Consider the following 57,671-nt stretch of genomic DNA (forward strand, 5'->3'; position numbering starts at 1 on the left):
CAACAACCGCGACCTCTTGGAGATCAAGGTCCCTCTGCCTCCTCTGGAGGAGCAGCAGCGCATCGCGACAATTCTGGAAACGGTAGAGGAGGCGATCCGCGCTGAAGAGCAGTCCATTTCAAAGCTAGAAACACTGATCAAAAATCTGGCACCAGAAACGAACCGAACTGTCCCGATTGGAGAATACGTAGAGAGAATTGTCTCCGGGAAAAGCCTCAAAGAGCATTCAACGCCTGGAGGGCCACGTGTCCTCAAAATTAGCTCGACCACTAGCGGGTACTTCAAACCAGAAGAGTCGAAACCCTTGGACCCGAGCTACGAACCCCCTGAGCATCACCGAGTACAAGAAGGGGACCTACTCGTTTCTCGAGCCAACACCACCGAACTGGTGGGGGCGTCTGCAATCGTGGATCAACCCTATGAGAATTTGCTGTTGCCGGATAAGTTGTGGCGTTTGGTCACGAAGGACTCGGTCGACCCTTTCTTCCTATGGGCATGTCTGCAGCACCCACTTACACGGAATGCGATTAGTAAGGCATCTTCCGGTAGCGGCGGAAGCATGAAGAACATTTCGCAAACTAATTTTTTGTCCGTTGAAATTCCAGATGTCGACGCAGCTCTGCAAACAACAGTTGGAAATCAAGTCCGGACGGCTTTTCACCAGCGAGCACTTCGCAGCAGTAAATTGACACTGCTCCGAGAGCTCTACACCTCCCTTTCCTCTCGGGCTTTCTCGAGAGAGCTTTAGAGCTGACAGATAAAAGGACTCGTTAAAGACCACTTGGCAATCTACTCGAAACGGTTTCGAGTAGATTGTTTTGCGCTTTTCACGACTTGAAAGTTCGTTTCGAGTACGTTTCGAGCCATACGCAGAATTACATTTGGACTATCTTCCACCCGGTCGCATCTCGGACAATGTTGTAGGTCTCTTTTACAAACGCCTCGGGTCTATTCCGCAGGCGGACAATCCTCAAGGTTCTGCTGTCCGCGGCATCGGAACAACCAGCGACTTTCCTGGCGTAAACCCGTCGAGGTGTCCGCCGCGCGGACAACCAACTACACCGGCTTTCCGCGGGGCGGACAGCAATTGCTAACGGTGTACGCAACTTCGGGTGTCGCAAAGGTCCGCGGGGCGGACAGTTCACTCGTTTCGAATGTCCGCGGGGCGGACAAGTTATCACTGGATTCCGCCGCGCGGACAGATCTTCATCGCTCACCCGGAAGCCGGGTCATGTTGTTGGTGGTTAGCGTGGTGGGACGGAGAGGGCGTCAATAAGAAAGTATTCGCTGCTTCCACTGTCCGCGGCACCATCGTGACCAGCGAGCTTCTTGACGGCAACCAGTTGAGGTGTCCGCCGCGCGGACAGTCGGCAGCAGTGAACATGATGTGGATGACGGATGAAGGTATCCGTGGTGGGAGGGCCACCTATAAAAAGCTGCGACAGATTCCGCGGGGCGGACTGACATCCACCACTCACCCGGAAACCGAGGCGCGTTGTGAAAGGTAAACGTGATGGGACGGAGCCGGCGTTGATTAGAAAACCCGCCGCTGCTTCCATTGTCCGCGGCACGCCATCTACCAGCAACTTTCCCGGCGTGAAGCCGTCAAGGTGTCCGCCGCGCGGACAGGCAACCACACCGACTTTCCGCGGGGCGGACAGGTTGCCACCGGTGAATGTGGCTTCGGGGTTACGGCAGAGTTCCGCGCCGCGGACACTCTGCAAAACCTCGGCTTCCAAGTCGAACTGTCCGCGGGGCGGACAGTGGGATCGTATTCGGGTGTCCGCGGGGCGGACAGGTAGTCGCTGGATTCCGCGGCGCGGACAAATAATCACAGTTCACCTGGAAACTGGATCATGAGTGTTAAAGGTAAGCGTGGTTGATCGAAGAGGCGTCGATAAGAACCATCGCGCCTCCGCTGTCCGCGGCACCATCGCGACCAGCGAGTTTCGTTGCAGCAACCCGTCAAGGTGTCCGCCGCGCGGACGAAATAGCCGCGAACATCCTGCAGCTCATGGGATGAGGAGGCGGCAACCCGACTGATAGTTTCGCAGGAGTTATGAAATCTCCGTGCTGCAAAACTATCCTATATGGTAATTTTTGAAGTATGGATGCCGCCGAATCGTTGGAGATCATCGGGGAGATCGCTTCCCAACAGTGGGGACTGTGCACGGCAAAACAAGCACGCGCAGAAGGAGTAACGCCCTTGACTCTCTCCCGACTAGAGACAAGGGGTGGACTCATCCGAGTTCGACATGGGGTTTATGCGACCGTCGGCACCATGATGAGTCCAGCGTTAGACGTCAAAGCACAATGGCTTGCACTCCGACCCGAGATGATGGCCGCTGACCGGGTCCACGACCCTACATTGGCGTCCGAATCCGTCATCTCCCACACCACCGCAGCTGAACTCTGGGGCATCGGTGACCTCTGGCCCGATGGAATCCACTTCACCGTCAACCGTCGACGCCAAAGTAGGCAACCAGAAGTCCAGTTTCATCGAAACAAACTCGACGACCACGAATGGACCCTGCACCCCGAACACAACCTCCCCATCACAACTGCAGCTCGCACCATCGTGGACCTCGCACTAGACGGACATGAACCCCAACATCTCCTTGATCTCATCGCAGATGCGAGCGAAAAGCAATTACTGCAAGAACCTGAGCTACTCAGCGCTTTTGCTGGAAACGAAACAGCTTTCGGCCTGCCAAAAGGTGATCAGGAGGGGCTACGTATGCTTTGGAAAGAATGCTTTCCACCTGTTCCCGCGGCAATCATGGAAGAGCAAATCCAAAGAGCTGTCGCCAAGGCGCTCAAGCCATTTGCTGAAGAGTTAAAGGCGCTCGCCGCAAAGATGCCACTTCAAACCGACTTTCACAGCAGCAATGTAGAAGAGGCACTCCAGAACATGCTCGCTGGCAGAGCAGCTACTGCCCATGCGCTCGAAGCAACACATAAACAATTAGCCGAAACGATCGTGCACAGTGAAGGTTTGAAGACCCTCTGGCTGTCCACCCCTCTTCCCCCATCCCACACAGCAAAACCTCAAGGAGAATCCTGTGCCACAACCTCAAAAACAAAGGGAGCGCCACGGTCAGATCGTTTCAGCACTGAAGAAGGAAGCAAGCCACGCCGGAAAGAAGCCAAACGACGTATATAACCAGTTTTTCCGTGAGGTGTTCCTTCATGAACTCATGCGCCTAAACGACGGTTGGGTGCTCAAAGGGGGCACCAACATTTACTGCCGAATACCAGGCACCCGGCAGACAAAAGACCTCGACCTATTTCGGCAATATGCCCCTACCTCAGCCTTAAAAGCCGCTGACAGCCTCATCGCGACAATGAACAAGCACCGAGTAGGCCCTTATACATTTCAAGTGGAAAAGAGCAATGGCAAGGCGGAACGAATCGGCACGATAGACAGCAAACGCCTCAAAGTTACAGTCACTTACGGCTTAGGTAGCAGCAACCGCTTCATTGAGTTTTCCATCGACGTCAGTGGTGACCTTGAGGTCACTAGTGAAGTGGAATCAGTCACCGTAGCTTCAAGTTACGACGTCCAGACACCTTATCTTCCAGAACATTTCCAAGTCACGTCGTACCCCATCGCAAACCAGATCGCAGATAAAGTCTGCGCAATGTATGAGATACACGGCGACACACCTCCGGGCAAAGCGTCGACACGCTATCACGATCTCTACGACATTGCGCTATTAGCTTCAGAGCTTCCGCCAACAACACAGCTCAATGCTGCTGAACTCCGCGACGCTCTCAACTCACAGCAACAAATCCGAGGCGTTACTCTCCCAACAAATCTCAATATCCCTGATGCAACGTGGGCAGATCGGTACCCGAAAGCCGCAAAGAAATTTGGCAACGAAATACGAAAAGAATTCTTGATTCTAGATGAAGCCCTTCGGGTTGCTGCACTCCTCATTGACCCCGTTCTGAACAATGAACTCCATACGTTGACCACAACCTGGAACAGCGCAACACTTTCCTGGACACAATAGCCAGCGCCGGATATCCGCTTGAGGGTGTTCACTCTTCCTCAACCAACTGCACCAAACGCACATTGCCAAAGTGCAAAACCAAAGTGTGAAAGTGCAAAACTTTTTGCCCCCCTGGCTTGAACATATGGCGATGAAAACTAGACTTCAAGTAGTTGAACTTTTGGTATGGAGATGCCTATGCGTAAGACCTTAATCAGCCTCACCGGCCCCGCCTTCGTTGCTGCAGTGGCTTACGTCGACCCCGGCAACGTAGCCGCCAACATCAGCGCCGGCTCCCACTACGGCTACCTCCTGGTGTGGGTACTCGTCGTGGCCAACCTCATGGCCATGTTCATCCAGTACCACTCCGCCAAACTGGGCCTAGTCACCCACCGCTCCCTGCCGGAAATCATGGGCGAGCGTCTCTCCCGCCGCGCGCGCCTAGGCATGTGGGCCCAGGCCGAGCTCATCGCCGCGGCCACCGACCTCGCCGAAGTCATCGGCGGCGCCATTGCCCTGCAACTCCTCTTCAACCTCCCCCTGTTCGCGGGCGCGCTCATCATCGGCACGGTCTCCATCATTCTCCTCATCTTCCAGAAGAAGAACCAGTGGTTCGAGGGGCTTGTCATCGGCCTGCTCCTGGTCATCTGCATCGGCTTCCTTGCCGGCCTCGCCATCGCCCCGCCCGACCCCGCCGACGTGGCCGGCGGCCTCATCCCCCGCCTAGAGGGCAAGGACAGCATCCTGCTGGCCGCCTCCATGTTGGGCGCCACCGTCATGCCGCACGCCATTTACCTACACTCCTCCCTGACCAAGCAGCGCTACCCCGACCTGGAAATCCCCCACGTGCTGGCCGGCACCCGCGCGGACATCGCCGTGGCGCTGTCCATCGCCGGGCTCGTCAACGTGGGCCTGCTGGTCCTGGCGGGCTCGGCCCTCTACGGCGTGGACGGCACAGAGACCATCTCCGGGGCCCACACGGCGATTGCCAGCCACCTCGGCCCGCTGGCCGGCGTTCTCTTCGCCATCGGCCTGCTGGCCAGCGGCCTCGCCTCGACGTCAGTGGGCGCCTACGCCGGCTCCGAAATCATGGACGGCCTGCTTCACATCAAGGTCCCCCTACTAGTCCGCCGCCTGGTCACGCTCATCCCGGCGCTGGTCATCATCGGCTGCGGGGTCGACCCCACTATGGCACTGGTGGTCAGCCAGGCACTTCTTTCCCTGGGCATCCCCTTCGCCATCATCCCGCTTTTCCGCTATGCCGGCTCCCGGGACGTCATGGGTGAGTTCGCCGCGAAACCCTGGTCTATGGCCGTGGGCTGGACGCTTGCCGCGCTGGTCATCGCACTCAATCTCGCCCTCGTGCTCCTGCCGCTGCTCTAGGCCGCCTACAATCAGCAGCCATGATTGAAGTAGCAGCCGTCGTCATCCGCAACCCACAAGGCCACGTGCTTACCGTGCGCAAGAAGTCCTCCACCAAGTACCAACTGCCCGGCGGCAAGCCCGAGGCGGGCGAGGCGCTTGTCGACGCCGCCCTGCGCGAAGTTGCCGAAGAAGTAGGCCTCACCCTCGACGCCGAGAGCCTCAACAAACTCGGCACCTTCGACGCTCCCGCCGCCAACGAACCGGGCGAGGTCGTCGTCGGCACCATCTTCACCTACACCCGCACCGTCACCGCCGACGAACCCCATGCCGCCGCCGAAATCGGCGACACCGCCTGGGTCAACCCAGCAGCCCCCGACCGCGAGCTTGCACACCTGCTGCGCGACCGCGTCTTCCCCACGCTGGCCTAGCGCCAACTGTCAACACTTCGGCGTCATTGACCTCGAAACCATCAAGAGCTACCCTTTTGAACATGTTCACTGAACACGTTCACTCATCGCGCTCGGCCGCCAAAGCTGGCACCGTCAGCAAGGTCCTAGCCACCGCCTACGAACTCTTCCTCACTCAGGGCTACGCCACCACCAGCATCCGGACTATCGCATCCGAAGCTGGCGTTAGCGTGGGAACCGTCATGGGAGTCGGCGACAAACAAACGCTGCTCATCCGCACCATTGGCCAACACATTTCAGAACTCCACGATGACATCCGGGGACAATCCGATAGCCTTCTCGATGTCCTGAGACCTTTCCTCCAGATGTTTACCGGCCACGAAGAGCTCTCCCGCGCCTTTGGCGCAGCACTCATCCAACAAGGCAATCAAGGCGAAGCGCTCACCGCACTCAAAACGCTCCTGACCGATGAAATCACCCTGCGACTCGGCACCAGGCTCAGCAGCGCCGATGCGGCCGAGTACGCCGACCTGCTGTACAACGTCTACCTCGGCTTACTCATCGGCTGGGCCGCCGGAATCTACGACACCGAGCACCTCACATCCCAAGCCGCCTCATCGATCGAACGCCTCAACACCGCATTCGGAGTAACCCAATGATCCTAGAATCTTCCCCAGCCTGGCCCTCCCTTCTACTAGCAGCCATTCTGCTTGGCGACGCCGCCCTCTCCCTCAAACCAGTCCCCTTCATCGAAGCCTGCCTCAGCGGCGTCAAACTCCCCAAGGACTGGTGGTGGGCGCTCATTGTCATCAAGTGCCTCGCCGCCGTAGGACTCATTGCCGGCCTCTGGTTCCCCGGCGTAGGAATCACAGCCATGATTGGAGTCATCGCCTATTTCTGCGCGGCCGCAGCAGCCCATGTCCGCGCCCACTTCCTCGGTAGCGCATTCTGGATCAACTGCTTAGGCATGCTCGCATTCTCCATCGGAGTACTGATCCTGACGCTCGCACTGAATTAAGACACCAGTCAACCTTTCACGGCTTCCTGAAGGCAGATACATCATTGCACCTCTTGAATGATGACTTGATGCTTTCTACCCTAAAGGTATGCGCACGACGATAAACCTCCCGCCGAAACTCCTTGAAGAAACGAAGGTCCAAGCCAAAGCCAACAATGTCACTTTGAGCTCATACGTCGAAGAGGCGGTCCGCGCTGCCCTCAAGAAGGAAGCCCGCATCAGTACCGAAGACACCCCCGTTAACCTGCCCTCCTTCGATTGCGGCGGACCGGCTCTAGTTGATCTCAGCAACAAAGAAGCTGTGTGGGCGGTACTCGATGATCATTCCTGATGTCAACATTCTCGTTTATGCCTTCCACTCCGCTGCACCGCAACATAAACCCGCTCAACAATGGCTAAGTAGTGCTCTAAATCGGCATGAAACAATTGGACTCCTGGATGTTGTGGCAACGGGCTTGCACTGAGGAGGGCTTCCCACTATTCAAACTACTAAACATGCAGGTCATCAAAGTGTGAAACTTCAAAAACCATACTGTTAAAGTGTAAAACTGTTGCTTGCTCCCAGACCAGTTATGTTTCACATGAAACGGAGTGTCGGGTTGTCACAAAGTTCCGCGGACGGCGGGGCGGACACCCCGGGCGGCCTCTGCCTACAGGTCGAACTGTCCGCGGGGCGCACAAGCTGTCGCGGGGTTCCGCCGCGCGGACAACCACGCTGACGAAGGCGGCGGCACCCGCGAAGCGATCACCTCCTGCCGCGAATCACGCGTAGCGACGCCCCGCTTCATCAACACCAGCGTCCAATTCACCGTACTGTTCCCACGAGGCTCCCGCTCCAGCGCAGAACACGATGCCCGGCTGGAAGACATAGGCTCCAATACCCGACTCTCCCCGACCGAGGAAGACCTACTGGTCAACCTCCAAGCCTTGGGCAAGAACGTACCCCGGATCTACCAGGCACTCTCCGCGACAGGTAGCGGTATCACCGTGAACGTACTGGCAGCCAATACCGGACTTTCCACAGGCCAAGTGCGCTACGGACTCGCGCCACTGCTTCGCGAGGGCATCGTCACCATGGAAGGTGGCCAAGGCGACCGAGCAACGGTGTACAGGATTGTGCAATCGGTGAGTTAGTAAAACCGCATCATTTTCTTTATTAAGCCTTTCTGGGGAAATTTTTTCCCGTAATGAGCTTTTCTCACCTAAACTTACTTCCATGAGACTGCTTAGCTTTATTGCGGAGAATCACCGTAGCTTCCGTGATGAGTTTGCGCTGGAAATGACGCGCAGCTCCTGGCGCACCGCAGTTCCTCGTCAAGGTGAGAGTTGGGCCGATGCCGTTCTACCGGTTGCAGCCATCTTTGGACCCAACGCGTCAGGAAAGACGGCGGTACTCGACGCAATGCGCTATGCAATGGAGGCAATCCAATGCTCTGCAAGCAGATGGCTTGAATTTCAGAAAAATCGTCGATCTCCATTCAAGCTAGATGAGGACTCTGTACGTTCCCCCAGCTTCTTTGCACTCGATTTCACGTTAACCGGTGGCATTGGCGGCCCGGAGCTTGCGGCCCGAGAAATTCGATATCACTACGAATTCTCCATTTCCGCGAACCGCATTGAACACGAGCTGCTGCTTGGTTATTTCTCCTCCCGCCCAACACGACTTCTGGAAAGAGACGCCGAACAAGGCATAACCAGCTGGCATAAGTATCTGGGACCACGTATATCTCCAGCCCCGCGAGAACTTGTGCTCTCCCGTGGCTACGTTGCAGGTCACGACAAACTGCAGTCGTTTGTGGGAAGCATTATCGCTGGCGTCGATTTCTACGACATCAGCGACAGTGCCCGGCGGCAACGCCTCGACCGAATTGCGGCGGATATCGCCGATGAACGAATTCCGTTGAACGTACTCACCACACTCGCAGCAGTAGCGGATATCGGAATCACGCGAATTGATGTAGATGAACGAGAGTTACCCCCGGAAATACGCAAGATTCTCGAGCGATCTGCGGCACGGGGCCTGAAGGCGACCGGGAAAGCTCTATCAGGCCAAAGTCTGATCGACCACGACTTCGTAAACAGAACACTGCGGTTTTATCACCATGGCAACGAATCCGCCGACGCCGGCTTTCTCATGCGCGATGAATCATCCGGAACGTTGGCATGGCTCGCCATGGCCGTTCCCATCTTAGAAGCGCTCCGCGACGGCACAATTTTTTGCGTCGACGAGCTGGATACCAGCCTCCACCCCATTCTCGCCGAAGCAATCGTCGCACTGTTCCAAGATCAAGATACAAACCCACACGGGGCCCAACTGATCTTCACGTCACATGACGTAACCCTGCTCCAGCCGCAGTCTTCTGCGAACCTGACGAAAGAGCAAGTCTGGTTCACCGAAAAAGACAGCTCTGGTGCAAGTACGCTCTATAACTTGCAGGACTTCCGCGATTTGAAACCGGCATCAAATCTTGCAAAGCAATACCTGGAAGGCCGATTCGGCGCGCTACCGTATCTATTACCAGGTTTAATGCGAAGTGCTGTTGAAGAACTATCACCTACACGACGGGGGCAAGAAAATGGGGAACGTGGCAGCGCGTAAAGGTACACCCAGAAAGCCCAAGAGCAGGGCAAAGCGGAAGCTGAAAAGTCGGCTTCTGATTGTTGTAGAAGGCGACAAAGGAAAGTCTGAGCAAGTTTACTTCCAAAGGCTCGCACAAATTCTGCGTTCCAACGACGTGGCCACGGACATCAAGGTTGTACCTAGTAAGGGAGAACCCAAGCGAGTTCTTGATACATGCGAGAACCATCTGAAGTCCGACAACTTTGACCGCGCGTTCCTAGTCGTCGATTGTGACCAACACACCACCCTGGGTGATGTTCTTCAGCTCGCACAAAAGAGCAATATCTCAGTCGCAGTAACGAACCCTCAATTTGAGCAGTGGCTGTATTGGCGCCTCTACGACGGCGGGAGCGACGCGAAGAAAATGACCGATGTACTGCAAAAGGAACGCTATCTCACAGGCCGCAATGCGAAAGAACTCGGGGTAACGTTCCCAGTCGAGAGATACCCTGAGGCAACGGCACGCGCAAAACGCCACTGGACCGAAATGCGCCCCAATGCACCAATGCAAAAGGGCCATGCCCGTCATCTTCAATCCCGTACCTTATAGAAGCGATGCAAAAGTAATGACTAACTAGAGGGCCACACAAACCTCCCCACGCACCCGTGGGGAACTTTTGTTCGTTGGTCATGTATCAGTAACGCAGCGGGCTGACCGCTGACCATGTTGCGCGAGGATCCCTCAAACCGCTTCCGTTCCACTGCACGAGTCCAGCGTCCCGGAGTGCTTGCAGAGCACGGCGGACGGGAGGGTTCGAGAGGTGAAGGGCGTTGGCCACTTGGCCCGTCGATAAGGGATGTGGGCTTGCCTGCAAGGCTGCAAGCACCTCTGTTGAGTAGCGCGGCAAGTCCGCACGAAGCGATTCGTCGAGGCGTTGCACTGCCTTCAATGTCAAGACAACACTGCCACTTGTCTGCCGGTACACTGGGTCTGCAAAACCCGCCTTTCGCATACCAGCGATCATTCGTCGAATCCCTTCCCCCAACTCCTGCCCAATCCGCAACTCAGCAGTCCCACGCGCAATCAACGGGTTTCTTGCAAACCGCGCAATTGCTTCGGGTTTCGACGGGTCCACCAAGCCAGGGAACCTGCCAGGGCTAGACACCTCAACCCGATCAGGATAGATCTCGAACCTGACGTGATCCCCAGCCATACTGTAAGACCTGTGGATCACCGCATTCACCAAACCCTCTAGCCACACATCCGGCGGGATCAAATCCTCCTCTTCAAAAAGCCCACTGCCCACAAGACGGCGCACTTTTGGAAGAATCTTGCTAATCGCAGTTCTCGCCTGCTGAATCTGTTCTGGCAGGGTGCCGTCGAAGCGTTCGTCGTAAAGAATTTGCTGACCATGACCCGGCAACCGATCTATGTCATTGAACTGGACCACACGAACATGAGCGTTTGGAAAGAACTCCTGCGGATGTTTTCCGAAAAGCAACAATGCCGCTGTCCGCGGGTTGCCGACCCTATCTACCAAGTTTCGCGCCCTCAACGCATCTTGGGCCGAGGCAGAACCAATCGCCTCCGCATACCGCTCGACCTGCGCAATATCGAGGTCTCCAGGCTCAGCACGTGGTGGAACAATTGCATCAAACTGCTGCTCCCCCTTCGAATACCGCAACTCTAAAATGCCGTCGGGGCCCAGCTGCTTCGTTTCATCCCCGATGCGTAGGAAGCACTCCCCCGAATTGGAATAATGTACACGCTCACTAGGCAAGATATGGAATAGGTATACAGAAGTGGCGTCATCAATGCGAAGGCTCTCGATCTCGACTCGAACCGTTGGATCGGTGTGATCAAACGCCGATTGTCGTAAGTCGTTGTCCTGCCGTGCGCTAGGCAACCCGTCGAATTGTCGATCAGTGATACCGACAGCGATGACCCCGCCCTCGGCGTTGGCAAACGCGATAATCGCCTTTGCAAGATCCTTCGGTTTAATACGAAACGATTTCCGCTCAAACCACTGATCTTCGGGACGCGTAAGCAACTCATCAACCTTTACCGCAGTATTCATGTGGATCACTCTACTCGAAACGATTTCGAGTAGAGTGATATACCCAGGTCAAAACATGTGAATCCGTTTCGAGCATGTTTCGAGTAGGTTTCGAGCCACAACCCAACGGTATAGAATAACGCGCAGGCGAACGAGCGCACCGGGAAGAAAGGCGATCAGGTGAGCATCACTCCACGTCCGTCCAACTTTGGCTTCGTTGGGCAAGCATGGCCCCAGCTCATTATTGAGTGTCGCAATGCGGAGGATGCCGCGCTGACCAACCCGCGCGCGTCGATGTTCCAATCACGGTTCGTGTTGGAGCAGGTCATTGGGCATATCGCGGCGTTGAATGGGCTGGAGAAGCAGTCCAACATCTTCGATACGCTGACCAACCCGGACTTCTCACGCCTGCTGCCGGAGACGATCCGTTCCAAGATGCACATCCTGCGCAAGGCCGGCAACACCGCGGTGCATAGTGAAGCGCACATCACCAGCGATGAGGCGCTGCAGGCGCTGAAGCACCTGTATGACGTGATGGTGTTCGCAACTACGCACTTCTCGGGGAAGACGATTCGAGGGATTGCGCCGTTTGACGTCGAGATCTTGAAGCAGGCGCCGCGGCAGGCGGCGTTGAACCAGCGGCAGATGATGGCGCTGGCGGCGAAGGAGAAGTCCGCGCGGGAGCAGGCTGACCTGTACAAACTGCAGCTGGATGAGGCGCAGCAGCGGGAGCTGGAGCAGGCTGCGGGGTATGAGGAGGAGATCGCGAAGCTGCGGGAGCAGATTCGCAAGCAGCAGGAGAAGCTGACGCCACCGGCGCCGCAGTTGGCGGTGGACGAGGCGCAGACGCGCCGTGACATCATCACGCCGATGCTGGAGGAGGCCGGGTTTGTGCGCGGCCGCACGCTCATCGAGGAATACCCGGTGGCGGGCATGAAGGTGGACTATGTGCTGCTGGATACACAGGGTGTGCCGATCGCCGTCGTGGAGGCGAAGAAGGCCAGCCGCAGCATTAACGACGGCCGCCAGCAGGCCGCGATCTACGCCGACGCCATCGGCAACGCGACGGGCCGTGTGCCGCTCATCTTCTACACCACCGGGTACGAGGTGCGCTTTTGGGACAGGGACGCCGACCTGCCGGGCGGTGTCGGCTACGAAACCCGCACTATTGAGTCCTACCCAACAGTGCGTGCGATGGAGGCGCTCATCGCCCGGCGCGACAAGCGCCAACCGCTCAGCGCGCACAGCGCCACCATCACCGAAATCGCCGGCAGGCCCTACCAGCTGGAGATGATCCAGTCCGTGGCGGAGGCGTTCGGCAAGGGCAAGCGCCGCGCGCTGTTGGTCATGGCGACGGGGACGGGCAAGACGCGTGTCTCCATCGCCACCGTGTCCATGCTGTTGGAGGCCGGCTGGATCCGCAACGTGCTCTTCCTCGCCGACCGCAAAGCGCTGGTCACGCAGGCGCACGCGGCGTTCAACGAGCACCTCGCAGAGGCCGTACCCGTCAACCTGACCACCAACCCCGCCGGCGAGGGCCAGGTGTACGTGAACACGTACCAGACCATGATCGGCATGATCGGCGAAGGCCAACGCTTCAACTCCTTCGACTTCGACCTCATCATCGTCGACGAGGCCCACCGATCCATCTACCAGCGTTATCGACGCATCTTCGACTACCTGGATGCCCTCGTCGTCGGGCTGACCGCCACCCCGCGCAGCAACCTCTCCCACGACACCTACACCTTCTTTGGCTGCGAGCCCGACACCCCGACCGGCTACTACAGCCTGAGCCGCGCCATCGAGGAGGGCAACCTGGTGCCCTACGAGGTGTTCTCCGGCAGCACCGCCTTCATGCGCCGCGGCATCTCCTACGGCGAGCTCACCCCCGAGCAGCAGCTGGAGTGGGAGAACGCCGAATGGGGTGTCGACGAGCACGGCGACCCACTTTCCGCACCCCAGGAAGTCAACGCCGCCGAGATCAACGCGAAGCTGCTCAACCGGGACACGATCCGGAAGGTGTTGCGCCAAGTCATCGGCAAGGGGTTGAAGGTCGACGGAGCGGACCGGCTGGGCAAGACCATCATCTTCGCCCGCAACCAGGCCCACGCCGACCTCATCGCCGACGAATACCGGGCCATCTTCCCCACCACCGCCACCCGCGCCGAGGTGATCACCCACGGCGTGTACAACGCGGAAGCACTCATCGCCGAGTTCAAGCAGCCCGACTCCGGCCTGGACATCGCCATCAGCGTGGACATGCTCGACACAGGTATCGACGTCCCCGAGGTGGTCAACTTGGTGTTCTTCAAGCCCGTCTACTCCCCCACCAAGTTCTGGCAGATGGTCGGCCGCGGGACCCGCCTGCGCCCCAACCTGTTCGGCCCCGGCGTCGACAAGACCTGCTTCTACATCTTCGATTACTGCGACAACGTGCGCCAATTCAGCGGCACCACCAACACCACGGAAGGCTCGCACCAAGTCTCGCTTTCGCAGCGCAGCTTCACCACCCGCGCCCGCCTACTGCTGACGGCCACGGATGAGGTGCGAGGGGACGTCGCAAAGCATCTTTCGGACGCCGTGCGCAGCGTGCCCCACCGCAGCATCCTCGTGCCCACCGAAGCACGCGCCTACCTCGAACGATTTAGCGACGCCACCCCCTGGCTCACCGCCGACGCCGACACCCACCAACAAGCCGTGAGCGCACTCGCGCCACTACCCTTCGCCGCAACCGGCGACAAAGAACAAGCCCGGCGCTTCGACTACCTCATCTACCAGCTCGAACTCGGACTGTTCGAAGAGCGCGGCGACTGGGACGTGCTCGCAGAGAAAGTCGTCGGCATCGCCGAGGCGCTGCTGCAGAAAACCAACATCCCCACCGTTGCCAACAACGCGGCGCTCCTCGAAGCGCTCGCCGGCCCGCAATGGTGGGACGGCGTGACCTACAGCGACCTCGAACTGGTCCGCAAAACCGTGCGCGGGCTCACTGTCTTCCTCGACAAAGCGCAGCGCGTCGTAGTGATCACCGACTTCGAAGACGAACTCGGCGAACTCGAACACAGCACGCTCCAGGCTACCGGCGGCACCCAACGCGAAAGCTCCGTCGTCGAAGAAGAACTCCGCCGCGCACTCGAAGGCAACACCACCAGCCTGGCGCTGCGCAAACTCCGCAACGCGCAACAACTCAGCACGCACGACCTCGACGAACTACGCCAGCTGCTGCTCAACGCCCACGTCGACGGCGCCGCCGAACTCGCCGACACCCACCAGGCCAAACTCGGCCTCTTCCTGCGCGAAGTCGTCGGGATGGACGCCGCCGCCGTCGAAGCGCACTTCGAGGAACTGCTGCACTCCACTGACCTCAACTCCGTGCAGCGCACGTTCCTCAACACCGTCGTCAGCGAGGTGATCCGCAACGGCGTCGTCGAAGCCCACGAGCTCACCCAACCGCCTTTCGACGAAAACGGCTCCATCATGGACATCTTCCATGAAAACGTCGGCGTGGTCCTGCAACTTCGCGACAGCCTCGAGCAGCTCAACAACACCGCCATGCCGACCGCGGGGTAGCTTCGATAAAATCAGGCGCATGAGCAAATGGGCACAAATCCTTGGCATTGGAGCGACGGCACTGCTGATCGGCGGAGGCGTCGGCGCGGGCACCTACGCAGCCATCGACGAGCCCGACCCGGCGCACTACGCCATCGCCACCACCGCCGAGGCGCCACGCCTGCAACTGACCAACCCCGACGGCCTGCTCACCCCAGCTGACCAGGCGCAACTCGAGCAGAACCTCCAGCGCATCGACCACCCAGAAGTCGTGCGCACCATCCACATCCTCGCGTTCAACAACGCCGAAAACACGCGCGACAACATCAACGACACCATCGAGGAATACTTCCGCGCCCACTACCCCGACGAAATCCTGGACAAACACGGCTTCCGCGACGGCACCCTCATCCTCGCCGTCGACATGGCGCACCGCCACCACGCAATCTACGCCGCCGACGACGTCGCCGACGTCCTCGACCTCCACAGCGAATCGCAGCGCGTCTCCTCAGTTATCGACGCCATGGTTCCCGGCCTACAAAGCAACAACGTCCCCGCCGCCCTGTTCGCCGGCGCGAGCCTGGCCATGGACACCGACGGCCTGCAGCAGGAGCGTTACGAGTCCGCAGTCGACGACCGGATTGGGGGCGGCATCGGCGCCGGTGTGGGATCCGGCGTGTTGGCAGGCGTTGTTGGAGGCACAGGCGTCGCGCTGCGCAACCGGCGCCGCCGATTGGTTAAGCAGGCGCGGGCGGACTACTCCCTCGTGACCAAGGAATACGCCGACCTCGCCGGGCGCCTCGACGGCATCGATGTCCGCGCCAACTCCCTCACCAGCGCATTTGCCGATGCGGAGCTGCGTCGTCAATGGGGCGACGTCCGCGACCGCTTCCTCCGACTCCACGACACCGTCTCCGGCGCCGGCGGCATCAGCAGCATCCCCATCTCCGACGACGCCGCTGCCTACCGCGCCCGCAAACAACTCGCCGACGCCGCCGAAACCCTCACCCACACCAGCCACGCCGAAGACAACATCAACCGCCTCTTCAACATCGAACAAGGGGACACCACCACCCGCCGCACCGACCTCGCCCGCCTCAGCAGGGACATCACCAAAGCACGCACCTCAATTAACGACGCCACCCTCCGCCAAGAACTCGTCTCCTTGGAGGAGCGCGTCCGGCAGCTAGATGCGGACCCCGCCAGCCCCACCTTCCTCGACAACTACCTCCACCTCCTCTCCGACTACCGCATCATCCTCGACGCCGTCAAAGACAAAGAGTTCAGCGACGTCAAAGACCGCCACAAACTCACCACCCCAGCCATCTACGACAAGGACTACTGGTACCCCACCTACATCCCATTCGTTGCGATGCAGTCCTGGCACAACACCAACGTCGCCGCCGCGAACTCGGCTGCTTCTTCCTCTTCGGGTGTGAACACGACGTTCAGCTCCGGGTTCACGGCTGCCGGCGGGTCGGGGAGTTTCTAGGGGTTGGTCCTGCACCAGATTCCCTAATACGCGCTCGCCGACCTGGTCTTTTGCAGATTGGGCTGCTGAAAAGCTGGAATGTGGTGCAGGCCCCGGCCATAAAAACATCAGAACGCAGATTGATGCTACATTGACGTTGCAGACCTCCACCGTACATGCGGAATTTGGGGGTCTAGCTGTTTTTAACGGCTATTGGCCGTATTTTCGGGGAGTTCCACCCCAGTCTCACCTCTAAACCGGTCCGGGACAGATCTTGAAATCTTGCAAATGTGAGGCCTGTGGAATCCATCTGAGCAGGAGGAATCTGAGTGATAGCCTTGTTCTCGTGCGAAAAATGAACATTAATTTCAGGGCCGAATGGAATAACGCGCAAGTCATTGCCGCTCTGCTCGTTGCTTTCGTGTTATTCCTTGCCATGGTGCACTGGGGGTTGGTGCTCTTCTGGGAAAAGCCCTGGCAGGAATCGCTTGCGACGATATTTTCATATCGAGGAGCGATACCTGCTGCCGCAGCTGCCGTACTTACGCTAGGTATCGCCACCACGTCACTGTCGCAGAAATCAAATGCTGATGACCGCTCTGCGTACTACGAACGTGTTCAGTGGGCAATCGATATGACACTTGCAGAAAATCCCGCTCAGCAAAATGCAGGTTGGCATTTTTTGACCCCAATGCTGGAGTCAGGGTTGAAGTCTTCAGAAGATATCGGGTTTACTCGGGCAATTCTTGAATACGACAATAAATTTAACCCGAAGAATTCAACCTTTTCGCCGGGTACTACTTCGAAGAACTGGGTTTCAGACCTAGAGATTTTGTTACTATTATCCGTACTAGGTCATAACAGGGATAGGAAGGAGTCTGCTGATGACTAATCAGGCAATGGCAGAGCGGAAGTATCCACTGACCGAGTCCCATAAACGAATGATCGAGCAGTTGCCAATGACACAGGCGAAAGCTAGCCGTGATTTGCAAGAGTATGCCAAGAAACTCGAAGCACGTCAGAACCGGCCCTTATGGCAGCGGATTCTAGGCATTTATCCGATATAGATGGTGTTGCCCGGAGGGCTCCAGCATAGGTTAAAAGGCCGAGTGTGATCCATGCGATCATCAAACGCAACCACAAGCAGCGGTACTAAAACGTTTCACGGGCTTCTCCTAGTATGAGTAGTGTTTCCTTGCAGGATAAATGCAAATATTTTTGCATCACAATTGTTTGCTCTGCCCGAACACATTCACTCCAGCTGACTGACTAGCCGTCACCGATCTAGGCTTTTACAACTTGGCCAACTCAAAACGAGGGAATGTGGTGCAGGCACCTCTTCCCTGCGCACCAAATTCCTGGTTTTTCACGGGGCGCTCGGCGTTTTCCCAGGTCGCGATTCGGCAAGATGGGAATGTGGTGCGCGTCCCGGGCACTTGAGTGCCAAAGGACGCAATTCCGAAAAGTAGCACCGACATAGTGCCTGGTCATCAATGGGCTAGCCTTTAGGGGGTGCGTCCTTTGGCACTCACGGCACTCGAGACCTAAGAACGCCAAAGGCCCCACCAAAAAGGCGGGGCCTTAAGCCAAAAACTAAAGCTACTCCACGGTGACGGAGTTGATCACGACGTCCTCGACGGGGCGGTCCATGCGGCCGGTCGGGACGTTGGCAAGCTCGTCGACGACCTTGCGGGAAGCCTCATCGGTGACCTCGCCGAAGATGGTGTGGCGGTTGTTCAGCCACGGGGTTTCGGCGACGGTGATGAAGAACTGGGAACCGTTGGTGCCTGGGCCGGCGTTTGCCATGGCCAGCAGGTATGGGCGGTCAAACTGGAGTTCTGGGTGGAACTCGTCGGCGAACTGGAAGCCTGGGCCGCCGGTGCCGGTGCCGGTTGGGTCGCCGCCCTGGATCATGAAGTCGGGGATGATGCGGTGGAAGATGGCGCCGTCGTAGAAGGGGCCTTCGGTGGTGCCCTTCGCGTTCTTGGTGGAGTAGTCGAGGGTGCCCTTCGCCAGGCCGGTGATGGTGTCAACGGTGTGTGGGGCGTGGTTGCCAAACAGGTCGACTTTGATGTCGCCGTGGTTGGTATGGAACGTCATTGTCTGCGTCTTTTGAGTCATGGTGTACAGCGTACACGACCCTCCACGCCCCTCGTCCGGTGTTAGCGCTGGGCGAGCACCGCGTCGCGTGCGGCTACCAGGTTGCGTAGCGAGGGCTCCACTTCCTCATACTTGCGCGTCTTCAGGCCGCAGTCGGGGTTGACCCAGAGGTGTTCGGCTGGGACGTGGCGCAGTGCTGCTTGGAGCAGTTCGACGATTTCCTCGACGGAAGGGACGCGTGGTGAGTGGATGTCCCAGACGCCGGGGCCGATTTCGGAGTGGAAGGAGTCGTCGATGTCGGCAAGCAGTTCCATGCGAGAGCGGGCGGCTTCGATGGAGGTGACGTCGGCGTCGAGGCCGGCGACGGCTTCGATGATCTGGCCGAACTCTGAGTAGCAGAGGTGGGTGTGGATCTGGGTGGTCGGTGTGGCGTCGACGGAGACGAGTCGGAAAGAGCGGACGGCCCAGTCGAGGTAGGACGGGCGGTCCTTGGCGCGCAGTGGGAGGAGTTCGCGCAGGGCTGGCTCGTCGATTTGGATGATGCCGATGCCGGCTTCCTCGAGGTCGCGGACTTCGTCGGCGAGGGCGGCGCCGATTTGGTCGGCGGAGATGGACAGGGGGACGTCGTCGCGTTTGAAGGACCAGGCCAGGATGGTGACTGGGCCGGTGAGCATGCCCTTGACTGGCTTGTTGGAGAGGGATTGGGCGTAGGTGGCCCATTCGACGGTCATTGGGGCTGGTCGGGAGACGTCGCCGTAGACGATTGGTGGGCGGGTGCAGCGGGAGCCGTAGGACTGGACCCAGCCGTTTTCGGTGACGACGAAGCCGTCGAGGAGTTCGGCGAAGTACTGGACCATGTCGTTGCGTTCGGCTTCGCCGTGGACGAGGACGTCGATGCCGATTTCTTCTTGCAGTTCGATGACCTGCTTGATTTCTTGCTGCAACGCTTCCTTGTATTGAGCGTCGCTGAGTGTGCCGTTGCGGTGTGCGGCGCGGGCTTGGCGGATCTCGGGGGTTTGTGGGAAGGAGCCGATGGTGGTCGTCGGCAAGCTGGGGAGGTTCAGCGCCTCGCGCTGGGCCTGCTGGCGCTCGGCGAACAGCGGCTGGCGCTGCACCTGACCTGCGGGAAGCGTGCCAAGGCGCTTCGCGACGGCCTCGTCGTGGCGCAGCGGGGACTCCGCGCGGGTGCGCGCGACGCGGGCGGACGCGGCGAACGCAACCTCGGCGGCCTGCGGACCGGCACTCAGGGCGAGGGCTTCGGCGATCTTCTCGTCGGCGAAGGCGAGCCAGGTGGCGACGTCCACGGGCAGGTTGCGCTCGGCCTTGAGGGTGTGCGGCACGTGCTGCAGCGAGGTGGACGTGGTCACCGATGTGGCGCCGAGGGTGGTGAGGATTTCGGTGCGTTCGGCGAGGTCGGCGGCCCAGACGTTGCGGCCGTCGATAAGTCCGGCGACGAGGTGCGTCTCGGGCGCGACGTGGGCGCGGACCTGCTCGACGTAGTCCGGGGTGGCCTGCAGGGTCCATGGGGACAGGTCGACGTGGAGGGCTTCGGGCTTGAGTTCGCCGAGGACGGGCAGGGCGGCGTCGGCGGCGCCGTATGGGGTGGTCAGGTAGACGTTCGGGCGAGCGTCGGCGCCGAGGAGTGTCGACCATGCCTCACCCAGGTAGCGCGCGATATCGGTGTCCGGGGTGTCAACGTCAGCGACGACGATCGGCTCGGCGACCTGGACCCACTCCACACCGGCCTGGTGCAGCGCCGCGAAGACCTGGGCGTATGCCTCGACGAGGGCCGGGAGCAGGGACCACTCCACCGGCTTCGACAGCGCGAGGAGCGTGACCGGGCCGACGAGGTACGGGCGAACCTGGTGGCCGGCCTCGCGGGCCTCCTCCACGATGCGCACGATGCGGTCCGGCACCGGCGTGATCTCTTGGCCGGCGGCGACCTCGGGCACGAGGTAGTGGTAGTTGGTGTCGAACCACTTGGTCATCTCCAGCGGCACGCGGGTGGCGGTGCCGCGGGCGAGCGCGAACTCCTCGTCCAGGTCGGTGCCGCCGGCGACCAGGCCGACGGTCAGCGCGGTCTCCAGGACGTGGTCGTAGAGGGCGACGTCCGCCGGGATGGCGTAGGGCTCGGAAAGGCCGAGGTCACGCAGGTGGTTGTACGTATCGATGCGCAGGGCGCGCGTCGTGGAACGGAACGTGTCCGCGTCGATCTGCCCGGACCAGTAGGACTCCAGGGCGCGCTTCAGTTCGCGTTGCGCGCCGATCCTCGGGTAGCCCTCGATGGTCGTGGTGGGGAATGCTACGGTGCTCACAGGTTGAGTCCTTTCAATAGTTCACGTGTTACTGCTAAGTCGTTATGTGTGTAAACATGCAGGCCACCGGCGCCAGCCTGCAGAATCGTGCGCGCTAACTCAACGGTGAGTCGCATGCCAATCTGGTGCTCTTCCTCCGGTGTCCGCGCGGCTTCAAGCTGCTTGATGACGTCCACCGGGGGTGCCACACCGGACAACTCACCCATCCTGCGCACCCGGTTCACGCTGGTCATCGGCATGATGCCGGGGATCAGCGGGATGCGCACCCCGGCGAGCCGGGCACGTTCCGCGAAGCTGAGGTAGTCCTGCGCGTCAAAGAACAGCTGCGTGATGGCGAAGTCGGCACCGAGGCGCTGCTTCGCCAGCAACACGTCCAGGTCCTGGTCGTCGCTGGTGCTCTCCGCGTGTCCCCGCGGGTAGCAGGCCACCGACAGCGCCAGCTTGCCGGCGGCGAGGCGGTAGGCCTGGGCGTCGGCGACGTCCTGGATCAGGTTGAGCAGGTCCGTCGCGTGCTGCAGGTGTGTGTCGGGCAGACGGTCGAGTCCGGATGGGATGTCGCCGCGAAGGGCGAGGAATCCGCGGACGCCGGCGTCGATAAGCTGGGTGATCCACTGCCGCAGCTCGTCGGGCGTGCCGGCGGTGCAGGCGAGGTGCGCGATAGGGCGCATGCTCGTGGTCTGCGCGATGCGCTCGATGAGGCGGGCGGTGCCTTCCAGCCAGTCGCTGCGGTGCGAGCTGGTGACCGACACGTAGTCGGGTTGGTAGGCGGCGAGCCCTTGGATGAGGGCGTCGAGCTTGGCGGAGTCGGCGCTGTGACGCGGTGGGATCACCTCGAAGCTGAGTGCCGTGCGTGCCCGCTGCGGGCGTGGTGCGAGCTCCTCCTCGATGCCGTCCAACGGTGCCGACGCCGAGATCCGCGTTTCCAACGTTGCCTGCCGCACCTGACTCACCTGCCTTCTGTTGCTTCCTGTTGATGGGGTGCAATGAAATTTAAGACTGGCCGCAAGGGTGCACAACTACTTTTGCGTATCGCGATGCATTGTCACAGGTCAGCGACCTGCGAAATGTGAATAATATTTCCCAAAACTGAACCGCTTGGTCTACTTCGTGCGGACTGTGGGGGCACATGTCGGTGCAGCCCGCTAGGGTGGTTGGGAAAGAACACAACGAAGGAGCACACATGAACCTCACCACTGCACGACTCGCACTGCGCGGCATCAGCGGCGCCTGGAACTACTTCCGCGAACTCAACAGCAAGCAGCAGCGCGACGTCTACGAAGCACTCACCGAAGCCATCAAGGACGACAACATCGACGATCTCCACGACCTCGCCGACGTGCCACAGCTCGAGGGGATCTACGACGCCGCGCGCCAGCAGGCCGGCAAAGTCACCCGCGCCAGCCACGCGCGTATCGACGCCCGCCGCGCCCTCCACGCCGCGACCGCCCCTGACCGCAAGGCCCGCCAGATCGCGCTGAAGAAGGAAGCGCGCAAGCGTGGGGCCGGCTCGAAGGTCCTGCTCGCCTCCCTCGGTGCGGGCGCGCTCGCGGCCGGCGGCTGGGCGCTGTGGGAGTTCTACCTGCGCGAAAAGCTTGAGGAGCGCAACCACGAGCCCAAGCACGCACTGCGGGAAGACGCGACTGAAGGCGGGTCTGAGGGAACGGCGACGCTGGTGTACTCCACCGATTCCGCCGACGACCAGTTCAGCACCCTCGACGCCCTCGACGACGACCAGCGCCGCGCTACGAAGTAGCCGCTAGTTGGCGTCCACCCGCCACGCCAGCAGCAGGTGGTTGACCAGGCGGGTCTTCACGTCTGGGAAGAGGTCGCGCAGGTTCGCGCTCATCGGGCGGGTGACCACGATCAGCTCGGCGGCGATCTCGGAGGGGGTCAGCGCTGGGTCGACGAGGCCGTGGGGGGCGGCGAGGTCCAGCAGCTCTTGGACGTGCGCGAAGAACTCGTCGCGGCGCTGCCGCACCGTGGGCTCCAGGGCGTGCGGCGGCTCGTCCGCCAGGGCCGCCACCAGCATGCCGATACCCGAGTCGGCGCACGCCCAAATGAAGGCGCGCCACTGCTCCTCCGGGGCGCTGTCAAATTTGGCCAGCGTGTCCCCCAGCTTCGCGTCAAGCACGTCGATGAACTCGAGGGCGCACGCCTGGCGCAGGTCGGCGCGCGTCGGAAAGTGCCTGTACAGCGTGGCGATGCCCACCCCAGCGTGCTCCGCGATCTCACCAAGCGTGACCTCCGAGTTCGGGCGGGTGCGGAAGTTCTCCACCGCTGCCCGGATCAGCTGTTCGCGCTTCTGTCTCGCATCGGCCCGCATGGTGCTTCCTTTCCGCTTGACATTAACTGATAGTCAATCCTACGCTTAGCACCATTCTGCAACGAAAATCAACCAAAGTAGGTGTTCAATGGACTGCATCCTACGAGCCGTCGACGTCGTCGTGCGCCCAGGGAACAACCCGGTCAACCTCGAGGTTGGCGAAGGGTTCACGCTGGTCACATCGCCGCGCGAGTCCGGCGCGTCCACACTGAGTATGGCGCTCGCCGGCCGCTACGAACCGCACAGCGGCACCATCGAGCTTTTCGACGAGCCCACCACCGCCCGCCAGCGCTTCCCCGAGATCGCTCTGGCCGGCATCCCGCTCATCGACTCTGTCGAGCGCTCCGTACCCACAAAAGAAATCATCCGGGAGCAGATCTCCTGGGAGCTGCCGTTCTTCCGGCGCATCCCGCGTGACCTGCTCGGCCACGAACTTGTCGAACCCTGGCTGGAACCCCTCCAATTCGACCTGGACGAGGACAAACTCAAGCTCGGCATCGGCGACCTCAGCATCGTCGATCGGATGCGGCTGCGTGTACTGCTCGCGCTCATCGCGCGACCCGACGCGCCGCTGATCATCGTCGACGACCCCGACCAGCTGCGTAACTTTGAGCTGCGCAAAGAATTCATCGACAACCTGCGCGACGTCGCAGAACTCAAACCAGTGCTGGTCAACAGCGTGAACAAGGAGGACCTATGATCGCAGGGCTGCACATCGGCAGCAACTTCCGAAAGTTCGGTCACGGCAAACTGCCGCCGCTCGCCATCATCGCCATCACGCTCATCCCGCTGCTCTTCGGCGGGTTGTTCGTCTGGTCCTACTACGACCCGCTGGGCAACCTGCACAAGATGCCCGTCGCCCTGGTCAACTCGGACGAGGGTGAGCACGGCCTTACCGTGGTCGAAGAGCTCATGGACGAGCAACCCATGGACTTCCGCCTCGTCAGCGCGGAGGAAGCCCAAAAGGGCGTTGCCGACGGCACCTACTACCTCGGCGTGGAGATCCCAAGCGACTTCTCCGAGGCCGCCGAATCCGTCAAGTCCGACAACCCCCACCAGGCGAAACTCAACATCTCCCTCAACGAGACCAACGGGTTTATCCCCACCATGCTGGGCAACCAGGTGACCCTGATCATGAGCTCCGTCATCTCAGAGAGCGTGAGTAAAGAGGTGGTCAACCAGCTCTTCGTCGGCTTCAACACCATCCACGACGGCATGGTGAAAGCCGCCGACGGCGCCGACCAACTCGACGACGGCGCCAACAAAGCCAAAGACGGCAGCGGCAAACTGAAGGACGGCGCCGGCAAGCTCAACGGCGGCGTCGGGGAGCTCGACAACGGCATCAAGAAGCTCGCCGACGGCGCGCAGCAACTCGACTCCGGCATCGGCGAACTCCAACAGGGCGCCAACACCCTCAACGAGAAGCTCGGCGAAGCCTCCCAAGGCGCCAACAAGCTTGCCGATGGCCTCTCCGCCCTCCAAGACGGCACCGCCCAGCTCGGCGCCGGAGCCGCCGCCATCGCCGGCGGTGTAGGCAAGCTGACCTCCATCACGGACCAGCTCAACGTGGCCCAGAACACCTTCAACAGCATCAACGCCACCCTGGACCAGGCCATCCGCCAACTCGACGCCACCCCAGTTCCCGGCGCCTCCGACCTGGCCAACCAGGCGCGCGGCCTGAAAGCTCAGCTCAACGGCGACCAGTTCGTTGCCATGAACCCGCAGATGATCAACGACCTGACCAGGCTGCGCAACGGCGCCCAAGAGCTGTCCACCCAGCTCAACGACCCTACCGCCAAGTACCGCGCCGGTGTCGAGCAAGCCGTCTCCGGCGCGCAAACGCTCGCCCAGGGTCTGCAGATGCTGCACGACGGCTCCGGCACGCTGGTGGTGGGCGTCGGCAAGCTGAAGGACGGCTCCTCCCGCCTCGTCGTGGGAGCCAACTCCGCAGCCGAAGGCACCTCCAAACTCGCGGGCGGCTCCAACCAGCTCGTCGTCGGCCTCAACGACCTGAACGACGGCCTGGTCACCCTCAGCGACGGCACCGGCGAACTCAGCCTCAAACTCAACGAAGGCGCCGACAAAGCCCCAACCTGGGAAGGCGACCGCCTCGAGAAAGCCACCGAGGCCGCCGGTAACCCCGTCGTACACAACAACACCGGCGACGAACTCACCTTCTTCGGCAAGGGCCTCTCCCCCTTCTTCCTGTCCCTCTCCCTGTGGATCGGCGGCCTGGTGCTCTACATGATCCTCGCGCCGTTCTCACGCCGCGTCATCGACTCCGGCACCAACCCCTTCCGCATGGTCGCCCACACCCTGCTGCCGTCCCTGATCGTCGGCTTCGTGCAGGCCGTGCTGCTGTGGCTCGTGCAGGTCGTCGCGATCGGCGTCGAGCCGAAGCACCCACTCGGCCTGTTCGGCGTGCTGTGGTTCGGCTCCTGGGTGTTCATGTCCCTCATCCTGGCCATCAACATGGTCTTCGGCCCCGCCACCGGCAGACTGGTCACCATGGCGCTCATGTCCCTCCAGCTGGTGGCCTCCAACGGCCTCTACCCGCCCGAAGTGCAGCCAGGGTTCATCCAGTGGGTCCACGCCTGGGACCCGATGCGCTTTACCGTGGATATGATCCGCGTCGCCTTCTTCGGCACCCACGCCGAGGACCCGCGCCTGCTGCGCGCCATCGTGGTCCTCACACTGCTCGCCGTGGCCGCGTGGTTGATCAGCGCGTGGGGCATGTGGAAGCGTCGCATCCTCAACGACAAGGACATCCACCCAGAGCTGGCGTTGTAGGGGGTGTGTGGGCGCTGGGGCCTGGTCCCTGGCACCACATTCCTATTTGGGGGTTCGGTGAGCTGGGGAAACGCTGCGGCGCCTTTTCGGGGGAATTCGGGAATTTGGTGTCTGGGCAGGGGATGCCAGTGCCAAAGGACGCAATTCTTGTTGGGGGATGGGATAAAAGCCCAGGTCGTGAAGAGGGAGTTGCGTCCTTTGGCACTGAGGTGAGGGGGAGTGCACCAAATTCCCCCTCGTGGAGTTGACGACCTGGGGAAACGCCGCGGCGCCTTTTCGAGATTCGGGAATGTGGTGTCGTGATGCTTGGCCTGCGCACCAAATTCCCCCTTGCGCGTTTAGCGACCTGGGAAAACGCGTATGCCACCTAGGGGAAAGTCACGAATGTGGTGCGCTCCCCCTTCTGCAGGTGATTTCTTCGGCTGGTAGACTCGCAACATTGTTGATGCGTCAACACACATTGCGATCTACCAATAACGAAGGAGCACACTATGTCTACATCCGCAAAGCTTGCATCCGTTGCCCTGCGCGTCCCGACGGGGCTTTTCATTTTGAACTCTGCCCTGGGCAAGTTCGGCCTCAACCGCGAGGCCGCCGAGGGCCTCCAAGGCATGGCTGCCACGGGCATCCCTGCGCTTGGCAAGTTGGATCCGGAGCAGTTCGGCAAGGGTCTCGCTGTCTCTGAGGCAGCGGTGGCCGGCGCGCTGCTCGCCCCCTTTGTGAGCAACCGTCTCGCCGGTGCGGCCCTTGGCTCGTTTGGCGCTGGCATGTTGACGATGTACTTCAACAACGACGCCATGACCGAGGACGACGGCATCCGTCCTTCCCACGATGGCCTTTCCCTGGCGAAGGATTCGTGGCTGGTTTCGATGGGTGCGGCGCTGATGGCGTTGCCGAAGAAGCGGAAGTAGCCGATTCCCTTTACTGCAAGAGAAAACCCGGCCCGCGCACCGTGTGGTGTGCGGGCCGGGTTTTGTTATGCCCTGACCTCAGCCTGAGACGGAGTCAACGTTAGTTGTTCTCCGCTGGCTTGTCCTCGGCAGGCTTTGCTTCCTCGGTGCCCTGATCGTCCTTCTTGGAGGAACCGTCAATCAGGGTCTGGTTGCCGGTTGCCTTGCCCAGCTGGTAGGAGGACGTTGCTTCGTCCACACCACAGCTACGCAGGACAACGTCCATGATGATCAGGCCGGCGGTGATGGCACCGAGGGCGCCACCTGCGAGGCCGATCATCTGTGGGTTCGCTACCTGGAACGCACCCTGCAGGCCGGCTGCGCGCTCTGCGCGGTCGCGGTCGTAGATACCCAGGCCACGCTGGATGTCATCGTTAGCGCGCTTGATGGCTGCGTTGACCTGTGCGCTCAGGCTCTCGAGGCCCGGAACGCGGACCTGGGAGAGGATGCCCAGCGGGATCAGCAGCAGCAGTGGCGACGCCATGCCGACCAGACCAGCGATGCACTTCGGGTCCTTGAAGTTCGCGTTCGAGGAACCCTTGGTTTCGTTCGTAGCGGTGACATTTACCTCAACATCGACTGGAGCACCCTGAGCAGAGTTCGGGAAGATCGGCACGATGGTGAGATTGCCATTCTTCTCCGGGGTGATAATCCACTTGCCGTCCTTGAACTCCTTCGTCGCCTTACCGCCGACAATGTCGAAGTCAACCTTGCTCAGGTCAAGCTTCACGCCAGAGTCAGGGTTGAGCTCGATGGTGATGACGCCGGTCTTCTCGTTCTTCTTAATGACAAAGAGCTTGTTCGGGTCAGCGATGTTCGCACCCTCGGAAGTGGACCAGCCCTTTGGCAGCACAGAGATGGTGTATCGAGTCACCAAGTCACCGTTGGCGTTGTACTCCTCAACAACCACAGACTGGTTTGCAGCCTCGTTCTTCAAGGTGAACTTGGAGTTATCCTCGCTCACGCCTTCGACAAGGTCGCGACCCTTGACGATGGCCAGGGTGTTGTCCTTGTCCTTCTTCTCGATGGTCAGCGTCTCACCAACAAGAGCGCCCTTCTGAACCTCATCGAACTTACGGACCTTCGGCGCCGTGATGTTCAGCGTGTAACGGTTAACAACGTTGCCCTCTGGGTCGACTTCCTGCACGATGCCGGACTTGCCAGCCGAACCCTTCGCCGGCTTCGCAACCCACTCGCTGATCTTGTTGCTCTTGCCGTCGACGGAACCGCTGTCCTCGACGTTCGTCGTGAAGTTCTCGGAACCACTGACCCACACCATGGTGTTCGGGTTGATCTGCAGCACGCGGAACTCGGACGATTCTGGGATCTCGAAGGTGCGGTTGCTCTTGTTCTCGCCAGCGCCGACGGTGAACTCGTAGTTCGCGTACACGCCACGGTCGTCAGCGACCTGGAAGGTGAAGACCTTGCCGATCGCTGCCTCGAGCGGCACGAGCTGGAACTCGTTCGTCTCCTCGGAGTACTTGAAGTACTTCTTGAACTCGCTGGTGATGTCCTTACCGTCAGCAAGGGTACCCTCGAGGACCTTGAAGACCTTGTCGTTCTCGTAGCGGGCCAGCTTCGCGGTGCTATCCGTCGTGATCACGCGCTTGATGACCTTGTTCAAGTCACGACCAGGCTTGAAGTTGATGGTGTAGCGCTCGAAGACGTAGCCGTCGTTCGTGCGGTTCTCGACAACAACGGTGCCTTCTGCCTCACGGTTCGGCTCCAGCTTCATGATGGAACCTTCTTCAGGCTTCGACTTCAGCAGCTCCTCGCCCTTGATGAGCTTGAGGTCGGTGCCCTGAATCGTCAGGTCGTTGTCAGTGGTGAACTCGTGGTTCAGCTCCTGGACGTGACCCGGCTCGACATCAACAACCCACTCGGTGATGACAAGGTCAACGTACCGCTTGCCGTCCTTGTTCTTCGGAGCCTTATCAACAATGATCTTCGGCTTCTTCGGGTTATCATTGTTCGGGTCGAGCAGGCTCTCGTCAGCGACGGTGGAACCCTCAGGAATATCCTCTACGTCGAGCCAACGCATCGTCTCCTGGATCTTGACCTGGCCCTTCGTGCCCGGCTTGAAGCGGAAGCGCAAATCGGTGGTGTCACCGTTGTCGTTGGTCTTCGTATTCTCCTCATCCTTGACGACCAAGTCCTCACCCTCAGTGATGGTGAGGTTGTTGTTCGTGGCGTTGCCAGCGTTAATCGTCATGTACGAACGATCAACCGTCTCACGCTTCAGCACGCGCTTCTCGAAGGTGTCTTGGTTGAGAGCAGGGTTAATCTGAATGTTCCAGATGTTGCTCAGCTCACCCTTGTCGTCGTTCACCTGAACGACGACAAGGCTGCCCTGAAGGTTATTGGCAGCTGCGTCGGTCGGCTTCACGACCCACTTGCCATTCTCTTCAATGATCTTCGCGTAGTCTTCGCCGCTGACAATCTTGATGGTGTAGTTGTCGCGGCGCTCGATCTCGACCTTGCCATCGGGGTTGATGAGACGGTCACGGATGTCCGGGCCAGCATTCACGTCCTTCTTGACGATGAACGTGAACTCGTAAGTGCGGCCGTCCTTGTCGGTGAAGGTGACGGTTGCTTCGCCTTCAGCGCCTTCGTTCGGAACGATCTTCCAGTTGTCGCCGTCCTCGACGATCTCCTTGATGACCTTGTTCTCGTCGGAGGTGATCTCGAACTTGGTACCACCACGACGCTCAACGAAGCCCACGGAGGTGTTGAGGATCTCGCGGGTCACCTTGTAGGTGGAGTTGATGTTCTCAATGGTGATGATGTTCTGCTTCTCTTCACCGTTCTTCGACGTGATCTTGACGATCACCTCACCGTGAACATCCTTGTCCTTCGGGGTGATGATGAGCTTGCCAGCACCATCGTCCTTCACGGTCGCGATGTCGCCACCCTCGAGGACCTCGACCTTGTCACCCTTGTCCAGCGTGATGATCTTGGTGCGATCAGAGCCACCCTGGTTGATGTTGTAGAAGTAGTTGTTCACGATCTTGTTGAGGTGCTCGACCTCACCAGTGCGATCGTTGATCTGCAGCTCGTAGATGTACTCGTTGCCGTTCTCATCGGTAACGACGATCTCAACAACACCGGATCCCTTGAAGTCATCCTTCGGCTTGATGATCAGGTTGTTGTCCTTATCGCGATCCACGATCACGAGGTCTTCGCCCTTCGTGATGCGCCAGGAGTAGCCCTGCTTCTTCAGATCGCCCATGTCAAGGATCTTCTTCTCGTCCTTGTGACGGATGTCAATCGTGTTGTGGATCTCGTAGACTTCCTTCTCGATCCGGGTGTAGTACTCCTTGATGATCTCCTGAACGTTGACGTTCGTGGAAGTCGTCGTAACGGTGGACTGCTCGGTCTTCGTCTCGGTGACGTCAGACGGGGTGACCTCAACCGTCGTTGGGACGGTCGTGTAGTGGGTCTCCGTCGTCGGGGTGACGTGCTCCTTGACCGTGGTCACGACTGGGCGCTCAGTAACGGTCGTCGTGTTGGTGACCGTCGAGCCTGGAACAACCGTCTCAACAATCGACGGCTCCGGCGTGATGGTCTTCGTGACCGTGACGTCCTTGCCGTTTTCACGCTTGGTCGTCGTTACCGTCGACGGCTCGTGAGTAACCGTGGTGGTCTTCGTCTCCGCCGGCTTCGTTACGGTCGTCACCTTGGTGGTTGGCGGGATTTCCTCCCAGCGGGTTACGGTCGTCTCTGGGACCGTCACGACGGTGGTCACCGTGCTCTTCGGCAGCGTCACTGTCGTGTTCGTGTAGTGAGGCTCCTGCGGCTGTGGCGGCTTCGGCTTCTCCAGACCTGGCTGGTACGGCGTGATCAGACGCTGGGAAGTGTACTCACGCCGCCAGCTGAAGTTCAGGTTGTAGTTGTTCGGCATCAGAACAACGATGTATTCGCTGGCCTTGACGGAGCTACGAATCTTCTGCATCGCCTGCTCGTTGACGACGAGGTAGTAGTTCGGCCCCGGGTTTGCCCGATCAACGCGCTTGTAGCGAATCTCGAAACCAGTCAGCTGGGTGAACATCGCGTCACCCATCAGGTTCGGGCGAACCTCGTTGAGGTATGCAAGGTTGTTGGACACCAACGCCTGCATGTACATCATCTTGCGCTTAACGCCCTCGATGTTGCCCTTCTCCTGGTCCTCGAGAACGGCCTTCATCAAGTTGATGGCACCCTTCTCAACATCCGGGTTGATACGGTTGCCAACACCGTAGCGGCCGGACTGGCCGGTCAGCTTACGGAAGGAGTAACCCTTCGGGTTGTTCCATGGGTTATCGACGCCCCAGTCGATGCACCAGCCCGGGCCGTACTGGGTAGCCAGCAAGCCGAGAGCGTTCTGGCCCTTCGGGATCTTCTCTTTCCAGATTTGCTGGCCTTCAAAGACCTTCTGCAGTTCTTCTTGGGAGAGCTGATCGTACTGGCTTGTAACAGCAATGTCTGCGCTTGCGTTCGGCGCAGCAACGTGCACGGTACTAACGGCCATGACGCCTGTAATCAGGCCGGCCATGATTCGCTTCTTAAGATGTGCGTTTTGCAACGGCTCAATCCTTAAAAATCGTAGGAGATATTCGAAGCAGCCTGAAGACCATCTGAACACGGATCCACAAACTGACAGACATTTATTCAATCACAAAAATCTCGCTGAAAGTAGTCCACTACACCCCCACCACCACAAAAACACCACCACAACCCACAAAACCACACACCACAACCCCCAAAAACCCCCTGACCAGCACCTTCACAAAACCTGTCAAAGTATGCAACAAAAACGTGATCTATCACACTCAAAACACCACTGCCACCAAACAGGGGGGACACATGTCATCGTGCTCACCTCGATGAACACCAAAAAGCCCCTTCCGGACGTGGAAGGGGCCTTCTGCTAGGCGAAATTACTTCTCAGGCTGAGCCTCAGTGGTAGGGACCGGGGTCGCAGTCCTGATTACGTCGTTCTTCTTGGAAGAACCGTAAATGAGGGTGTCGTTACCCGTTGCCTTACCAATCTGGTAGGACGAGGTCTTGTCGCCCTGTCCGCAGGAGCGGAGCACAGCGTCCACGATCAGGAGGCCCGCAGTAATCGTTCCAAGAGCACCGGCTGCGAGGCCGACCATCTCTGGGTTGACTACGTTGAATGCGCCCTGGAGGCCCGCAGCGCGCTCTGCGCGGTCACGGTCGTAGATGCCCAGGCCACGCTGGATGCGGTCGTTTGCCTCGCGGACAGCGGCGTTCAGCTTGCCCTGGACGCCTTCAAGGCCCGGGACGCGAACCTGGGACAGGATACCCAGCGGGATCAGGAGCAGCAGCGGCGAAGCGATGCCCACGAGGGATGCGATGCACTTGCCGTCGGAAGAGGTAGCCACATCCTTACCCGTGAGCTCGACATTGATTCGAACTCGCGTCTGCGGCTGACCGTTCACCTGAGGGATGAACGTGATGTGGGTGGTGTCCTTCTCGATGCCGCCCTTACCAGGCTTGATCGTGATGGACCCGTCCGGGTTCGTGACAATCATGTCCGGGTCGACCGGCTTGCAGTTCGAACCAGAGCAAATCTCAATGTCGGTTGCGCCGCCGCCAGGAACGACAATCTTCCAGGAACCATCTGGGTTCGGGCTGACATCGTGGTTGCCTGGCTTGCCGATGATGTTGCCCTCGGACGTAGCCGGGACGTCGATCTCAATGATGCGAACCGGGTTGCCAGCTTGGTCAACTTCCTCGATGAGGACGCGACCAGACTTCTGTGGCAGAGGCTTCACGTTGAAGCTGCCTGGGTGCGTCGGGATCTCCTCGATGAGGTCCTTACCACGAAGGACACGGAAGGTGTTGCCTTCGCCCGTGGTGATCTTGTCGGTCAGCTTCGGCTGGTAGACACGACGCTCCTCGACGAACTTCAGCACACCACCGCTCTTGGTGATGGTGATGTTGTGCGTCTTCACAACCTTGCCGTTGTTCTTCTCAACGACAACAACCTTCTTGCCCTCGGTGTTCTCGTTGATGCGGAGCTCGAAGCGCTTGTCGGTGTCGTTGACGACGGTGACGTATTCCTTGCCCTCAACAACCTCGTACTTGTTGTTGTTGACAATGGTGACGTCGAAGGTGCCCTGCTCCGTGATCTTGTGCTCAACAACGGAGTTGTTGGAGGAGTCGGAGCCGCTACCGGTTCCCTTGGTGATATCCAAGATGAACTTCTTGTAGACCTTGCCGTCCTTATCGGTGACGTCGAGGACTACCTTGCCCTGAGCGCCGTCCTTCGGCGTGACGGTCCACTCGTCGCCATTCTGCGTCACGTCAACGAGGTCATCGCCTTCGACGACGGTGAGCTTGTCGCCAGGGTTGAGCTCGGTGGTGAACTTGTCATCCGAGGTGATCTTGAACTCGGACTTGTTCGGCTTCGTCAGCTCAACATTGTAGGTGTAGCGGGAAACCGGCAGGCCACGGGAGTTCTGGACCTCGAGGACGATCTTTCCGGAAACGCCTTCCTTGATCTTGATCTTGCCGTCGCCAGCTTCGTTGACGTCGCCGTCGATCAGGTCCTTACCAGACACCACGACGAGCTTCTGCTTGTCAGGCTGGGACAGCACAGGCGCAGGCTGCTCCGAGTTGTCTGGAACCGTGACGGCGTCGAACTCGTGAACCTTAGCAGGCTTGACGTGGATCGTGTACTCGATCAGCGCATGGCCACCCTTGGACTGCTCGACGACCTTGATGTCACCCTCGAAGTCAGGGTTCGGCATCAGGTAGTACTTGTCAGGATTGTCCTGATCCTGAACCCAGCTGAAGTTATCTTCACCCTCTGGGAATACGAAGTCGTTGGAGGTCACACCCTTCGTCAGGACCGCCGTGTTGCGGTTCGAAATCGTGTAGTCGACTGGCTGTGTCGCAGGCTTCGCCTCTTGTGGCGTCACGATGATCGTGTAAACCGCGACCAGGTTGCCCTCGGCATCCTTGACGTGTGCAACGATCAGGCCGTCCTTGCTCGGCTTCAGGGTCCACTCGCCGGTGCCCTCAAGCTGAGCTGGGTCGACGAGATCCTTACCGCGGGCGATCTCGAGCTTGTCGCCTTCCTCACCCGTGATCTTAACCTCGCCGCCAACGGTAATGAGCTCCGTCTCGGAGTCGATCAGGACGTTACGGCCGTCGCGAACCTCGAGGGTGAACGTGAAGGTTTCGCCCTTGTCGTTCTTGGCGCGGACAATCACGGTGCCGGTCTGGCCAGCCTTCGGGGTCAGTACCCAGTGGTCACCCTTCTTCTCCAGGGACTCAACAATGTCCTTGCCCTTGAGAATCTCAGGCTCGCCGACGATGTTGTCTACCTCGATCTTGTACGAGGAGATGTTACCGATCACGCGGGACTGGTTGTACTTGTTCGGCTTGGTATCGATGTTGAACTCGTAGTTCTGCTCGTTACCGGTTGGCTTGCCGTCCTTGTCAACCTCGTAGACCTTGACCTTCACCTTGCCAGTGATCACGCCGGCATTGACGTTCACGTTCAGGGTGTTGCCATCCTGGGTGGTGGTGATCAGGTCCTTGCCCTCGGTGACCTCGTACTTCCAGCCCTCTGGGATCGTGATGGACTGGTCAAGGCCAGTAACCCCGACGTTGAAGAAGTGGTTGTCCACGCGAACAGTCTTCTCGGTGGTCTTCTCGGAATCCTTGTTCACCACGTGGATGCGGTACTCGTGGCGGTTGCCGTTACCATCCTTGATGATGATGCGGACGTCGCCCTCACCCTGCTTCTTCGGGGTGATAACGAGGCGGTTGTTTTCCTTGGTGACCTCGACCAGGCCGTTGGAGTCGTCGACAAACTCGATGGTCCAGTTACCCAGGTTCTTCGGCTCAATAACCTTCGACTCGCTCGTGTTGGAGAAGTCGTAGAAGTAGTTGAACTGGGAATAACGACGCTCGATCGTGGTGGTCTCGTGCTTCTCGGAAACACGGGTGACGGTCGTGTCAACGACCTTCGTCTCGGTCTTCGGCGCAGCGGTGACCGTCTTCGTCTCGGTCTTCGGCGCGACATTCTTCGTCTCGGTGACGTAGACAGGCTCAGTAACCGTGACCTTCGGCTGGACCTTGTCGGTCTCGGTGATCGTCGGCTTCGCCGTTGCAGTTTCGGTGACGGTTACCGGGTCACGCTTCTCCACGACGATGACGCGCGGATCTTCCGTGACGGTCTCAGTGGCGGTGGACGTTGGTCCGCCCTGCTCGAACTCGGTGACGGTAACAGCAGGCTTCACTACCTCATGCGTCACGGTCTCCGTTTCCGGAGCGACCTCAACCGTCTTGTAGTGAACTTCCTGCCGCTCGTTGGTCTTCGTCACCGTCGGACGAACGGTCACCGTCTCCCGCTCGACACCGCCATCCTTGTACACAGTGTGCGTGATGGTCGGGCGGCCGGTCTCGGTCACGGTGGAGGTGACACCAGCTTCACCAGGAACCGTCACGGTGGTGGTCACAGTGCCGCCGCCGTTGCCGCCGCCTGGGCGTGGGTAGAAGCCGTCCAGGCCCGGCTGGGTCGGAGGGATCAGACGCTGGAAGGTTGCCTCGCGGCCATCCTGGTAGATGTTGTAATCCTTCGGCAGCAGGATGGTGACGTACTCGCCAGCACGGACGGTGCTGGAGACGCGGCTGAACGCAGCCTCATCCTTGATCAGTGCGAAGTTCGGCTGGAACTCCTGGGTGCCGCCGAAGACAGCGCTGATGCGGAAACCGGTCCACTGGGTGAACTCCTGGTTGGTGACGCGAACGCCGTTCTGGGTCTGGCCGTTCATGATGTAGGAACGCTGGCCGTCCAGAACGCTCTTGTTGTTCGACAGCAGGGCCTGCAGCGCGACGTTCTTCTTCTTGACGTCCTCAAAGTTGCGCTCGTACCAGGATTTCAGCATCGACTTCGTCAGCGAGATCGCTGCCGTCTCGATGTCTGCGTTAATACCAAGGTCGCCGTTAAAGCCGTTGAAGCCGTACAGGCCGGACATGCCGTCCAGCTTGCGCAGCTCGTAGCCCTGGGTCTGCAGGTTTGGCTGCGGCTTCTCAAGATCAATGCACCAGCCCGGGCCCATCGGGGTGACCTGCATCCAGGTCTTCAGCATGGCCTGGTAATCATTCTGATTCGTGAGCATCTTGATCTGCTCAGTGTTAAAGCGCAGCGCCTCATCGTACTTGTCGCTCGGCAGTGCGGAGTACGTACCCGTAATGCGATCGTCTGCGCTTGCGTCCGGGGCGACGACAACAGCGCCACCTGCAATCATTGCGCCTGAAATCAGGCCGGCCATGATTCGCTTCTTAAGATGTGCGTTTTGCAACGGCTCAATCCTTAAAAATCGTAGGAGATATTCGAAGCAGCCTGAAGACCATCTGAACACGGATCCACAAACTGACAGACATTTATTCAATCACAAAAATCTCCCTGAAAGTAGTCCACTACACCCCCACCACCACAAAACCACCACCACAACCCACAAAACCACACCCCACAACCCCCAAAAACCCCCTGACCAGCACCTTCACAAAACCTGTCAAAGTATGCAACAAAAACGTGATCTATCACACTCAAAACATCACTGCCACCAAACAGGGGGGACACATGTCAACGCATGAAGAACCATACGAAAAAACCCTGGCCTCCGGACCGGAGACCAGGGTGAACCTGTGGAGCATAGGAGAATCGAACTCCTGACATCCTGCTTGCAAAGCAGGTGCTCTACCAACTGAGCTAATGCCCCTTTTGTTCCTGTGGGCCTAGCAAGAATCGAACTTGCGACCTCATCGTTATCAGCGATGCGCTCTAACCGACTGAGCTATAGGCCCTGGGAACGAGAAGTAAGATTACCTACCACTATAACCTTTGACAAATCGCCAGTACAAGCGGTGTTTTTATAGTTGTTATAGCGGTAGGTATCTCACGGCTATCGCGCCCTGTTGGACATCACCAGGGTGACGCCGCCGACCAAGTCCGCGATGGCGTTGTAGAGCAACGCCGTCAGCGGGGCCATCACCGCGATGAACACCACGCCGATGAGCCCGAAGAGGCCGGCTGCGGACATGACCAGGGTGGCGTCGATAACTTGGTCGCCGCCGACGCCACTGACCAGCGAGTTCAAGGAGTCAATGACCCCAGTCTGCGCGAGGCCGTAGTAGACGATGGCCGCGCCCAGCATCCACGCGACGAAGCCGACGAGGGCGAGGATCGTCGCCACCTTAAACACGGAGGCGACACCCACGCGCCGCACCACTATCTTGCGGGCGGCCATGGTTTACTCCCCATCCTTCGGCGAGGCGGAGATGGACGAGGAGGTCTGCTCCTTGGCTTCCTCAATCGTCTTCTCGCCCTTGGCAACCGCGGTTGCCTCCTCTTCGCCCTGCTCCTCGACGTTCTTGTCGATGGCCAGCAGCTCGACGTCATCCGCGAGGTCGACCAAGCGGACGCCCATCGTGGCGCGGGAGGACGGACGGATCTGGTTGACCTCGGTGCGGATTACGCCGCCGGCGGAGGTGATGGCGAAGATCTGGTCTTCCTCATCGACCGCCAGGGCGCCGATCAGCTTGCCGCGCTTCGGGGTGTACTTGAAGGTCATGACGCCCATGCCGCCACGGCCCTGGGTGTTGTACTCCTCGATCGCGGTGCGCTTGCCGTAGCCGCCAGCGGTAGCGACGAGCAGGAACTCGCCGTCCTGGACCACGGTCATCGCGAGCAGCTTGTCGTCGCCGCGGAAGCGCATGCCCTTCACGCCGGCGGTCGCGCGGCCCATTGGGCGCAGCTGGTCGTCGTCGGCGGTGAAGCGGATGGCCTGTCCCTGCTCAGAGACGAGCAGCAGGTCGTCCTCCTCGCCGGCAAGCGCGGCGCCGATCAGGGCGTCGCCCTCGTTGAGGTTGATCGCGATGAGGCCCGCGGAACGCGCCGACTCGTAGTCGGTCAGGCGGGACTTCTTCACGCGGCCGTCGCGGGTAGCCAGGACCAGGTACGGGGCGTCCTCGTAGGACTGGATCTGGATGACCTGAGCGATGCGCTCCTCCGGCTGGAACTCCAGCAGGTTCGCCACATGCTGGCCGCGAGCGGTACGGCCCGCCTCCGGCAGCTCGTAAGCCTTGAGGCGGTACACGCGGCCGAAGTTGGTGAAGAACAGGATCCAGTCGTGGGTGGAGCAGATGAAGAAGTGCTTCACCACGTCGTCCTGCTTCAGTTCCGCCCCGCGGACACCCTTGCCGCCGCGCTTCTGCGACTTGTACGCATCCACCTTCGTGCGCTTCGCGTAGCCGGTGGAGGTGATGGTGACCACGACGTTCTCGCGCGCGATGAGGTCCTCCTCGGTCACATCGCCAGTCGCGGCCACGATCTGGGTGCGGCGCTCGTCGCCATACTTTTCGACGATCTCACGCAACTCGTTGCCAACGATCTCTCGCTGGCGCTCCGGACGGGCCAAGATGTCCTTGTAGTCGGCAATCTTGCGCTCGATCTCGGCCAGGTCGTCGACGATCTTCTGGCGCTCCAGCGCTGCCAGGCGGCGCAGCTGCATTGCCAGGATTTCGTTGGCTTGGATCTCGTCGACGTCGAGAAGCTTGATCAGGCCCTGGCGGGCGTCGTCAACCGTTGGCGAGCGACGGATCAGGGCGATGACCTCGTCCAACGCATCGAGCGCCTTGACCAGGCCGCGCAGGATGTGAGCGCGCTTCTCGGCCTCATCCAGGCGGAACTTGGTGCGGCGAACAATGACGTCGATCTGGTGCTTGACGTAGTAGCGCAGCATCTGGTCGAGGCGCAGCGTGCGTGGCACGCCGTCGACGATGGAGAGCATGTTAGCGGAGAAGTTCGTCTCTAGCTGCGAGTGCTTGTACAGGTTATTGAGCACCACGCGCGGCACGGCGTCGCGCTTGAGCCTGACCACGATGCGCATGCCGATGCGATCCGAGGACTCATCATCAATGTCGGCGATGCCCGCCATCTTGCCCGCGGCGACCTGGTCCGCGATGTTGTGGATGAAGTTATCAGGGTTGACCTGGTACGGCAGCTCCGTAATCGTGATGACCTGGCGGTTGCCGATCTCCTCGATCTCGGTCACACCGCGCATGCGGATGGAACCGCGGCCTGTGGTGTAGGCGTCCTTGATGCCCTGATCGCCGACGATGAGGCCGGCCGTCGGAAAGTCCGGGCCCTTCACTCGCTCCATTACCGCGTCGAGCGCCGCCTGCTCATCCGCGTCATAGTTGTCGAGCATCCAGTAGATGGCCTCCGCCAACTCGTTCAAGTTGTGCGGCGGAATGTTGGTGGCCATACCGACGGCGATACCGTTCGAGCCGTTCATCAGCAGGTTCGGCACACGCGACGGCAGCACGTCCGGCTCGCGGGTCTTGCCGTCGTAGTTCGGGGAGAACTCCACGGCGTCCTCACGGATGTCGCGGACCATCTCCATCGCCAGCGGCGTCATCTTGCACTCGGTGTAACGCATGGCCGCGGGGCCGTCGTTACCCGGGGAACCGAAGTTACCCTGGCCGTCCACCAGCGGGTAACGCATCGCCCAAGGCTGAGCCATGCGCACCAGCGTGTCGTAAATGGCGCTGTCGCCGTGCGGGTGGAAGTTACCCATCGTGTCAGCGACAGGCTTGGCACTCTTCACGTACGAACGCTCGGGGCGGTAGCCGTGGTCGTACATCGCGTAAATGATGCGGCGGTGCACCGGCTTCATGCCATCGCGAACATCCGGGAGCGCACGGCCGACGATCACGCTCATCGCGTAATCGATGTAGCTCGTCTGCATCTCCTCGTTGATGTCAATGGGCTGGATGGCGTCGGAGCCGCCGCCACCTAGAGTGTCATCACTCATTGCTCACCTTTCGTCAAACATTGGTTCCTACCGATTCTAGCGCCTTGTGCACCGAATCACCCCTGCGCCGTGGTATCACTCTGATACCATCACGGCATGGCTATGACGCTACGACTCAGCACAGACGAAGACACAGCACTCATCATGCTCGCCTCCGCATGGGGCTGCTCCAAGCAAGAGGCCGCCCGCCGCGCCATCGTCACCGCCGCCTCCCGCCTTCTTGACGACGCCACCATTACCAACCTCGCCCGCACCACCCTGCAGGAATACGCCCACACCGAACGCCGCATCCGGCAGGCCCGCGATGCGTAGCCTGAGCAGTGAGCAGCTGCTGGCCATCGCCGACGAATGCGCGCATATATATAAGGTGCGAATACGCTCCTTCGGCGCACTCTGCGCCTGCGCCGCCGTCCCCGGCGCCCACTTCCACGGTGTGCCCGTCTACGACACCGCACACGCCGCCGCTCGCGGCCTCGCCGACACGATCCGGGCCCTGCGCCCCCTGACCGGAGCCAACGAGGCCTTCGCTGACGTCGCCGGCACCACCTATTTGCGGTGGGTCGAGGAAGCGTAATTGCGCACTTTCTCCTACACTGGCAACTATTTACACGGACCATTGGAGAACACTAGGTGGAGGAACAATGAACGCTACAAAGTACACCGCAGTACTGGCAACCACCGTGGCACTGATCGGCGCCGGCCTGGCCGCACCTCAGTTGCGCGCGGAAGAGACGACTTCTGAGACGACCGCAGCGTCAGATTCGGCATCTCAGTCACAGGAAGCGCGCGAATGGCGCAACGCTGAAATTACCGCCGGCGGCACCATCACCGTCGAGCCGAGCGTCCCACTCCCAGAGGGCGCCAAGGCAGTCGGCCCGACCAGCATCGACGGCTGGAAGCTGAGCACCGACGAGAAGACCGGCACCGTCACCATCGAGGCTGCACCGAAACTGCGCCCCGGCCAGGGACTGCGCTACCGCGTCTTAGTTCTCTTCGCCGACAAAACCACGGCCACCTACGACGCCGAGGTGACCGTCGTTCCCGGCGGAAACAACAACGCCAACACCTCCACTATCGAGTACAAGGACTCGCTCGTCCAGCCAAAGGAGAGTGTCACCGTTACCCCCACGGGCACGTTCACGCAGGGCACGAAGTTCTACCTCAACAGCGACAAGATTGAGAAGTGGGACGTGAGCGTCGACGAGGCCACCGGCGCCGTCACCGTCAAACCAGGGGACATCGGCTACGGCTCCTGGCTCTCCATCCCAGTTCGCGCAGAGTTCCCCGACGGCTCCTCCGACGTCAAGCACGCCAAAGTCACCGTCGCCGACAAGCACGGCAACACCACCCCGCCATCCGACCGCCTCGCCGCGAAGCACACACCGGAGTACACCACAGCGCAGATCGCGGGTAACGAGACGGCCACCCTCAAGCAGACCGCTGAGCTGCCCGAAGGCACCAACTTTAAGATCATGGGCGAGTCCAAGTTGTGGGACCTGTCTATCGACGCCTCCACCGGCACCATCACCGCAACACCAAAGCAGCCGCTCGCTGCCGGTGCCGTCGCGAATGTGCCCGTCATCGTCACCTACTCCGACGAATCCCAAGACTTCGTACAGGCCAAGGTCGAGGTGACCAAGGACCCCGTGTGGCAGTCCAGCAAGGCTAGCGTCGACTACCCGGTGGAGAAATCCCCAGCCGATGAGACCGCCACCATCACCCCTGCTCTCAAAAATGTGCCGGATGGCACCAAGTTCGCCATGAACGCGACGCCACCAACGGGTTGGGAAATCGGCATCGAGCCTTCGACCGGTGTGGTGACCGTCAACGCCCCAGAGGGCACCCGCGCAGGCACCCAGATCAACGTGCCTGTCCGCGTCGAGTTCCCCGACGGTTCCCGCACCGTCACCAACGCGGTCGTCCTCTTCGAGAAACCAACCAACCCCGAGTCCGACAAGTTCAAGGTCACCTACAAGGACGTGACCGTCAAAGCCGGCGAGAACCGCGTGTTCAAACCAACCGAAGCACTACCTACCGGTGCCACCGTCAACGGCCCGAAGAACCAGAGCGTCAACGGCGTGAAAGTCAATACCGACAAGGACGGCGCTGTCTCCGTTGAAGTACCAAGCCACGCCCGTGACTTCGACTTCACGGTTCCCCTCGAGATCTTCTTCCGCGACGGCTCCAAGCAGGAGACGAAATTCCACGTCACCGTAAAGGCAAAGGAGACGACTACTCCGACGACCTCCACCAAGGAGTCCACGCCGACTTCGGAGGAGTCCGCGCCGCGGACAACCGACCCGACGACTTCGGAAAAAACCACGGAACTGTCCACGCCGCGGACAAGCGAAGAGGCTACGACGACGAAACCGACGACTTCGGACAAGACGACAGAGCCATCCACGTCTGAGGAGTCCACGCCGACTTCGGAGGAGTCCGCGCCGCGGACAACCGACCCGTCAACGACTACGCCGACGACTTCCGACAAGACGACCGAGCCGACCACGTCCGCGCCGCGGACAAGCGAGAAGTCCACCACCCCGGAGACGACCACCCCGGCCACGTCGACTACCAAGGCAACGCCAACAACCAAGGCAACGACGACCACGAAGGAGTCCGCCCCGCGGACAACCGAAGAGGCGTCGACAAGCGAGGCGACTCCGACGACTCCAACGACCTCGACGAAGCCTTCGAGGCCACAGAATGAGACGACCAAGATTGAGTACGCGCGCACGCCAGTGCACGCGGGTAACTCGGTGACGCTGAAGCCGAAGGGCGAATTCCCGGCAGGCACGAAGTTCAACGGGCCGAGCGGGTCACAGCAAGGATGGTCCGCCACCACGAACAGTCAGACTGGTGAGATTCGAATTACTGCACCAGCGGACGCGACGGTTGGTACCACTGTGAGCTTCCCTGTCACCGTGGTCTTCCCAGACAAGTCAAGGCAGATTCACGAAGTCACCGTCTACGTGGAGCGCACCACCACGGCGCCGTCCACCAGCGAGCAGCCGACCAGCGAGCAGCCAACGAACACTACGACGCCAGCAAAGCCGAAGGAGTCCCAGGCGGACAAGACCGACGTCGACTTTGAAAACCAGAAGGTGAACGCTGGCGGCACGATCGTGCAGCGCCCGAGCGGCAACGCTCCTGCAGGCACGAAGTTCACGGGCCCGAACGGTACGTACGACGGCTGGAAGTTCGCCACTGATCCGAACACGGGTGAGGTCACCATCACGCCTCCGGCGGACGCGAAGCCTGGCGCCTCTATCGACTACACCGTCATCGCGACGTTCCCCGACTGGTCGACGAAGGAGTACAAGCTGAAGGCCACGGTTGAGGGCGGAGTGGACGTCGGTAAGGGTGGTGACACCGGGTCGAGCAATGATGGCTCCAGCAGCTCCTCCTCGAAGGAGGAGGGCTCGAGCACGGGTGCGACCATCGGCATCGTGGTTGGCGTGCTCGCGCTGCTCGGTCTGCTGGCCGGCGCGGCGAACTATGTGCTGCAGTACGTCGACGTCGACGCGCTGCTTCGCTAACACCGTTCGCGCGGGGACGATATTCTAAGCACTATGAAGAAAATGAGTGCTCTCGTCCTCGCCGGCGGGGTCGCGGCGTCGCTGCTCGTCGCGCCGCAGGCCACCACCGCCCCATCCGGATCCTCCGGATCCTCCAAACCGACGCCGGTGATCACACCGACCGTCACCCCACCGAAGCAGCCACCGCTCGGCAGCGTGTACACGGGCTCGGCGCCGGTCTCGCTGACCATCGCGGCGCTGCTCACCCTGCTGGTTGGCCAAGTAATTGTCGACGCCGTCCCCCCACTGCGCGCAGCCGTCGACGACCTCGCGCGCCAGGCAGGACTCTCGGGCGTGATGGGATCCTCGCAGGGTAACCGCATTTTCGATTTCTCCAAGATCGACCTCAACGAGCTGCAGAAGATGCTGCCCAAGGTCTAAACCCCACCCCAAATATGTAACCGCTGTGACTCATGATAAGTTTGTTCCTGTTGTGGTTACAGTGTCCTGTGTGACTGCTGTGGCGGAAGAGCCGCAACGCTCAACGTAACAATGCGACCTGCCGGGGGGCAGGTCGCATTTGTCATACAATCAACGGCATGGAAACACCACAAGGACTCAACGCACTGCTGCACAATGGGCGCCGCCCAGGAATCGTCGACGCGCTCGCCGGAGTGGTCGACCAGACCGTCGCAGACCAAAGCGGACTCACCGGCATGGCGCTGCGCTCCGCAATCGCGGGCGTAAAGAAAGTCGACGCCCGCATCCTGCACAAAGGCATCAACACCGTACTCCCCCAACTGCTCGAGCAGCTCAACCCCCGCTGGGAAGACTACAAAAACAGCGACCACGCCGCCTTCGGCGAATACCTCGCACAACACGAAGACGACGTGGTCACAGAACTCGTCTCACTCGGCGACAACCTCCGCGACTCCATGCCAGCCGGCGTACAGAAGATCTACGCCACCTTCCGCAGCAAGGCCGCCAAGATTGTAGGGCCTGCGCTGCCGCGGATCGGAGAGGTCGTCGAAAAGCAGATGGAAGGCTAGACGTCCAGGAAACGGACGTCCTTCGCCTTGCGGGTGATGAAGGAGCGGCGAGCCGCCACATCATCGCCCATCAGGATGCTGAACAGCTCGTCAGCGCGCTGGGCGTCCTCCACATCAACGCGACGCAGAATACGGTGATCCCGGTCAAGCGTGGTCTCCCACAGCTCGCTCGGGTTCATCTCACCCAGACCCTTGTAGCGCTGGATGCCGTCATCCGTGTTGATCTTGCGGCCGGCCTCCAGGCCCTCCGCGAGCAGCTGGTCGCGCTCCGCGTCGGAGAAGGCGTAGCCAGGCTCGCCCTTCGCCCACTTCAACTTGTAGAGCGGCGGGTTCGCCAGGTAGACGTGGCCCTCCTCGATGAGCTCCGGCATGAAGCGGAACAGCAGGGTAAGCAGCAGCGTCGCGATGTGCTGGCCGTCGACGTCAGCATCCGCCATCAGCACAATCTTGTGGTAGCGCAGCTTCGAAATATCGAACTCTTCGTGAATACCAGTACCAAGCGCGGTAATAATCGCCTGGACCTCCGCGTTCTTCAACACGCGATCCATGCGGGCCTTCTCCACGTTCAGGATCTTGCCGCGCAGCGGAAGAATCGCCTGGTACATCGAGTCGCGGCCCTGCTTCGCCGAACCACCTGCTGAGTCACCCTCAACAATGAACAGCTCGGATAGCTTCGGGTCCTTCGAACGGCAATCCGCCAACTTACCCGGCAGGCCACCCAGGTCCGTCGCCGACTTGCGACGCACCAAGTCACGCGCCTTGCGCGCCGCCTGACGCGCCTGCGACGACGACACAGCCTTCGAAATGATGGCCTTCGCCTCCGCCGGGTTGGCATCAAACCAATCCGACAAATTCTCGTTCACGGCGCGCTGCACGAAGCCCTTCACCTCGGTATTGCCGAGCTTCGTCTTCGTCTGGCCCTCAAACTGCGGGTCCGCCACGCGGACAGACACCACAGCTGCGAGGCCCTCACGGCAGTCATCACCAGTGAGGTTCGGCTCCTTGTCCTTCAGCAGCTTATGGTCACGCGCGTAACGGTTCATCAGCGTGGTCAGCGCCGCACGGAAACCCTCCTCGTGCGTACCGCCCTCATGCGTATTAATGGTGTTCGCGAACGTGTGCACAGACTCCTTAAACGAGCTGTTCCACTGCATCGCCACCTCAGCCTCAAGGCCGTCACCCTTCTGGTCAAAGCCCACGATCGTCGGGTGGATCGCCGTCTTCGACTTATTCAGGTAGTTGACGTAATCAATCAGGCCATCCGGGTAGTGGTACGTGACCTTCTTCTCGCGCTTCTTCGGGGCAGCAGATGTGTCACCCTCGGTGGCGTCGTCAAACGAGTCCGAGCCAACCGCAGCGGCCGTCTCACCCTCCTCCGCGATCGCCTCGAGCTCAAGCTCCTCCTCGGAGACGCGCTCATCCTTCAGCGTGATGGTCAGGCCCTTGTTCAGGAACGCCATCTCCTGCAGACGACGCGCGATCGTGTCCCACTTAAACTCCGTGGTCTCAAAAATCTCCGGGTCCGGCCAGAAACGAATCGCCGTACCCGTGCCGCGGGCATTGCCGCCCTCCTCCAGAGGCTCCGGCTGCGCGTCCACAAACCGCTGGTACCAGTGCTTGCCATCGCGCTTAATGTCCGCCTCAACACGCGTGGACAGCGCGTTCACCACGGAAATACCCACACCGTGCAGGCCACCCGACACCGCGTACGACTCCGAGTCGAACTTACCGCCCGCGTGCAGCTGCGTCATCACGACCTGCACCGTCGGCGCACCAGACGGGTGCATCTCCACCGGAATACCACGACCATTATCGACGACCTCTACGCCGCCATCCGCGAGCAGAGTCACATCGACGCGATCGGCATAGCCCGCCATCGCCTCATCGACCGAGTTATCCACGACCTCCCACACCAAGTGGTGTAGGCCACGCTCGCCGGTCGACCCAATGTACATACCTGGGCGCTTCCGGACGGCCTCAAGGCCCTCGAGGATAGTAATCGACGACGCGTCATAATGAGGTTGTTGATCAGCCACTGGAAAAGACGCTCCTCCTGAAAAATGTCATTAACCCGTCCCATCTTACACGTAAAACAGGACACCAAACCCCACGACTACCCGTACGTGTCCCTCGGACCCCGCCCCTTCACGTGCAGCGGACCATAGCGCCAACTCTTCACCCGCGGCCCATAAATATGCAGCTTCCGGATCACATCCGGGCCCACCTTCTCCGCGATCGCGCGTAGCACCGTCGACTGCATGTACTTCAGCTGCGTCGCCCACGCCGTCGTCGTGCAGGTGATGAAGACCTCGCCATCCTTAATCATCTCCACCTTCGTATGCTCCGCGATCGTAGCGCCGACCAGGCCCTCCCAGTTGCCCATCACCCAGCCATACGCCATGTTCTCCGTCCAATCGCGCTTCCGGATCTCCTTGCCCAACAGCGACGAAAACGACTTCACCTTGTAACTCCGCGGCAACGCCCGGCCATCCTTGCCCGTCGGCCGGCCCCGCTCCAGCCACGGCCTGCGCTCCTCCTGCTCAAAGTGCAGCCCCGGCACCGTAATATCCTGCACCGGACGGCCCTTGCCCTGGCTGCGGCGCGGCACCACGCTCACGCCCTGCTTCGACAAATCCGGCAGCCGCCCGCCGCGACGCTTCGCCGTGCGCCGCAGCTGGTCAAAGGTGGTGCCCACCAAGTCACGCTCGCTCAATATGGGACACCCCCTCCTCCATCCGCACGTGATACCGCGCCGTCACCGCGCCATCAAGGTTGCCCGGCAAGTCATCCCCGACCGCCGCCGTAATCAACACCTGCTCCGCCGACTCCGCCACATGCACCAACCGCTCACGGCGCTTCGCGTCCAACTCCGCAAACACATCATCCAAAATCAGCACCGGATCCGTGCCCTCACCAGCCAACAGGCGATACTCCGCCAAGTGCATACTCAGCGCAAACGACCACGTTTCCCCATGCGACGCGTACCCCTTCGCCGGCTGCTGACCCAGCATCAACACCAGGTCATCCCTATGCGGACCAACCAGCGTTGAGCCGCGCTCAATCTCCTCTTTTCGACGCCTCCCCAACTCCGACAACATCGCCGCCTCCAACACCTGCGGATCCCGCGACGCCTCCCCCGTCAACTCCAACACCGCCCGATCCAACGTCGACGTGTACTCCACCGACGCCGCACGCGACTCCGGCGCCACCGACGCATAAGACTCCGTGATGGGGTCGGAGAGGGCGTCGACAAGCAAGAGCCTGCCCGCCAGCACCTGCGCACCATAGCGCGCCAACTGCGCATCCCACGCATCCAACGTACTCAACGCACCCGCGCCCGCCGCATCCCCATAACCGCGGCGCAGCGCCATATTCTGCGAACGCAACAACGCATTACGCTGGCGCAACACCTTGTCATAATCCGCCTTCACCCCACCATGACGCGGCGTACGCACCGCAGCCAACGCATCCAAAAACCGGCGACGGTCCCCCGGCTCCCCATTCACCAAACGCAAATCCTCCGGCGAAAACATCACCGTCCGCAACACACCCAGCAACTCACGCGCCGACTTCAACCGCGTCCTATTAATCTGCGCCTGATTCGCCCCACTCGCCTTAATCAACACATGAGTAGTCAGCGCGCGCCCCTCATTCACCGTCGTCGCCGACACGCGCGCATCACTCGCCCCCGAATGGATCAACGGAGCGTCCGTGGCCACCCGGTGACTCCCGAGCATCGACGTATACCGCACCGCCTCCACAATGTTCGTCTTCCCGTGCCCATTGCGGCCCGAAAACACCGTGACGCCCGGCTCCAAATCCACATGCAACTCCCGCCACGAACGGAAATCACGCAGGTCAAGCTCCGAAACGTACATCGCGGCAAACTAGCCCGGCAGGCGAACCGGCATCAACAAATACGTGAAATTCGTCTCCGGCGTCGGGAACAACCCATCATCGCCCTTCTCCGGCAACGACTCCGGCTCCGGAATCATAATCGCCGGACGCGACGACTCCGTAAACCCAAACACCGCACGATCCGTCCCAATCACCGACAAACCATCACGCAAATAACCAGCATTAAACGCAATCAGCAGCTCATCCTCCCCCACAAACTGCGCAGGAATCGACTCCGACGCCTCACCAGAATCAGCCCCCGACGCAAACAACGTCACCTGACCCTCCGAAAAATGTAACCTCAACTGCGCATTCCGATCCGCCACCAACGACACACGACGAATCGCCTCCAACAACGGAGCCACCTCCACCGACGCCATCGACGTATGCGCCTTCGGCAACAACGGCTGCACATTCGGGAAATCCGCATCCAACATACGCGTCGTCGTCTCACGATTACCCGCATGCAAACCAAACAAACCGTCCGCGCCCACATTATCGACGCCACCAACGGCAATCTGCACCGGCTCCTCCAACTGCGTATCCAACGTCCGAGCGTTATCCAACAACGTCTTCGCCGGCACCAACAGCTTCGCCTGCACTCCCTCACCAGCAGGCGACCACTCCAACGAACGCAACGCCAACCGGAAACGGTCCGTCGCCGTCAAATGCAACGTCGAACCCTCCACCTCAATATGGATACCGGTCAGCATCGGCAACGTGTCATCCTTACCCGCCGCGGCAGCCACCTGCATCACCGCGCCACTCAGATCCTCCGAACCGATCGTGCCCGTCACCTCAGGCAACTGCGGCAACTGCGGATAATCGTCCAACGGCATCAAAGGCAGCTCGAAGTGGGCGGAGCCGCCGTCGAGAAGCAACTTTGTGTCACTCGTAGAAACCTCAACCGGCTGATTCGGCATATTCGCAACAATGTCAGACAACAACTTGCCCGCCACCGCAACGCGACCAGGCGTATCCACCTCAGCCGCAATCCGCACCCGCGACGACACCTCATAATCGAAGCCCGCGAACTCCAAACCCTCATCCGACGCCGTAATCAACACCGCGCGAAGAATCGGCTGCGTGTTCTTCGTAGGCAACATCCGAGCAACCCACGCCACCGCGTCCGACAGGTCCTCCTTGTGCACGCGGAAGGAAACGTTGGAATTCAAGTTGTCTTGGATGTCCGCCATAGTGACACGGGCTCCTTGCAGTACGTAGAGATTCTTGTAATTACGTTCTCACTTTAGGCGGGGACGGGCTTTTTGTCATTCGAGTTTTCACACGCCTGGCTCATGGCTTTTTGGGGCGTTGGTCGTTTGTGCGCCGTTCTGCACAGGTCCCCTTTCTACTCTAGGAATTACAAGTAAAAACCTTGGGAACAACAATAAGTCCTGTGCAATCTGTGGAATTACATGAATTCGCCGTGGTCGGAGCGCGAAAACAGGGTGTGCAATTGCCTGTGGAAGAAATGTGGATAACTCTGAGCGCTTGTGGATAGATTTTCTGTCATTTGACCTGTGCACAACTCAGGAAGGGTTGTCCACTGGGGATTCACACGTTATCCACAAGGCCTGTGGTGTGTGATGTGGGTCTCTTTGTGGTGGGGGTCACTTAGGTGTTTTGCCCCTAAATGTGAATTACAACGGTGTAATTACACAGGTGTGGATAAGCCTGTGGATGGATTTTTAGGGTGCGGGAGGTGGGAGTGCCAAATGTCGCAATCTGATATGGACTAGGTGTTCAAAGTGCCTGGCAGAAAAAGGGCTAGTCAAAAGTGGGTGCGTCTTTTGGCACTGAGAGACCAGGTAGGGGCACCAAATTCCGGGATTTGGGGAGTCGGGCTTGTGTTTCCCCAGGTCGCTGGGGGTGCGTGAGGGAATTTGGTGCGGGCGACGCCGAGGGCGACGAAAGTTAGCGCAGCGTGCGGGCGCGGGCCTTGATGATTTGGGTCAGTTCCTGGATTTCGTCGTAGGTGCCGCGGTTCTCCGTCATCTCCTTGCGGATCTTGCGGTCCGCGTACATCACGGTGGTGTGGTCCTTGCCGCCGAACTCGTCGCCGATCTTGGGGAGGGAGAGTTCGGTCAGTTCGCGGCACAGGTACATCGCGATCTGGCGGGCGTGCGCCACCTGGCGGGTTTTACCTGCGCCGATGAGCTGGTCCATCGTGACGTTGAAGTACTCGGCGGCGTACTCCTTGATGGTGGAGGCGTTGATGTTGATGTCGCCTTCGTCGGGGAGGATGTCGCGAAGTGCGACTTGGGCGACGTCGAGGGTGATGGGCTCGTCGATAAGGGAAGAGTAGGCCGAGACCCTGATGAGGGCGCCTTCGAGCTCGCGGATCGACGACTCGAATTGCGAGGCGATGAGCTCGAGCACCTGGTGGTCGACCTGTGTGCCGTCGGCGGCCGCCTTCTTCATCAAGATGGCGATGCGGGTCTCCAGGTCTGGTGGCTGGACGTCGGTGATGAGGCCGCCTTCGAAGCGGGTGCGGAGGCGGTCCTCGAGGGTGGTGAGCTGCTTCGGTGGGCGGTCAGACGACAGGATGATCTGCTTATTTGCCTGGTGCAGTGCGTTGAAGGTGTGGAAGAACTCCTCCTGGGTACCTTCCTTGCCCTCGAGGAACTGGATGTCGTCGACCATCAGGATGTCAAGGTTGCGGTAGCGGCGCTTGAAGCTTTCTTGGCGGTCGTCGCGCACGGAGTTGATGTAGTCGTTCGTGAACTCCTCGGAGGAGACGTACTTGATGCGGAGGTTCGGCTGCAGGACCTGCGCGTAGTTGCCGGCGGCGTGCAGCAGGTGCGTCTTGCCGAGGCCGGAGCCACCCCAGATGAACAGGGGGTTGTAGGCGCGGGCCGGGTTCTCGGCGACGGCGACGGCGGCGCCGTTGGCGAAGCGGTTCGAGGAGCCGATGACGAAGTTCTCAAAGGTGTACTTCGGGTTCAGGCTGGTCTCGCGCTCGGGGTCGTGGGCAGGCTTTTCGCGGGGGATTCGCTTAGGGACGGTCGGGTGCGCCGGCGCCTGGTGTTGTTGCTGTTGGCGGGCGTGCATCTCGGCGAGTTCGTCGAGGCCCATTGGGATTTGCTCGCCGGGGGTCATGTGGGCCGGGTCGACGGCCTCGGGGGCAGGCGGAGCTGCCGGAGCTGAAGGCGCCTGGATCGAGACGGCGAGCGTGCAGTGTTTGCCCAGGTGGGAAGCCAGTAGCGCCGTGATGTGCGGCGCGAGGGACTGCTCCACGACCGTTTTCGCGGCGGCGTGGGGGGCGGAGAGGATGGCGTAGCCGTCGACAAGCATGACGGGGCGGACGAGCTGGAGGTACGCGCGTTCTTGCGGGGTGAGCGACGGGACCTGCGAGCTGGGCTGCGCGGACAGCGCCAGCAGGTCAGCGACGATGGTGCGCCATAGCGTTTCGATGTCTTGCTCTGCCAACGTCCCGCTCTCCTCCTAATCCGACATGTCATTTAGTGACGTTCGTCACAACTGTGGAATTTCACGTACATTCCACTGCTGTTTCACAGATTTTGTAATTCCAAAACCTGCGTCTCACCAGTATCTTCCACAGACTTGTCCACACCTGTGGATAACTTCGGTGAGCAAGTTGTCCACAGCCTTCCCCCTCCCCTGTGGATAACTTTTCACGGAACTTTTACCGGCTGTGAACTGCTGTAATTACAAATTACGCCGCAAAGTCTCAACCTGTTGTTCACAGTTATCCACAGCGATGTGGAGAAAGAACGTGTGTAATTGTGGTGCTTTATCATTGTTACCCGGTGTGAGCTTGTAATGTCTAACAGCCCGCACGCCACAACCCTGTGGATAACTCGTTTCACGGATGTGATTCACAGGAAATCTCGAACATTGCGTACGCGTGTTGGGAAGTAATCGCGCGTCAGGCCGGTGATAGCGCGGCCCCCGGTGTTCGAAAATATGCAACCACCTGCGCGAAAGTACACCTTTGTAATTACGGGGGTAAACGAATGGACCTGCGCCCCACCCGGCGCAAAAGACAGTGTGTCGATTTGAACAACCAGCGGTTTTTCGCGTAGTCTGGCGTAGTCTGTCACACCACGGGCGCGAAGCAACATGCCCACGGTGTGCTTGAGAGCACCATCTACGCAGTGCACCGGGCCGCCCACCCAGGGCGAGTCAGCGAAGATGATGCATGCAGGTCAACGCGCACAACGCGCCGCGGCCGGGCAATCTCAACCTGAACATTGCAATTCCGGGACGGCTACTACCCCGGGAGGGAATGCGTCGCACACCGCGGCGGGTTCCCGCTGGCCGTCGTGACCTCTTATAAGGAGTCCACCGTGTCCAAGCGGACTTTCCAGCCAAACAACCGCCGTCGTTCACGCAAGCACGGCTTCCGTGCCCGCATGCGCACCCGCGCCGGCCGCGCAATCGTTTCCGCGCGCCGCAAGAAGGGCCGCGCAAGCCTGACGGCATAAACGCCCGAAGCGCAGCGACATCGTGTTACCCCGCCCGCACAAACTCTCCTCCTCTGCCGACTTCCGGCAGACCATGAGGAAAGGAGTGCGCGCGGGGTCTCGCACTTTAATCGTCCACGTCCGCTCCCGGGCCGAGGACACCATCGCGCTGCACGGCGGGCCGCGCTTCGGACTGATCGTGTCCAAGCAGGTCGGCAACGCGGTGACCAGGCACGCGGTGTCTCGGAAACTGCGGCATGTGCTGCGAGGGGGCGTCGATAAGCTGGAGCTACACCACGACGTCGTGGTGAGGGCCCTGCCCGCCTCAGCCACCGCCACGAGCGCGCAACTCGCACACGACTACGACGCCGCGCTGCGCAAAGCCCTGGACAAATGGCGTACTACAACTTCCTAGGCCAACGCATCCCCGCACCACCAACCGCGGCCGCGCGGGCACTCGTGAAGGCCGTACGCTGCTACCAAAAGTACCTCTCACCCCTTAAGATGGGTGCGACGTGTCGTTTCATGCCAGTGTGCAGCGCCTACGCACTCGAAGCGGTCGCGCGACACGGTGCCATCAAAGGCACCCTGCTCAGCGTGGCCCGCATCTGTAAATGTGGGCCCTGGCACCCCGGCGGGTTCGACCCAGTACCCGGCAGCGGTACGGACGCGTCCACAGGAACGACCACCAAGTAACCAACGAGGAGTAACACCCCAAAGTGCTGAATTTCATCTACTGGCCGATTTCTTGGGTGCTGTGGTTCTGGCACAAAGTATTCGGCTTCATCCTCTCGCCAGACTCGGCGTTGTCATGGATCCTGTCCATCGTCTTCCTCACCTTCACCCTGCGAACCCTGCTGGTCAAGCCCATGGTCAACCAAATGCGGTCCATGCGCAAGATGCAGGAAATGCAGCCGAAGATGCAGGAAATCCGCCAAAAGTATAAGAACGACCAGCAGAAAATGGCGGAAGAGACGCAGAAGCTGTACAAGGAGATGGGCACCAACCCGCTCGCCTCGTGCATCGTCCCGCTGGCGCAGATGCCCGTGTTCATCGGCCTGTTCCACGTGCTGCGCTCCTTCAACCGCACCGGCACCGGCCCCAACCAGCTGGGCCTCAGCGTTGAAGAGAACCGCAACCTGGCCAACTACGCGTTCTCCCCAGAAGACGTCCGCTCCTTCCTGGACGCCGACTTCTTCGGCGTGCCGCTCTCCGCGTACATGTCCATGCCAGAAGACGCCTTCGCGGCGTTCACCGGCCTGGACTTCACCCGCGCCAACATCATCATGGTGTGCCTGCCGCTCGTGCTCATCTCAGCGACGTTCACCCACCTCAACGCCCGGATGTCCATGAACCGTCAGGCCGCACGTCGCGCCGCCGGCAAGGTCAACACCCCATCCGGTGACAACGCCGCCATGATGCAACAGCAGATGCAGATGATGAACAAGATGATGCTCTGGGTCTTCCCGGTCATGATCATCGCGTCCGGCTTCCTGTGGCACATCGGCCTGCTGTTCTACATGCTGGCCAACAACGTGTGGACCTTCTTCCAGACCCGCATCGTCTTTGCCAAGATGGACGCCGAGGAAGAGGCCGAGGAGCGCGCCAAGGCGGAAGCCAAGCGCGCCTCCGCTCCCGTTGTCGGTGCCCGCAAGGTGGACAAGCGCAGCAAGAAGCAGCGCAAGCAGCAAGGCAAGTAACCGGTAGCCCCCAGCCCCCAGCAAGTGTTTGCTGGGGGCGTTACTTTTACTAGAGTCGATGCCAGACTAAAAATTCAAAGGAGTACACAGCCGTGTCAGAACAGCCCACAGCAGCCGCCACCATCTTCGGCGACCGCCTGCCGCTCGCCGAGGCCTACCACGAATCGCTCGCCACAACCGCCGCCGAGCGCGGCTTCATCGGCCCCAAAGAAGTCAGCCGCCTGTGGGAACGGCACATCCTCAACTGTGCGGTGGTCTCAGAAGCACTTGACGACGCCACCACCGTCGCCGACATCGGCTCCGGCGCAGGGCTGCCCGGCATCCCACTGGCCATCGCCCGCCCCGACGTCTCCTTTACCCTCATCGAGCCGCTGCTGAAGCGCTCCACGTATCTCGCCGAGGTCAAAAACGAGTTGGGACTGGACAACGTTACCGTCGTCCGCGGCCGCGCCGAGGAACAGCCCGGCGGGCAGTTCGACGTGGTCACCTCTCGCGCCGTCGCACCCCTGGGCAAGCTCGCCGACTGGAGCCTTCCACTGGTACGCCACGGGGGCTCGATGTTGGCGCTGAAAGGCGCTAGTGTTGCAGAAGAACTAGAACGCGACGCGCGGGCGATTGCGAAAGCCGGGGGGATCACGCCGAACATTTTCCAGGTTGGCGCCGACGTCCTCGACCAGCCCACCACCCTCATCCGAATCGTGCGGAAATAGCGGAAAGGAACACCACCAGCATGGACAACGCCACGCTGCAACGCCCCGCGCACACCCGCGTGTTCACCGTTGCGAACCAGAAGGGCGGCGTCGGCAAGACGACGACATCGGTGAACATGGCGTCGGCACTCAGCCGCCAAGGCATGCGCGTCCTCGTCATCGACCTGGACCCGCAGGGCAACGCCTCCACCGCGCTCGGCGCCGAGCACACCTCCGGCACCACCTCCAGCTACGAAGTCCTCATCGGCGAAGCAACGCCCGAGGAAGCACTGCAGGCGCACGCCAACAACGAGAACCTCTACTGCATCCCCGCCACCATCGACCTCGCCGGCGCCGAAATCGAGCTGGTGTCCATGGTGCGCCGCGAATACCGGCTGCACGACGCCATCCGACGCGGCTTCCTCGAAGAGCACAACTTCGACTACGTCTTCATCGACTGCCCACCATCACTCGGGTTGCTCACCATCAACGCCATGACCGCCGTCGACGAAGTCATGATCCCCATCCAGTGCGAGTACTACGCGCTTGAGGGCGTCGGCCAGCTGCTCGGCAACATCAGCATGATCCGCGAGCACCTCAACCACAACCTGCACATCTCCGCGATCGTGCTCACCATGTACGACGCCCGCACGCGCCTCGCTGCGGACGTCGCCGGCGAAGTGCGCAACCAGTTCGGCGAAGTGGTGCTGCGCAACGTCATCCCGCGCTCCGTGAAGGTTTCCGAGGCGCCAGGCTACGGCCAAACCGTCATCGACTACGACCCACTCTCCAGCGGAGCGCTGGCCTACTACGACGCCGCCCGCGAACTGGCAACACGCGGCGACTACCAACCACACGCCACCACGGGGCCCATCGGCGTCAGCCCCCAGGTGGCCCAACAACTAGACGAGGGCGAGGAATAACCATGGCACAAGAGCGTAAAGGCGGCCTCGGCCGCGGACTAGCAGCACTCATCCCGCAGGCACCAGCCGCGACCGACAAAACCGGCAAGACCGGCGGCATCGGCGGCAAAGCCTCCGACGTGATCTTCGGCGCAGCCGGCGCCGCCGGGGCTTCGGGAGCTTCCGGGGCTTCCGGTGGCGGCGACAAGCTTCCGCCCCGCGGAAAGCGCCCCAAGGTCGCGGGCGCGCCCACCGTCGGCGCCACGCCAGAGAACGTTATGCAACCCGTGCCCGTCGGCGCGCGCTACCAGGAAGTCGCGGTCGGGCAGATCATCCCGAACCCGAAGCAGCCACGCCAAGTCTTCGACGAAGACCACCTCAACGAGCTGGTCCACTCCATCCGCGAGTTCGGCCTGCTGCAACCCATCGTCGTCCGCGACACCCCAGAAGGCTTCGAGCTCATCATGGGCGAGCGCCGCTGGCGCGCCGCCTCCAAAGCCGGCCTGAAGCACATCCCAGCCATCGTCCGCGAAACCTCCGACCAGGACATGCTTCGCGACGCCCTCCTGGAAAACATCCACCGCGTCCAACTCAACCCACTCGAAGAAGCCGCCGCCTACCAGCAGCTCCTCGAAGAGTTCGGCGTCACCCAGGAGCAACTCGCCGACAAGCTCGGCCGCTCCCGCCCAGTGATCACCAACGCGATCCGCCTCCTGCGCCTGCCCGTGCCGGTGCAGCGCCGCGTCGCCGCCGGCGTGCTCTCCGCGGGCCACGCCCGCGCACTCCTCGGCCTCAAGCTCGGCAGCGACGCCCTGACCTCCAACGGCCAGACCCTGCTCGCCGAACGCATCGTCTCCGAGGGCTTAAGCGTCCGCGCCACCGAAGAAGCCGTCACGCTCATGAATAACGAAGGCGGCGTCCCACAAAAGAAACGCCGCGAACCCGTCCCCCAGCCCGAATACCTCACCCGGGCCGCCGACCAACTCGCCGACGAATGGGACACCAAAGTCTCCGTCACCATGGGCAAACGAAAAGGCAAAATCGTCGTCGAATTCGGCGACCGTCAGGACTTCGAGCGCATCATGGGCCTCATCCAGGGCACCGATTAACTACAGGTGCTCCTGGCGGAGCAAGTCCTGGAAAGAGTAGGTGCCTGTCGGCTGGTCATCAGAATCCAGCAAGTACAGGCGCTTCACCGCCACCACAATCGCCTCCGCGATCGCGTCACGCTGCTGCGGATCCGTCACCACCTCAACATCGTGCGGATTCGTGACATAGCCAGCCACGATCTCCACCGACGGCATCCGCGTCATCCGCAGCATCTCCCACGTCCGGGCATGATTCCAGCAATTCCGTAGCGACGTCCTCGCCGCAATCTCACGCTGAATATAGCCCGACAGCGTCTCCCCCGTCATCGACGACGTCCCGTTCTCCGAACCGAAGTAGAACGTCGCCACACCATTCGCCTTCTCATTGGCATAACGGTCTAACTGCAGGGAAATCACCAAGTCGGCGTCGAAGCCGTTCGCCAGATCGGCGCGCTCCTTACACGACGGATTATCACCACGCGGACGCGAAATAATCGTCTCCACACCAGCCGCAATCATGCGGCCCTCCACGCGCTGCGCCAAATCCCACAGGATCTCCTCCTCCGTGATCTGGCCAAAGGGGCCGTCGACAAGCGCGCCCTTATCCGCACCACCAAGATGCGGATCAATCACCACGCGCTTGCCCGCCAACTGCGGGCCAGCCGCAC

47 protein-coding genes and 2 tRNA genes (1 of these 49 running past the window's edge) are annotated in these 57,671 nt (G+C 60.5%); 32 read left to right on the forward strand and 17 right to left on the reverse strand.

Annotated elements, in window-relative coordinates:
• From QP802_RS09085 to QP802_RS09140, 12 genes are all read left to right on the forward strand, one after another.
• Positions 1-748: restriction endonuclease subunit S (locus QP802_RS09085; protein WP_284818454.1), on the forward strand; the 748-nt coding region annotated here is incomplete at its 5' end.
• Positions 749-1,154: 406 nt separating this feature from the next.
• Positions 1,155-1,508, forward strand: coding sequence for a hypothetical protein (locus tag QP802_RS09090; protein ID WP_284818455.1), 354 nt, complete (start codon positions 1,155-1,157; stop codon positions 1,506-1,508).
• 599 nt (positions 1,509-2,107) lie between these two features.
• Positions 2,108-3,163, forward strand: coding sequence for a type IV toxin-antitoxin system AbiEi family antitoxin domain-containing protein (locus QP802_RS09095; RefSeq protein ID WP_284818457.1), 1,056 nt, complete (start codon positions 2,108-2,110; stop codon positions 3,161-3,163).
• Positions 3,063-4,016: a nucleotidyl transferase AbiEii/AbiGii toxin family protein gene (locus QP802_RS09100; protein WP_284818459.1), complete on the forward strand. Its 954-nt coding sequence runs from the start codon at positions 3,063-3,065 to the stop codon at positions 4,014-4,016. The genes QP802_RS09095 and QP802_RS09100 overlap by 101 nt, the downstream gene beginning before the upstream one ends.
• A gap of 177 nt (positions 4,017-4,193) precedes the next feature.
• Positions 4,194-5,378, forward strand: a complete 1,185-nt coding sequence (locus QP802_RS09105) for an Nramp family divalent metal transporter (protein ID WP_070363637.1) — start codon at positions 4,194-4,196, stop codon at positions 5,376-5,378.
• A gap of 20 nt (positions 5,379-5,398) precedes the next feature.
• Positions 5,399-5,788 (forward strand): NUDIX hydrolase, encoded by a 390-nt coding sequence (locus QP802_RS09110; RefSeq protein ID WP_005292595.1) that lies wholly within the window; start codon positions 5,399-5,401, stop codon positions 5,786-5,788.
• A 62-nt stretch (positions 5,789-5,850) separates the two neighbouring features.
• Complete coding sequence (locus QP802_RS09115) at positions 5,851-6,426, forward strand: TetR/AcrR family transcriptional regulator (protein WP_005292598.1); 576 nt, start codon at positions 5,851-5,853, stop codon at positions 6,424-6,426.
• Entirely contained in the window at positions 6,423-6,785 is a 363-nt protein-coding gene (locus tag QP802_RS09120) for a DoxX family protein (protein WP_005292602.1), read from the forward strand. Before QP802_RS09115 ends, QP802_RS09120 begins: the two co-directional genes overlap by 4 nt.
• A gap of 88 nt (positions 6,786-6,873) precedes the next feature.
• On the forward strand, positions 6,874-7,116 hold the full coding sequence (locus QP802_RS09125) for a YlcI/YnfO family protein (protein ID WP_005292604.1): 243 nt from the start codon (positions 6,874-6,876) through the stop codon (positions 7,114-7,116).
• A 260-nt stretch (positions 7,117-7,376) separates the two neighbouring features.
• Complete coding sequence (locus QP802_RS09130; RefSeq protein ID WP_070363354.1) at positions 7,377-7,919, forward strand: winged helix-turn-helix domain-containing protein; 543 nt, start codon at positions 7,377-7,379, stop codon at positions 7,917-7,919.
• Positions 7,920-8,001: 82 nt separating this feature from the next.
• On the forward strand, positions 8,002-9,384 hold the full coding sequence (locus QP802_RS09135; RefSeq protein ID WP_070975474.1) for an AAA family ATPase: 1,383 nt from the start codon (positions 8,002-8,004) through the stop codon (positions 9,382-9,384).
• On the forward strand, positions 9,371-9,955 hold the full coding sequence (locus QP802_RS09140; protein WP_284818461.1) for an RloB family protein: 585 nt from the start codon (positions 9,371-9,373) through the stop codon (positions 9,953-9,955). Before QP802_RS09135 ends, QP802_RS09140 begins: the two co-directional genes overlap by 14 nt.
• Before the next feature lie 85 nt (positions 9,956-10,040).
• Here QP802_RS09140 and QP802_RS09145 read toward each other — a convergent pair whose 3' ends face one another.
• Positions 10,041-11,423: an RNA-binding domain-containing protein gene (locus QP802_RS09145; RefSeq protein WP_284818463.1), complete on the reverse strand. Its 1,383-nt coding sequence runs from the start codon at positions 11,421-11,423 to the stop codon at positions 10,041-10,043.
• Between the two features lie 159 nt (positions 11,424-11,582).
• Here QP802_RS09145 and QP802_RS09150 point away from each other — a divergent pair, with 159 nt between their 5' ends.
• From QP802_RS09150 to QP802_RS09165, 4 genes are all read left to right on the forward strand, one after another.
• Entirely contained in the window at positions 11,583-14,969 is a 3,387-nt protein-coding gene (locus QP802_RS09150) for a DEAD/DEAH box helicase family protein (RefSeq protein ID WP_284818465.1), read from the forward strand.
• Positions 14,970-14,988: 19 nt separating this feature from the next.
• Positions 14,989-16,440, forward strand: coding sequence for a DUF5129 domain-containing protein (locus QP802_RS09155; RefSeq protein WP_284818468.1), 1,452 nt, complete (start codon positions 14,989-14,991; stop codon positions 16,438-16,440).
• A gap of 325 nt (positions 16,441-16,765) precedes the next feature.
• Positions 16,766-17,311 (forward strand): hypothetical protein, encoded by a 546-nt coding sequence (locus QP802_RS09160; RefSeq protein ID WP_284818469.1) that lies wholly within the window; start codon positions 16,766-16,768, stop codon positions 17,309-17,311.
• Positions 17,304-17,486, forward strand: a complete 183-nt coding sequence (locus tag QP802_RS09165) for a hypothetical protein (RefSeq protein ID WP_070363358.1) — start codon at positions 17,304-17,306, stop codon at positions 17,484-17,486. Before QP802_RS09160 ends, QP802_RS09165 begins: the two co-directional genes overlap by 8 nt.
• Positions 17,487-18,018: 532 nt before the next feature.
• On the opposite strand, the gene QP802_RS09170 is transcribed toward QP802_RS09165, so the two are convergent.
• From QP802_RS09170 to QP802_RS09180, 3 genes are read right to left on the reverse strand one after another with little or no spacing between them, the layout of a single operon-like run.
• Positions 18,019-18,540 carry a peptidylprolyl isomerase gene (locus QP802_RS09170; protein ID WP_256001450.1) on the reverse strand — a complete coding sequence of 174 codons (522 nt, stop codon included), beginning with the start codon at positions 18,538-18,540 and terminating at the stop codon, positions 18,019-18,021.
• A gap of 41 nt (positions 18,541-18,581) precedes the next feature.
• Complete coding sequence (metE, locus tag QP802_RS09175) at positions 18,582-20,834, reverse strand: 5-methyltetrahydropteroyltriglutamate--homocysteine S-methyltransferase (protein WP_284818472.1); 2,253 nt, start codon at positions 20,832-20,834, stop codon at positions 18,582-18,584.
• Positions 20,831-21,775 (reverse strand): methylenetetrahydrofolate reductase, encoded by a 945-nt coding sequence (locus QP802_RS09180; protein WP_407933412.1) that lies wholly within the window; start codon positions 21,773-21,775, stop codon positions 20,831-20,833. The genes metE and QP802_RS09180 overlap by 4 nt, the downstream gene beginning before the upstream one ends.
• 239 nt (positions 21,776-22,014) lie before the next feature.
• Between QP802_RS09180 and QP802_RS09185 the strand changes: the two genes are divergently transcribed.
• Complete coding sequence (locus QP802_RS09185; protein WP_284818474.1) at positions 22,015-22,587, forward strand: hypothetical protein; 573 nt, start codon at positions 22,015-22,017, stop codon at positions 22,585-22,587.
• A 3-nt stretch (positions 22,588-22,590) separates the two neighbouring features.
• Here the strand turns inward: QP802_RS09185 and QP802_RS09190 are convergent, their stop codons facing one another.
• Entirely contained in the window at positions 22,591-23,157 is a 567-nt protein-coding gene (locus QP802_RS09190) for a TetR/AcrR family transcriptional regulator (RefSeq protein WP_256001455.1), read from the reverse strand.
• Positions 23,158-23,245: 88 nt separating this feature from the next.
• Between QP802_RS09190 and QP802_RS09195 the strand changes: the two genes are divergently transcribed.
• The 3 genes from QP802_RS09195 to QP802_RS09205 all read left to right on the forward strand — a co-directional run bounded on the left by QP802_RS09195 (position 23,246) and on the right by QP802_RS09205 (position 26,858).
• A complete protein-coding gene (locus QP802_RS09195) occupies positions 23,246-23,857 on the forward strand; it encodes a P-loop NTPase family protein (protein WP_256001457.1) in 612 nt (203 codons plus the stop codon).
• The gene (locus QP802_RS09200; protein ID WP_284818477.1) at positions 23,854-25,947 is read left to right on the forward strand and encodes a YhgE/Pip domain-containing protein; all 2,094 of its coding nucleotides are present in this window, start codon (positions 23,854-23,856) and stop codon (positions 25,945-25,947) included. The genes QP802_RS09195 and QP802_RS09200 overlap by 4 nt, the downstream gene beginning before the upstream one ends.
• A 491-nt stretch (positions 25,948-26,438) precedes the next feature.
• Positions 26,439-26,858 carry a hypothetical protein gene (locus tag QP802_RS09205; RefSeq protein ID WP_070363365.1) on the forward strand — a complete coding sequence of 140 codons (420 nt, stop codon included), beginning with the start codon at positions 26,439-26,441 and terminating at the stop codon, positions 26,856-26,858.
• A 100-nt stretch (positions 26,859-26,958) separates the two neighbouring features.
• Here the strand turns inward: QP802_RS09205 and QP802_RS09210 are convergent, their stop codons facing one another.
• The 6 genes from QP802_RS09210 to gyrA form a co-directional block, all read right to left on the reverse strand.
• Positions 26,959-31,428 (reverse strand): hypothetical protein, encoded by a 4,470-nt coding sequence (locus QP802_RS09210; RefSeq protein WP_284818478.1) that lies wholly within the window; start codon positions 31,426-31,428, stop codon positions 26,959-26,961.
• A gap of 385 nt (positions 31,429-31,813) precedes the next feature.
• Positions 31,814-36,187 carry a hypothetical protein gene (locus tag QP802_RS09215; RefSeq protein ID WP_256001464.1) on the reverse strand — a complete coding sequence of 1,458 codons (4,374 nt, stop codon included), beginning with the start codon at positions 36,185-36,187 and terminating at the stop codon, positions 31,814-31,816.
• 377 nt (positions 36,188-36,564) lie between these two features.
• Positions 36,565-36,637, reverse strand: a tRNA-Ala gene (locus QP802_RS09220).
• Positions 36,638-36,648: 11 nt separating this feature from the next.
• A tRNA-Ile gene (locus QP802_RS09225) sits at positions 36,649-36,722 on the reverse strand.
• A gap of 98 nt (positions 36,723-36,820) precedes the next feature.
• On the reverse strand, positions 36,821-37,165 hold the full coding sequence (locus QP802_RS09230) for a DUF3566 domain-containing protein (protein ID WP_070478297.1): 345 nt from the start codon (positions 37,163-37,165) through the stop codon (positions 36,821-36,823).
• Between the two features lie 3 nt (positions 37,166-37,168).
• Positions 37,169-39,733, reverse strand: coding sequence for a DNA gyrase subunit A (gene gyrA / locus QP802_RS09235; RefSeq protein ID WP_284818482.1), 2,565 nt, complete (start codon positions 39,731-39,733; stop codon positions 37,169-37,171).
• A gap of 96 nt (positions 39,734-39,829) precedes the next feature.
• On the opposite strand from gyrA, the gene QP802_RS09240 reads away from it, so the two are divergent.
• From QP802_RS09240 to QP802_RS09260, 5 genes are all read left to right on the forward strand, one after another.
• Positions 39,830-40,045 (forward strand): CopG family transcriptional regulator, encoded by a 216-nt coding sequence (locus QP802_RS09240; protein ID WP_070363370.1) that lies wholly within the window; start codon positions 39,830-39,832, stop codon positions 40,043-40,045.
• A complete protein-coding gene (locus QP802_RS09245) occupies positions 40,038-40,307 on the forward strand; it encodes a TetR family transcriptional regulator (protein ID WP_284818484.1) in 270 nt (89 codons plus the stop codon). The genes QP802_RS09240 and QP802_RS09245 overlap by 8 nt, the downstream gene beginning before the upstream one ends.
• A gap of 67 nt (positions 40,308-40,374) precedes the next feature.
• A complete protein-coding gene (locus tag QP802_RS09250) occupies positions 40,375-43,269 on the forward strand; it encodes a Rib/alpha-like domain-containing protein (protein WP_284818486.1) in 2,895 nt (964 codons plus the stop codon).
• Positions 43,270-43,302: 33 nt separating this feature from the next.
• Positions 43,303-43,689, forward strand: a complete 387-nt coding sequence (locus QP802_RS09255; RefSeq protein WP_284818487.1) for a hypothetical protein — start codon at positions 43,303-43,305, stop codon at positions 43,687-43,689.
• 158 nt (positions 43,690-43,847) lie between these two features.
• Positions 43,848-44,297: a DUF6918 family protein gene (locus QP802_RS09260; RefSeq protein ID WP_070478304.1), complete on the forward strand. Its 450-nt coding sequence runs from the start codon at positions 43,848-43,850 to the stop codon at positions 44,295-44,297.
• On the opposite strand, the gene gyrB is transcribed toward QP802_RS09260, so the two are convergent.
• From gyrB to dnaA, 5 genes are all read right to left on the reverse strand, one after another.
• Positions 44,294-46,333, reverse strand: a complete 2,040-nt coding sequence (gene gyrB, locus QP802_RS09265; RefSeq protein WP_070478306.1) for a DNA topoisomerase (ATP-hydrolyzing) subunit B — start codon at positions 46,331-46,333, stop codon at positions 44,294-44,296. The two genes, QP802_RS09260 and gyrB, sit on opposite strands and share 4 nt — an antisense overlap.
• 77 nt (positions 46,334-46,410) lie before the next feature.
• A complete protein-coding gene (locus QP802_RS09270; protein WP_284818513.1) occupies positions 46,411-47,013 on the reverse strand; it encodes a DciA family protein in 603 nt (200 codons plus the stop codon).
• The gene (recF, locus tag QP802_RS09275) at positions 46,997-48,175 is read right to left on the reverse strand and encodes a DNA replication/repair protein RecF (protein ID WP_284818489.1); all 1,179 of its coding nucleotides are present in this window, start codon (positions 48,173-48,175) and stop codon (positions 46,997-46,999) included. Before recF ends, QP802_RS09270 begins: the two co-directional genes overlap by 17 nt.
• Positions 48,176-48,184: 9 nt before the next feature.
• Positions 48,185-49,390, reverse strand: coding sequence for a DNA polymerase III subunit beta (gene dnaN, locus QP802_RS09280; RefSeq protein WP_177224269.1), 1,206 nt, complete (start codon positions 49,388-49,390; stop codon positions 48,185-48,187).
• Between the two features lie 721 nt (positions 49,391-50,111).
• Positions 50,112-51,626, reverse strand: a complete 1,515-nt coding sequence (gene dnaA, locus QP802_RS09285) for a chromosomal replication initiator protein DnaA (protein ID WP_284818490.1) — start codon at positions 51,624-51,626, stop codon at positions 50,112-50,114.
• Positions 51,627-52,507: 881 nt separating this feature from the next.
• On the opposite strand from dnaA, the gene rpmH reads away from it, so the two are divergent.
• From rpmH to QP802_RS09320, 7 genes are all read left to right on the forward strand, one after another.
• Complete coding sequence (gene rpmH, locus QP802_RS09290) at positions 52,508-52,645, forward strand: 50S ribosomal protein L34 (protein ID WP_070478313.1); 138 nt, start codon at positions 52,508-52,510, stop codon at positions 52,643-52,645.
• Between the two features lie 22 nt (positions 52,646-52,667).
• On the forward strand, positions 52,668-53,039 hold the full coding sequence (rnpA, locus tag QP802_RS09295; protein ID WP_070975456.1) for a ribonuclease P protein component: 372 nt from the start codon (positions 52,668-52,670) through the stop codon (positions 53,037-53,039).
• Positions 53,018-53,320 (forward strand): membrane protein insertion efficiency factor YidD, encoded by a 303-nt coding sequence (gene yidD / locus QP802_RS09300; protein ID WP_256005829.1) that lies wholly within the window; start codon positions 53,018-53,020, stop codon positions 53,318-53,320. Before rnpA ends, yidD begins: the two co-directional genes overlap by 22 nt.
• A gap of 23 nt (positions 53,321-53,343) precedes the next feature.
• The gene (yidC, locus tag QP802_RS09305) at positions 53,344-54,324 is read left to right on the forward strand and encodes a membrane protein insertase YidC (protein WP_071568056.1); all 981 of its coding nucleotides are present in this window, start codon (positions 53,344-53,346) and stop codon (positions 54,322-54,324) included.
• A 92-nt stretch (positions 54,325-54,416) separates the two neighbouring features.
• Positions 54,417-55,034, forward strand: a complete 618-nt coding sequence (rsmG, locus tag QP802_RS09310) for a 16S rRNA (guanine(527)-N(7))-methyltransferase RsmG (protein ID WP_284818493.1) — start codon at positions 54,417-54,419, stop codon at positions 55,032-55,034.
• A gap of 20 nt (positions 55,035-55,054) precedes the next feature.
• Complete coding sequence (locus QP802_RS09315) at positions 55,055-55,936, forward strand: ParA family protein (protein ID WP_252931829.1); 882 nt, start codon at positions 55,055-55,057, stop codon at positions 55,934-55,936.
• A 2-nt stretch (positions 55,937-55,938) separates the two neighbouring features.
• On the forward strand, positions 55,939-57,024 hold the full coding sequence (locus QP802_RS09320; protein ID WP_284818496.1) for a ParB/RepB/Spo0J family partition protein: 1,086 nt from the start codon (positions 55,939-55,941) through the stop codon (positions 57,022-57,024).
• On the opposite strand, the gene QP802_RS09325 is transcribed toward QP802_RS09320, so the two are convergent.
• On the reverse strand, positions 57,025-57,671 hold the 3' portion of the coding sequence (locus QP802_RS09325; RefSeq protein WP_284804844.1) for an N-acetylmuramoyl-L-alanine amidase. 535 nt of this gene lie beyond the right edge of the window; 647 of the gene's 1,182 nt are visible here — the last part of the coding sequence; its start codon lies off the right edge, out of view; its stop codon occupies positions 57,025-57,027. It lies immediately after the preceding gene.

Source organism: Corynebacterium sp. UMB10119B, assembly GCF_030228125.1.
Lineage (GTDB): Bacteria > Actinomycetota > Actinomycetes > Mycobacteriales > Mycobacteriaceae > Corynebacterium > Corynebacterium pseudogenitalium.

Bases quoted from the DNA above. Each gene is read 5' to 3' on its own strand.
- QP802_RS09165 (WP_070363358.1), top strand. From the start codon at position 17,304: ATGACTAATCAGGCAATGGCAGAGCGGAAGTATCCACTGACCGAGTCC.
- gyrA (WP_284818482.1), bottom strand. From the start codon at position 39,733: ATGAGTGATGACACTCTAGGTGGCGGCGGCTCCGACGCCATCCAGCCC.
- QP802_RS09145 (WP_284818463.1), bottom strand. From the start codon at position 11,423: ATGAATACTGCGGTAAAGGTTGATGAGTTGCTTACGCGTCCCGAAGAT.
- QP802_RS09205 (WP_070363365.1), top strand. From the start codon at position 26,439: ATGTCTACATCCGCAAAGCTTGCATCCGTTGCCCTGCGCGTCCCGACG.
- QP802_RS09090 (WP_284818455.1), top strand. From the start codon at position 1,155: ATGTCCGCGGGGCGGACAAGTTATCACTGGATTCCGCCGCGCGGACAG.
- recF (WP_284818489.1), bottom strand. From the start codon at position 48,175: ATGTACGTTTCGGAGCTTGACCTGCGTGATTTCCGTTCGTGGCGGGAG.
- QP802_RS09245 (WP_284818484.1), top strand. From the start codon at position 40,038: ATGCGTAGCCTGAGCAGTGAGCAGCTGCTGGCCATCGCCGACGAATGC.
- QP802_RS09250 (WP_284818486.1), top strand. From the start codon at position 40,375: ATGAACGCTACAAAGTACACCGCAGTACTGGCAACCACCGTGGCACTG.
- dnaN (WP_177224269.1), bottom strand. From the start codon at position 49,390: ATGGCGGACATCCAAGACAACTTGAATTCCAACGTTTCCTTCCGCGTG.
- QP802_RS09230 (WP_070478297.1), bottom strand. From the start codon at position 37,165: ATGGCCGCCCGCAAGATAGTGGTGCGGCGCGTGGGTGTCGCCTCCGTG.
- yidD (WP_256005829.1), top strand. From the start codon at position 53,018: ATGGCGTACTACAACTTCCTAGGCCAACGCATCCCCGCACCACCAACC.
- QP802_RS09155 (WP_284818468.1), top strand. From the start codon at position 14,989: ATGAGCAAATGGGCACAAATCCTTGGCATTGGAGCGACGGCACTGCTG.
- QP802_RS09320 (WP_284818496.1), top strand. From the start codon at position 55,939: ATGGCACAAGAGCGTAAAGGCGGCCTCGGCCGCGGACTAGCAGCACTC.
- QP802_RS09190 (WP_256001455.1), bottom strand. From the start codon at position 23,157: ATGCGGGCCGATGCGAGACAGAAGCGCGAACAGCTGATCCGGGCAGCG.
- QP802_RS09255 (WP_284818487.1), top strand. From the start codon at position 43,303: ATGAAGAAAATGAGTGCTCTCGTCCTCGCCGGCGGGGTCGCGGCGTCG.
- QP802_RS09315 (WP_252931829.1), top strand. From the start codon at position 55,055: ATGGACAACGCCACGCTGCAACGCCCCGCGCACACCCGCGTGTTCACC.
- QP802_RS09125 (WP_005292604.1), top strand. From the start codon at position 6,874: ATGCGCACGACGATAAACCTCCCGCCGAAACTCCTTGAAGAAACGAAG.
- QP802_RS09135 (WP_070975474.1), top strand. From the start codon at position 8,002: ATGAGACTGCTTAGCTTTATTGCGGAGAATCACCGTAGCTTCCGTGAT.
- QP802_RS09120 (WP_005292602.1), top strand. From the start codon at position 6,423: ATGATCCTAGAATCTTCCCCAGCCTGGCCCTCCCTTCTACTAGCAGCC.
- QP802_RS09215 (WP_256001464.1), bottom strand. From the start codon at position 36,187: ATGGCCGGCCTGATTTCAGGCGCAATGATTGCAGGTGGCGCTGTTGTC.
- QP802_RS09110 (WP_005292595.1), top strand. From the start codon at position 5,399: ATGATTGAAGTAGCAGCCGTCGTCATCCGCAACCCACAAGGCCACGTG.
- QP802_RS09210 (WP_284818478.1), bottom strand. From the start codon at position 31,428: ATGGCCGGCCTGATTACAGGCGTCATGGCCGTTAGTACCGTGCACGTT.
- QP802_RS09240 (WP_070363370.1), top strand. From the start codon at position 39,830: ATGGCTATGACGCTACGACTCAGCACAGACGAAGACACAGCACTCATC.
- QP802_RS09185 (WP_284818474.1), top strand. From the start codon at position 22,015: ATGAACCTCACCACTGCACGACTCGCACTGCGCGGCATCAGCGGCGCC.
- QP802_RS09260 (WP_070478304.1), top strand. From the start codon at position 43,848: ATGGAAACACCACAAGGACTCAACGCACTGCTGCACAATGGGCGCCGC.
- QP802_RS09095 (WP_284818457.1), top strand. From the start codon at position 2,108: ATGGATGCCGCCGAATCGTTGGAGATCATCGGGGAGATCGCTTCCCAA.
- QP802_RS09200 (WP_284818477.1), top strand. From the start codon at position 23,854: ATGATCGCAGGGCTGCACATCGGCAGCAACTTCCGAAAGTTCGGTCAC.
- QP802_RS09105 (WP_070363637.1), top strand. From the start codon at position 4,194: ATGCGTAAGACCTTAATCAGCCTCACCGGCCCCGCCTTCGTTGCTGCA.
- QP802_RS09115 (WP_005292598.1), top strand. From the start codon at position 5,851: ATGTTCACTGAACACGTTCACTCATCGCGCTCGGCCGCCAAAGCTGGC.
- QP802_RS09195 (WP_256001457.1), top strand. From the start codon at position 23,246: ATGGACTGCATCCTACGAGCCGTCGACGTCGTCGTGCGCCCAGGGAAC.
- QP802_RS09170 (WP_256001450.1), bottom strand. From the start codon at position 18,540: ATGACTCAAAAGACGCAGACAATGACGTTCCATACCAACCACGGCGAC.